The sequence below is a fragment of the Acidovorax sp. FJL06 genome (genome assembly GCF_003852545.1).
Classification (GTDB): Bacteria; Pseudomonadota; Gammaproteobacteria; order Burkholderiales; family Burkholderiaceae_C; genus Acidovorax.
Window position 1 is genome coordinate 224,453 of the sequence record NZ_QAJR01000012.1, and the last position, 42,812, is coordinate 267,264.

At 67.0% G+C, this 42,812-nt stretch carries 43 protein-coding genes and 1 pseudogene (1 of these 44 cut by a window edge); 27 read left to right on the forward strand and 17 right to left on the reverse strand.

Going from position 1 to position 42,812, the window contains the following annotated elements; genetic code table 11:
• The 7 genes from DBV10_RS08290 to DBV10_RS08320 all read left to right on the forward strand — a co-directional run.
• Positions 1-816 carry the 3' portion of an amidohydrolase family protein gene (locus DBV10_RS08290; protein WP_124512460.1) on the forward strand. 219 nt of this gene lie to the left of the window's left edge, so 816 of the gene's 1,035 nt are visible here — the last part of the coding sequence; its start codon lies off the left edge, out of view; it ends in the stop codon at positions 814-816.
• A gap of 1 nt (position 817) precedes the next feature.
• Complete coding sequence (gene ligK, locus DBV10_RS08295; RefSeq protein ID WP_124512462.1) at positions 818-1,501, forward strand: 4-carboxy-4-hydroxy-2-oxoadipate aldolase/oxaloacetate decarboxylase; 684 nt, start codon at positions 818-820, stop codon at positions 1,499-1,501.
• 95 nt (positions 1,502-1,596) lie between these two features.
• Positions 1,597-2,607, forward strand: a complete 1,011-nt coding sequence (locus DBV10_RS08300; protein ID WP_124512464.1) for a tripartite tricarboxylate transporter substrate binding protein — start codon at positions 1,597-1,599, stop codon at positions 2,605-2,607.
• Between the two features lie 35 nt (positions 2,608-2,642).
• A complete protein-coding gene (locus tag DBV10_RS08305; RefSeq protein ID WP_124512466.1) occupies positions 2,643-3,563 on the forward strand; it encodes an amidohydrolase family protein in 921 nt (306 codons plus the stop codon).
• A 71-nt stretch (positions 3,564-3,634) separates the two neighbouring features.
• Positions 3,635-4,075: a protocatechuate 4,5-dioxygenase subunit alpha gene (gene ligA, locus DBV10_RS08310; protein ID WP_124512468.1), complete on the forward strand. Its 441-nt coding sequence runs from the start codon at positions 3,635-3,637 to the stop codon at positions 4,073-4,075.
• Positions 4,076-4,077: 2 nt separating this feature from the next.
• On the forward strand, positions 4,078-4,968 hold the full coding sequence (locus DBV10_RS08315; protein WP_124512470.1) for a class III extradiol dioxygenase subunit beta: 891 nt from the start codon (positions 4,078-4,080) through the stop codon (positions 4,966-4,968).
• 14 nt (positions 4,969-4,982) lie between these two features.
• On the forward strand, positions 4,983-5,936 hold the full coding sequence (locus tag DBV10_RS08320) for a Gfo/Idh/MocA family oxidoreductase (protein WP_124512472.1): 954 nt from the start codon (positions 4,983-4,985) through the stop codon (positions 5,934-5,936).
• Positions 5,937-6,040: 104 nt separating this feature from the next.
• Here the strand turns inward: DBV10_RS08320 and DBV10_RS08325 are convergent, their stop codons facing one another.
• The 4 genes from DBV10_RS08325 to DBV10_RS08340 all read right to left on the reverse strand — a co-directional run bounded on the left by DBV10_RS08325 (position 6,041) and on the right by DBV10_RS08340 (position 9,613).
• Positions 6,041-6,847 (reverse strand): alpha/beta fold hydrolase, encoded by an 807-nt coding sequence (locus DBV10_RS08325; RefSeq protein ID WP_124512474.1) that lies wholly within the window; start codon positions 6,845-6,847, stop codon positions 6,041-6,043.
• Positions 6,848-6,944: 97 nt separating this feature from the next.
• On the reverse strand, positions 6,945-7,238 hold the full coding sequence (locus DBV10_RS08330) for a GYD domain-containing protein (protein ID WP_124512476.1): 294 nt from the start codon (positions 7,236-7,238) through the stop codon (positions 6,945-6,947).
• Between the two features lie 390 nt (positions 7,239-7,628).
• A complete protein-coding gene (locus tag DBV10_RS08335) occupies positions 7,629-8,231 on the reverse strand; it encodes an ATP-dependent Clp protease proteolytic subunit (protein WP_124512478.1) in 603 nt (200 codons plus the stop codon).
• A gap of 65 nt (positions 8,232-8,296) precedes the next feature.
• On the reverse strand, positions 8,297-9,613 hold the full coding sequence (locus tag DBV10_RS08340) for a flavin-dependent oxidoreductase (RefSeq protein ID WP_124512480.1): 1,317 nt from the start codon (positions 9,611-9,613) through the stop codon (positions 8,297-8,299).
• Between the two features lie 343 nt (positions 9,614-9,956).
• On the opposite strand from DBV10_RS08340, the gene DBV10_RS08345 reads away from it, so the two are divergent.
• The 6 genes from DBV10_RS08345 to DBV10_RS08375 all read left to right on the forward strand — a co-directional run bounded on the left by DBV10_RS08345 (position 9,957) and on the right by DBV10_RS08375 (position 14,066).
• Positions 9,957-10,334: a hypothetical protein gene (locus tag DBV10_RS08345; protein WP_124512482.1), complete on the forward strand. Its 378-nt coding sequence runs from the start codon at positions 9,957-9,959 to the stop codon at positions 10,332-10,334.
• Between the two features lie 37 nt (positions 10,335-10,371).
• Positions 10,372-10,680, forward strand: a complete 309-nt coding sequence (locus tag DBV10_RS08350; protein WP_124512484.1) for a hypothetical protein — start codon at positions 10,372-10,374, stop codon at positions 10,678-10,680.
• A gap of 5 nt (positions 10,681-10,685) precedes the next feature.
• Positions 10,686-11,096, forward strand: a complete 411-nt coding sequence (locus DBV10_RS08355) for a hypothetical protein (RefSeq protein ID WP_124512486.1) — start codon at positions 10,686-10,688, stop codon at positions 11,094-11,096.
• Positions 11,097-11,497: 401 nt separating this feature from the next.
• The gene (locus tag DBV10_RS08365) at positions 11,498-12,316 is read left to right on the forward strand and encodes a sigma-70 family RNA polymerase sigma factor (protein ID WP_124512488.1); all 819 of its coding nucleotides are present in this window, start codon (positions 11,498-11,500) and stop codon (positions 12,314-12,316) included.
• 165 nt (positions 12,317-12,481) lie between these two features.
• Positions 12,482-12,997 (forward strand): YdeI family protein, encoded by a 516-nt coding sequence (locus DBV10_RS08370; protein ID WP_199740066.1) that lies wholly within the window; start codon positions 12,482-12,484, stop codon positions 12,995-12,997.
• 58 nt (positions 12,998-13,055) lie between these two features.
• Complete coding sequence (locus DBV10_RS08375) at positions 13,056-14,066, forward strand: aldo/keto reductase (protein ID WP_124512490.1); 1,011 nt, start codon at positions 13,056-13,058, stop codon at positions 14,064-14,066.
• 282 nt (positions 14,067-14,348) lie between these two features.
• On the opposite strand, the gene gap is transcribed toward DBV10_RS08375, so the two are convergent.
• A complete protein-coding gene (gene gap / locus DBV10_RS08380; RefSeq protein ID WP_124512492.1) occupies positions 14,349-15,347 on the reverse strand; it encodes a type I glyceraldehyde-3-phosphate dehydrogenase in 999 nt (332 codons plus the stop codon).
• Between the two features lie 91 nt (positions 15,348-15,438).
• Positions 15,439-17,535 carry a transketolase gene (gene tkt, locus DBV10_RS08385; protein ID WP_124512494.1) on the reverse strand — a complete coding sequence of 699 codons (2,097 nt, stop codon included), beginning with the start codon at positions 17,533-17,535 and terminating at the stop codon, positions 15,439-15,441.
• A gap of 123 nt (positions 17,536-17,658) precedes the next feature.
• Between tkt and DBV10_RS22880 the strand changes: the two are divergent.
• Positions 17,659-18,030: pseudogene (locus tag DBV10_RS22880) on the forward strand (S-adenosylmethionine decarboxylase family protein); the annotation flags it as partial.
• Positions 18,031-18,057: 27 nt separating this feature from the next.
• The gene (locus DBV10_RS22885; protein WP_199740069.1) at positions 18,058-18,792 is read left to right on the forward strand and encodes a nucleotidyltransferase family protein; all 735 of its coding nucleotides are present in this window, start codon (positions 18,058-18,060) and stop codon (positions 18,790-18,792) included.
• Positions 18,793-18,809: 17 nt separating this feature from the next.
• On the opposite strand, the gene DBV10_RS08395 is transcribed toward DBV10_RS22885, so the two are convergent.
• Genes DBV10_RS08395 through DBV10_RS08410 form a run of 4 tightly spaced genes read right to left on the reverse strand, consistent with a single transcriptional unit; the run spans position 18,810 to position 22,377 of the window.
• A complete protein-coding gene (locus DBV10_RS08395) occupies positions 18,810-20,513 on the reverse strand; it encodes a flotillin family protein (protein ID WP_124512498.1) in 1,704 nt (567 codons plus the stop codon).
• Positions 20,514-20,565: 52 nt separating this feature from the next.
• Complete coding sequence (locus DBV10_RS08400) at positions 20,566-21,198, reverse strand: YqiJ family protein (RefSeq protein ID WP_124512500.1); 633 nt, start codon at positions 21,196-21,198, stop codon at positions 20,566-20,568.
• A complete protein-coding gene (locus tag DBV10_RS08405; protein ID WP_124512502.1) occupies positions 21,195-21,866 on the reverse strand; it encodes a PspA/IM30 family protein in 672 nt (223 codons plus the stop codon). Before DBV10_RS08405 ends, DBV10_RS08400 begins: the two co-directional genes overlap by 4 nt.
• Before the next feature lies 1 nt (position 21,867).
• Entirely contained in the window at positions 21,868-22,377 is a 510-nt protein-coding gene (locus DBV10_RS08410) for a hypothetical protein (RefSeq protein WP_124512504.1), read from the reverse strand.
• A 145-nt stretch (positions 22,378-22,522) separates the two neighbouring features.
• Here DBV10_RS08410 and DBV10_RS08415 point away from each other — a divergent pair, with 145 nt between their 5' ends.
• The 3 genes from DBV10_RS08415 to pyk all read left to right on the forward strand — a co-directional run bounded on the left by DBV10_RS08415 (position 22,523) and on the right by pyk (position 26,301).
• Positions 22,523-23,920: an aminopeptidase P N-terminal domain-containing protein gene (locus tag DBV10_RS08415; RefSeq protein ID WP_124512506.1), complete on the forward strand. Its 1,398-nt coding sequence runs from the start codon at positions 22,523-22,525 to the stop codon at positions 23,918-23,920.
• Between the two features lie 19 nt (positions 23,921-23,939).
• Positions 23,940-24,725, forward strand: a complete 786-nt coding sequence (locus DBV10_RS08420) for a CPBP family intramembrane glutamic endopeptidase (protein WP_124512508.1) — start codon at positions 23,940-23,942, stop codon at positions 24,723-24,725.
• Positions 24,726-24,864: 139 nt separating this feature from the next.
• A complete protein-coding gene (gene pyk / locus DBV10_RS08425; protein WP_124512510.1) occupies positions 24,865-26,301 on the forward strand; it encodes a pyruvate kinase in 1,437 nt (478 codons plus the stop codon).
• Here pyk and DBV10_RS08430 read toward each other — a convergent pair.
• Both DBV10_RS08430 and DBV10_RS08435 read right to left on the reverse strand, forming a co-directional pair.
• Positions 26,234-26,824, reverse strand: coding sequence for a phosphatase PAP2 family protein (locus tag DBV10_RS08430; protein ID WP_124512512.1), 591 nt, complete (start codon positions 26,822-26,824; stop codon positions 26,234-26,236). The two genes, pyk and DBV10_RS08430, sit on opposite strands and share 68 nt — an antisense overlap.
• Positions 26,811-27,560, reverse strand: a complete 750-nt coding sequence (locus tag DBV10_RS08435) for a phosphatase PAP2 family protein (protein WP_124512514.1) — start codon at positions 27,558-27,560, stop codon at positions 26,811-26,813. Before DBV10_RS08435 ends, DBV10_RS08430 begins: the two co-directional genes overlap by 14 nt.
• Positions 27,561-27,634: 74 nt before the next feature.
• On the opposite strand from DBV10_RS08435, the gene DBV10_RS08440 reads away from it, so the two are divergent.
• From DBV10_RS08440 to DBV10_RS08480, 9 genes are all read left to right on the forward strand, one after another.
• A complete protein-coding gene (locus DBV10_RS08440; protein WP_124512516.1) occupies positions 27,635-28,339 on the forward strand; it encodes a response regulator transcription factor in 705 nt (234 codons plus the stop codon).
• Entirely contained in the window at positions 28,336-29,733 is a 1,398-nt protein-coding gene (locus DBV10_RS08445; RefSeq protein WP_233589852.1) for a histidine kinase dimerization/phospho-acceptor domain-containing protein, read from the forward strand. The genes DBV10_RS08440 and DBV10_RS08445 overlap by 4 nt, the downstream gene beginning before the upstream one ends.
• Before the next feature lie 79 nt (positions 29,734-29,812).
• A complete protein-coding gene (gene fba / locus DBV10_RS08450) occupies positions 29,813-30,877 on the forward strand; it encodes a class II fructose-bisphosphate aldolase (RefSeq protein ID WP_124512519.1) in 1,065 nt (354 codons plus the stop codon).
• Positions 30,878-31,182: 305 nt separating this feature from the next.
• Positions 31,183-31,887, forward strand: coding sequence for a hypothetical protein (locus tag DBV10_RS08455; RefSeq protein WP_370451122.1), 705 nt, complete (start codon positions 31,183-31,185; stop codon positions 31,885-31,887).
• 59 nt (positions 31,888-31,946) lie between these two features.
• Positions 31,947-32,486: a phenylacetic acid degradation protein gene (locus DBV10_RS08460; protein WP_124512523.1), complete on the forward strand. Its 540-nt coding sequence runs from the start codon at positions 31,947-31,949 to the stop codon at positions 32,484-32,486.
• Positions 32,487-32,552: 66 nt separating this feature from the next.
• Positions 32,553-34,151, forward strand: coding sequence for a Re/Si-specific NAD(P)(+) transhydrogenase subunit alpha (locus DBV10_RS08465; protein ID WP_124512525.1), 1,599 nt, complete (start codon positions 32,553-32,555; stop codon positions 34,149-34,151).
• A 33-nt stretch (positions 34,152-34,184) separates the two neighbouring features.
• Positions 34,185-35,597, forward strand: coding sequence for a Re/Si-specific NAD(P)(+) transhydrogenase subunit beta (gene pntB / locus DBV10_RS08470; RefSeq protein ID WP_124512527.1), 1,413 nt, complete (start codon positions 34,185-34,187; stop codon positions 35,595-35,597).
• Positions 35,598-35,691: 94 nt separating this feature from the next.
• Positions 35,692-37,371 carry a long-chain-fatty-acid--CoA ligase gene (locus DBV10_RS08475; RefSeq protein ID WP_124512529.1) on the forward strand — a complete coding sequence of 560 codons (1,680 nt, stop codon included), beginning with the start codon at positions 35,692-35,694 and terminating at the stop codon, positions 37,369-37,371.
• Between the two features lie 116 nt (positions 37,372-37,487).
• Positions 37,488-38,243, forward strand: coding sequence for a 5'-methylthioadenosine/adenosylhomocysteine nucleosidase (locus tag DBV10_RS08480; protein ID WP_124512531.1), 756 nt, complete (start codon positions 37,488-37,490; stop codon positions 38,241-38,243).
• A 170-nt stretch (positions 38,244-38,413) separates the two neighbouring features.
• On the opposite strand, the gene corA is transcribed toward DBV10_RS08480, so the two are convergent.
• The 5 genes from corA to DBV10_RS08505 all read right to left on the reverse strand — a co-directional run bounded on the left by corA (position 38,414) and on the right by DBV10_RS08505 (position 42,639).
• The gene (gene corA, locus DBV10_RS08485) at positions 38,414-39,403 is read right to left on the reverse strand and encodes a magnesium/cobalt transporter CorA (RefSeq protein ID WP_124512533.1); all 990 of its coding nucleotides are present in this window, start codon (positions 39,401-39,403) and stop codon (positions 38,414-38,416) included.
• A 183-nt stretch (positions 39,404-39,586) separates the two neighbouring features.
• A complete protein-coding gene (locus tag DBV10_RS08490; RefSeq protein ID WP_199740067.1) occupies positions 39,587-40,372 on the reverse strand; it encodes a uracil-DNA glycosylase family protein in 786 nt (261 codons plus the stop codon).
• A gap of 37 nt (positions 40,373-40,409) precedes the next feature.
• On the reverse strand, positions 40,410-40,913 hold the full coding sequence (gene rimI, locus DBV10_RS08495) for a ribosomal protein S18-alanine N-acetyltransferase (protein WP_124512535.1): 504 nt from the start codon (positions 40,911-40,913) through the stop codon (positions 40,410-40,412).
• Positions 40,910-41,635, reverse strand: coding sequence for a tRNA (adenosine(37)-N6)-threonylcarbamoyltransferase complex dimerization subunit type 1 TsaB (gene tsaB, locus DBV10_RS08500; RefSeq protein ID WP_124512537.1), 726 nt, complete (start codon positions 41,633-41,635; stop codon positions 40,910-40,912). The genes rimI and tsaB overlap by 4 nt, the downstream gene beginning before the upstream one ends.
• Positions 41,632-42,639, reverse strand: coding sequence for a DMT family transporter (locus DBV10_RS08505; protein ID WP_124512539.1), 1,008 nt, complete (start codon positions 42,637-42,639; stop codon positions 41,632-41,634). The genes tsaB and DBV10_RS08505 overlap by 4 nt, the downstream gene beginning before the upstream one ends.
• Between the last annotated feature and the right edge of the window lie 173 nt (positions 42,640-42,812).

Genomic DNA, 42,812 nt, shown 5'->3' on the forward strand with positions numbered 1-42,812 from the left:
GCCAGCTTCATGGCCCACCACATTGGCGACTTCAATGTGTCCAGCACCTGGGCCGCCATCTGCAACGAGCTGTGCTTTCGCGTCTCCACGCTGTTCCCCGACCACTTTGTGCCCGTGGCCATGCTGCCGCAAAGCCCCGGTGTCGATCCGGCCACCTGCATCCCCGAGCTGGAAAAGTGCGTGCACGAATACGGCGCGGTGGGCATCAACCTGAACCCCGATCCCTCGGGCGGGCACTGGACCAGCCCCCCGCTGACCGACAAGCACTGGTATCCCATCTACGAAAAGATGGTGGAGTACGACCTGCCCGCCATGATCCACGTGAGCACCAGCTGCAACGCGTGTTTTCACACCACCGGCGCGCATTACCTGAACGCCGACACCACGGCCTTCATGCAGCTCATCCAGGGCGATCTGTTCAAGGACTTCCCCACGCTCAAGTTTTTGATCCCGCACGGCGGCGGCGCGGTGCCTTACCACTGGGGCCGGTTCCGGGGCCTGGCGCAAGAGATGAAGAAGCCGCTGCTCGACGAGCACCTGATGAACAACGTGTTCTTCGACACCTGCGTGTACCACCAGCCCGGCATCGACCTGCTGAACACCGTGATCCCGGTGAAGAACGTGCTGTTTGCCAGCGAAATGATCGGCGCGGTGCGGGGCATTGACCCCACCACCGGCAACTACTACGACGACACCAAGCGCTACATCGAGGCCTCCACCCTCCTGAGTGCCGACGACAAGCACCAGATCTACGAAGCCAACACGCGCCGCGTGTTCTCCCGACTCGATTCACGCCTGAAGGCAAAGGGGCTCTGACATGTTTGAACTTGGCGTTGTCTACCGCAATATCACCCGCGCTGACCGCGCAGCCGCCGACGGACTGGCCGCCCTGGGCTCGGCTACTGTGCACGAGGCCATGGGCCGCGTGGGCCTGCTCAAGCCTTACATGCGCCCCATCTACAGCGGCCAGCAGGTCAGTGGCACGGCCGTCACCGTGCTGCTGCAGCCTGGTGACAACTGGATGATGCATGTGGCGGCCGAGCAGATCCAGCCCGGCGACATTGTGGTGGCGGCCGTCACCTCGGAGTGCACGGACGGCTACTTTGGCGACCTGCTGGCCACGTCCTTCCAGGCCCGGGGCGCGCGCGCGCTCATCATCGACGCCGGTGTGCGCGACGTGAAGACGCTGCAGGAGATGAACTTCCCCGTCTGGAGCCGCGCGATCAGCAGCAAGGGCACCATCAAGGCCACGCTGGGCTCGGTCAACATCCCTGTGGTGTGCGCCGGTGCGCTGGTCACGCCGGGTGACGTGATCGTGGCCGACGACGACGGTGTGGTCTGTGTGCCCGCCGCCCGCGCGGCCGAGACGCTGGCCGCCGCGCAAAAGCGCGAGAGCTTCGAGGGCGAGAAGCGCGCCAAGCTCGCCAGCGGCGTGCTGGGCCTGGACATGTACAACATGCGCCCCGGCCTGGAGAAGGCGGGCCTCCGGTACATCGACTGATTCTGCCTTTCTGTCTTTTGAGATTTTTTGGCTGCAGGGCGCTCCAGATGTGCCATTGCAGCTATGCAAACAATAGCAAATCGTTTTCCGTTTCCATGCGTTCCTCTTTTTCTCCCTCTCCCGTCTCTCTGCACCGTCGCGCGGGCTTGGCCCTGGGCCTGGCCGCAGCCCTGGGCTGTGCGCCCCAGCTTGCGTCGGCGCAGGCGTTTCCGTCCAAGCCCGTGCGCATCATCACGCCCTTCCCCGTGGGCGGTGGCCCGGACGGCGTGGCCCGCCTCGTGGCCGAAAAACTCGGCCGCGCCTGGGGCCAGCCCGTGGTGGTCGAGAACCGCCCCGGCGGCAACGGCTTCATCGCCATCGATGCCTTCAAGCGCGGCGCCAAGGACGGGCATGACCTGATCGTGCTCGACAACGTGCACCTGGCCGCCTACCCCAGCCTGTTCAAGAAGTTGCCGTACGACACGGCCAAGGACTTCGACACGCTGCTGCCGCTGTTCAAGACCTATTTCTTCTTCACCGTGGCCGCCAACAGCAAATACAAAACCGTGGGCGACATCGTGGCCGACGCCAAGGCCCACCCCGGCAAGCTCAACTACGGCTCCTGGTCCATCGGCAACCCGGTGCACCTGGGCTCCGAGCTGTTCGAAAGCGCCACCGGCACGCAGATGGAGCATGTGCTCTACAAAGAGACCACGCAGCTCTACACCTCGGTCTCCACCGGCGAGCTGTCGTTTGCGCTGGGCAGCGCGGCCACGGCCGGGCCGCTGCAGCGCGCGGGCAAGCTGCGCTTTCTGGCCGTCACCGCACCGCAGCGCCTGGCCAGTTTCCCGGACGTGCCCACCGTGGGCGAATCGGGTGGCCCCAAGGGCTTCGAGGTGACCGGCTGGAACGCCATCGCCGTGCCGCCCGGCCTGCCCGCTGCCGTGACCGACAAGATCCGCAAGGACATCGAGCAGGCCCTGTCCGGCGCTGATGTGCAGGAGAAGTTCAAGAGCTTTGGCTACGAGCCCTTCCCCACCACGCGCGCGCAGTTCGCCCAGTTCGTCAAGGACGAGGGCCAGCGTTTTGGCGAGGTGATCAAGAAGGCCAACGTGTCCCTCGACTGACCCGCGCCACCCCCAGCAACCAAGGACCCACGCCCATGAGCGAATTCACCAAGACCCCTGGCTGGCTCGACTGGTACGCCGGCCCCAGCCAACCCCGCTTTCAGGTGCCTGCCGGTGCCGTGGACGCCCACTGCCACGTGTTCGGCCCCGGGGCAGAGTTCCCCTACGCGCCCGAGCGCAAGTACACACCCTGCGATGCGAGCAAGGCGCAGCTCTATGCCCTGCGCGACCACCTGGGCTTTGCGCGCAACGTGGTGGTGCAGGCCACCTGCCACGGTGCGGACAACCGCGCCATGGTGGATGCACTGGTGCACTCCGGCGGCAAGGCACGGGGTGTGGCCACCGTCAAGCGCTCGGTCACCGACGAGGAACTGCAGGCCATGCACGACGCCGGTGTGCGCGGCGTGCGCTTCAACTTCGTCAAGCGCCTGGTGGACTTCACGCCCAAGGACGAACTGATGGAGATTGCCGCGCGCATCGCCAAGCTCGGCTGGCACGTGGTGATCTACTTCGAGGCGGTGGACCTGCCCGAGCTGTGGGACTTCTTCACCGCACTGCCCACCACCGTGGTGGTGGACCACATGGGTCGCCCCGATGTGAGCAAGCCGGTGGACGGCCCCGAGTTCGAACTGTTCCTGAAGTTCATGCGCCAGCACCCCAATGTGTGGAGCAAGGTGAGCTGCCCCGAGCGCCTGTCGGTCGCCGGCCCCAAGGCGCTGAACGGCGAGCAGAATGCCTACACCGACGTGATCCCGTTCGCGCGCAAAGTGGTACAAGAGTTCCCCGACCGCGTGCTCTGGGGTACCGACTGGCCGCACCCCAACCTCAAGGACCACATGCCCGATGACGGCCTGCTGGTGGACTTCATTCCGCACATCGCGGTGACGCCCGAGCAGCAACAAAAGCTGCTGGTGGACAACCCCATGCGCCTGTACTGGCCGGAAGAAGTCAAGTAAACCCACCCGTTCGGCCTGAGCCTGTCGAAGGCAAGCCCAGGTTCGGCCCGAACGGTACACAGGAGCACACCATGTCACTCGACAAACCCTACCTGGACGTGCCCGGCACGACCATCTTCGATGCGGAGCAAAGCCGCAAGGGCTACTGGCTCAACCAGTTCTGCATGAGCCTCATGAAGGCCGACAACCGCGAGCGCTTCAAGGCCGACGAGCGCGCTTACCTGGACGCATGGGCGATGACCGAAGAGCAGAAGCAGGCCGTGCTGGCGCGCGACCTCAACTGGTGCATCCGCCTGGGCGGCAACATCTACTTTCTGGCCAAGATCGGCGCCACCGATGGCAAGAGTTTTCAGCAGATGGCCGGCAGCATGACCGGCATGACCGAAGAGGAATACCGCAACATGATGATCAACGGCGGCCGCTCGGCCAACGGCAACCGCGTGATCGGCGAAGACGGCGACGCACAGGCACACCGCCAGCCACAAGGCGCTGCCGGCAAGAAAGGGAACTGACCATGGCCAAGATCACCGCCTCCGTGTTCACGTCGCATGTGCCTGCCATTGGCGCCGCGCTGGATTTGGGCAAGACGCAGGAAGACTACTGGAAGCCGCTGTTCGCGGGCTACGACTTCTCCAAGCAATGGATGAAGGACAACAAGCCCGACGTGATCTTCCTGGTCTACAACGACCACGCCACGGCCTTCAGCCTGGAGATGATCCCCACGTTCGCTATCGGTACGGCAGCGCAGTTCCAGCCCGCCGACGAGGGCTGGGGCCCCCGTCCCGTGCCCGTGGTGCAGGGCCACCCGGACCTGGCCGCGCACATTGCGCAGTCGGTCATCCAGCAGGACTTTGACCTCACCATCGTCAACAAGATGGACGTGGACCACGGCCTCACCGTGCCGCTGTCGCTGATGTGCGGCCAGCAAGACCCGAAGACGGGCGCCTGGCCCTGCCCGGTGATCCCGTTCGCCGTCAACGTGGTGCAGTACCCGGTGCCCAGCGGCCGCCGCTGCTACAACCTGGGCCAGGCCATCCGCAAGGCCGTGGAGAGCTACGACGAAGACCTGAACGTGCACATCTGGGGCACGGGCGGCATGAGCCACCAGCTGCAGGGCCCGCGCGCAGGCCTCATCAACAAAGAGTTTGACAACGCCTTCCTCGACAAGCTCATCCACGACCCCGAGGCCGCCGCCAGCATCCCGCACATCGACTATGTGCGCGAGGCGGGCAGCGAAGGCATCGAACTGGTGATGTGGCTCATCGCGCGGGGGGCGATGTCCGATGTTGCGCGTGGCGCAACGGCCGACGTGGCCGGCGGCAAGTCACCCAAGCTGGCGCACCGCTTCTACCATGTGCCCGCGTCCAACACCGCCGTGGGCCACCTGATTCTTGAGAACACCTGAAAGGACCACACACCATGACCATCAAAGTCGCACTCGCGGGCGCTGGCGCCTTCGGCATCAAGCACCTGGACGGCATCAAGAACATCGACGGCGTTGAAGTCGTCTCCCTCATCAGCCGCGACCTGGCCAAGACCCAGGAAGTGGCCGACAAGTACGGCATCCGGCATGTCACCACCGACCTGAAGGACAGCCTGGCCATCAAGGAAGTGGATGCCGTGATTCTGTGCACGCCCACGCAGATGCACGCCAGCCAGTCCATCGCCTGCATGGAAGCGGGCAAGCATGTGCAGGTCGAGATCCCGCTGTGCGACATCCTTGCCGAAGGCCAGGCGGTGGTGGACTTGCAAAAGCAGACCGACCTGGTGGCCATGTGTGGCCACACGCGCCGCTTCAACCCCAGCCACCAGTACGTGCACAAAAAAATCACAGCGGGCGAGTTCAATATCCAGCAGATGGATGTGCAGACCTACTTCTTCCGCCGCACCAACATGAACGCGCTGGGCCAGGCCCGCAGCTGGACGGACCACCTGCTGTGGCACCACGCCGCCCACACGGTGGACCTGTTCGCCTACCAGGCGGGTAGCCCTGTCGTCAAAGCCAACGCCATCCAGGGCCCCATCCACAAGGACCTGGGCATTGCCATGGACATGAGCATCCAGCTCCAGGCCGCCAATGGGGCGATCTGCACGCTGTCGCTCTCGTTCAACAACGACGGCCCGCTGGGCACCTTCTTCCGCTACATCGGCGACACGGCGACCTACATCGCGCGTTACGACGACCTGTTCAACGGCAAGGAAGAGAAGATTGACGTGAGCCAGGTCGATGTGAGCATGAACGGCATCGAGCTGCAGGACCGCGAGTTCTTCGCCGCCATCCGCGAGGGCCGTGAGCCCAACGCCAGCGTGGCCCAGGTGCTGCCGTGCTACCAGGTGCTGCACGGGCTGGAGCGGCAGCTCAACGCGGGATGATCCCCGTGTAAAAGGCCTCTGGCGTTGAAGGGGTTGCGCGGGCAGCTATCAAAACGGTAGCTTCCCGTTGTCTTTTGGGGCGGGGGTATGGTGGCCGCCCGCCGTCACCGATCCAGCGATGAGACCCGCTGTTCGATTCCGCGGGTCAGCTCGGCAGCGTGGGTGGTGACCATGAAATGGTTGGCCCCCTCCAGCATCTGGAGCTGCGCGTGGGGCAGGGTGTCCACCAGCAATTGATTGCATCGCTGCATGGCCGGGTGGCTGTGGCTCCCGCAGACCACCCAGGTGGGGGTGTTCACGCTTGCAATGTCTGCCGGGGTAGGGGCCTGCGCATCCCCCGTTTGCCAGTCCAGGATGTTGGTGGCGGTCATTGCCATCACTTTGTCCTGCACCGCAGGCGGGTAGGCCGCAAAAGCGCCTGGGCCGCCATAGAAGTCGATCACATGCTGCACCGCCCGTGGGTCGCCGTGCTCCCAGGCGGCCATGTAGGTGTCCGTGATGGCGCGCACCTGGCGGCTGAGGGCCCTGTCGCCGGCCTGGTTCAGCAGGTAGAAGACGGTGGGCTCCAGCAGCGTCATGCTCAGAAAGGCCGGTTGGCGGTGCATGGCCAGCGACAGCGCAACGCAGGCGCCAAAAGAATGCGCGACCAGGTGCACAGGCGCCTGGATGCGCGCCAGAACGGTGTCGAGCGCATCCATTTCTTGCTGCATCCAGGCGCTGCCTGGCGTGCGGCGCTCCTGGGTTTTTCCATAGCCCAGGAGGCTGGTGGCAATGGTGCGGTAGCGCTCGGAAAGCGGCGCAGAGATGCTGCGCCACGAGGCGCCGGTGGAGAATGAGCCCGGCACAAACAGCAGCACACTGCCGCTGCCGCTTTCCTGGTATTCAACATCCCCCAGGGCATGCGTGATCATGTCGGCACCTCCTCCGTCTTGCGGGCAACGACCCACGCAGGTCTTGCGCGGGTGCGCTGGCCGTTGCCGGGTTCCAGCGCCATCGCGCAGCGCAGCGTTAACCCAGTTTGGACAGGATATGGTTCATCTCGTCGCGGTTGAAGGCCCGCAGTGTTTGCAGGCGCACATTGCCCGCAGAGGCAATGGCCAGACCAAATGCGGTGGCAGAGCTTTCGTCGGGCGCTTCAATGATGGAAATCAGATCGTACTGGCCCTGCGTCCAGTAGAGCTGGGTCATCTTGGAGCCGAATTTGGACGCGGCCTCCCGGACCATGTCCGCGCGCTTGGTGCTTTCCTTGATGGACCGAATGCCTTGGTCGGTGAACGTGCAGAGTGAAATGTACGTAACCATGGTGCTTCCTTTCGACAGGTACAAAAGGGGCCTTCACGGGTGGGCATTTGGCGCTGACCCCCAGAGCGTCAAAAAGCGGAAATGGGCATCGGATTCCGGTCTGAAAATTCCGTGTGTGTTGCTTGTTCTGCGGAGTTCGAACGGCGCAGGTTACGCCGCACCTGTGCCGGCGTCAATCTCCGGGGTGGTGCCGATCTTCTTGGAGAGGCGAGCCCCTTGGGGCCGTTGTGGGGGGCGCCCCGGATAGATGCCAGGGCTGCTTTGCAACGCGTATCCCACCGCGACGGGAGCCCGCGCAGCAACGCATGGCCACAAGGCGCGGCGTGCCGATGAATGGGCGGCTCATGCGCCACGGTTCAGAAGGCCCGCAAACGCCGCGAACCTGCCGCCTCAGCCCTCTCTCAGCTGCGCCTTGTGCTCAATGATCCGCGACACCAGGCCATAGTCCACCGCCTCCTCGGCCGATAGGCAGTGGTCGCGCTCAATGTCGGCCAGCACCACCTCCAGTGGCTTGCCGGTCTGGCGGGCAATGGTGCGTGCAATGCGTTCGCGGGCCTTCACGATCTCGCGCGCCTGGATGGCGATGTCGCTGGCAGGGCCGCCCGCACCGCCGCTGGGCTGATGGATCAGAAAGCGGGTGTTGGGCAGGCAGAACCGCCGCTCGCGCGGCGCCGCCAGGTACAGGTGCGTGGCCGCGCTGCCCACCCAGCCGGTGCCGATCATGTTCACCGGCGCGGTGATGAAGCGCACCAGGTCGTGCAGGGTGTCGCCCGACTCCAGGTGCCCGCCGGGCGAGCTCACCAGCATGTCGATGGGCTCGGCACTGTCAGCGTCCAGCGCAATCAGCCGCCGCGCCACATCGGCGGCCAGGGTGTCGGTGATGGTGCCGAAGACCAGCAGGGTGCGGGCCTTGAAGGCTTTTTCTTCCAGGTACGACGTGCGCGGGTCGGTGCCGTGGGCGGAAGGAGGTGTGGTGGTGTCCGGCGTGTCCATGGGGCCAAGTCCTTGAGAGTGGTAGGACTGCCTTGACGAACGGGACGCGCCGGGCGTGACATCCCTCAGCCCATCGCCACACGCTGCCCCGGCGCGATGGTGGGCGGTGCCGCATTCAGTGTCTCGATCGCAAAGCCCGCCGCTGCTTTGTAGCGGGCCATGAAGCCCTCGCGCTCTTCGCGCGGCAGCACGTCATCGATGCGGTCGAAGACCCCGCCGCAGCGCTCGTCCACCAGCCCCAGCAGGCCAAACGGCCCAGACCCCCGGTTGCGCAGCACCAGCGCCGAGATGTCCTTGCACAGCTTGTCGTCGTAGGCGCGCAGCGCCTGCGGGGCCACGCCATGGGCGATGAGCTGCGCCCCTAGCACGCGCGCATCCACGATGGCCTGGCTTGCGCCATTGGAGCCCACGGGGTACATCACATGCGCCGCATCGCCCAGCAGCGCCACGCGGCCGTCCACCCAGGTGGGCACCGGGTCACGGTCGATCATGGGGTACTCAAACACGTCCTTGGCGCCGCGCAGCATGGCGGGCACGTCCAGCCAGCTGTAGTTCCAGCCCTCGAAGTGGTGGATGAACTCCTCCAACGCCACGCGCCGGTTCCAGTCGCCTTGCTGCCAGCCGCCCTGGTTGTCCACCGTGATCTCGGCGATCCAGTTGATGGTGGCCAGGCCCGTGGCCGGGTCGGGCGGCGTGATGGGGTAGCACACCACGCGGTGCCGCAGCGAGCCCACGCCCACAAACGACGCCCCCGTGCGCACCGGCACCCCCGGCGTGGTGCCGCGCCACATGATGGCGCCGCCCCACTGGATGGGCGGCTGCGTGGGGTGCATCTGCGCCCGCACGGCCGAGTGCAGGCCATCGGCCGCAATCAGCAGCGAGCCGGCCACCTCTCGCCGCTCACCGTCGCGCGTCTCGATGATCGCGGTCGCGCCATCGGCCTCCTGCCGGTAGCCCACCACGCGCTGCCCCAGTTGCACGGCACCGTCGCCCAGGCGCTCTCGCACAGCGTTGAACAGCGTCATCTGCAGCTGCCCCCGGTGCACCGCATACTGCGGCCAGTGGTAGCCCGCCTGCAGGCCGCGTGGCTCGGCGTACACCTCGTTCCCGTTGCGGCCCACCAGCGCCCATTCGCGCGCCTGCAGGCCAATGGTGTCCAGCACCGCGTTGCCAAAGCCCAGGTCGTGCAGCTCGCGCACGGCATTGGGCTGCAGGTTGATGCCCACGCCCAGCGGCTGTAGCTCGGGCACCGATTCAAAGACGATGCAGGGCACGCCGATCTGGTGCAGGGTGAGGGCCGTGGCCATGCCACCGATGCCGCCGCCGGCGATCAGGACGGGGCGGGGGGAAGAGGTGTGGGAAGTGGTAAGTGCGCCAGACATGCCGGGATTGTCCATGCAATGGCGGGCGGGGCTTGTCGCGGATGCCGCAGGCGAATGCAGCGGATGGTGGGTGCTGATCTCGTCAACCTGCCCAAGGAGGCGGACCTCTGCGCCACGTCTGCGCCGCATGCCAGCCCCTTCTTTGGCCATCTCGGGCAGCGCTATCATGTCGCTTCCCGGAGGGCGGTTCACACACGCACTGGCCAAGCGCTGAAACCGTCGCTGTCTCCTGGGGTGGGTTGCCGCTGGTCACTGGCCACTGGCCGATGCGCAGTGGACTGATGAGTCGGCGCTTGTGAGACGCCGAAAAGGTATGCGAGCTCTCTTCCAGATTCTCCAGCCCATGTCAGGCGCCTTGCCAACCCTGCTTCTGGCACTGCCATTCGCAGCAGTCGCTTCTGCCGTCTTCTTTCGGCTGCGGCGCGACCGAAGTGCATCTCTCTGGGCGCTCGCGCTGGTGGCCTGTCTGGGCGTCTCGCTTCTGTGCGCGGTTGGATTCGCCTTCATCGTTGGCGCTTCCGCGCGGCATGGCGGTCCCCAAGACATGTCCTTCGCGCTGGCGGCGAAGGCCCTCATGGAGACGGTGTTTGATGGCGAGAAAATTTCGCGCCCGGTTTCAAGCCCCATCGCGCAGGTGGCCTACCTCATTGCATTGCTTTCCTACGTCTTGCTCGCCGTTGTTTGGCTGTTCCATGTTGTGCGACGCAGAGGTCGCCCATGACTTGGCAAATGGCGGCTAACCCTTGGGCCTCACCTGCATGAAGATCGTATTTGCCCTTGACATGCAATTGCTGATGCTTCTGGCGGTCGCGTGGCCCATCGTGTGGGCCATGCATCTGGTCAAGCTCGCAACCCGCCGGTTGTGGTCCAGCTTCGCGCTGTCCTGCATCCTGATCGTGCCCTACCTGGCTGCCATCGGCGCATACGCCGCGCTCTTCGCGGGTGGCCACAACGGTCCGGCCGATCGGACACTTCACATGGTGCTTTGGGGCTCGGGCGCCACGGTGGTTGTGCTCTGGCTGCTGCTTGTGGTGTCGATCTCGCGGAACCGATCACAGGCCAAGTGAAGACCATGCCTCTCCAGCCGTATCGGAAAATGGGTGGTGGCGCTGCAGCGGCGGCGCTTCTGACGCCCACCCTTGCGAACGCCAATCTTTCGCATGTGAGCGGTGGTGGCGCCTTGCTGCTATCGGTCTTTGTGCTGGCCGCAGTTGCCGGCATTCCAACGTTGGCTGCCGTCACTGCGGAGCGCGGGAGGAGGCTCGCCAACTTTGCGCTGGTACTGGGTGTCTGGATTTTTCTCATTCTTCTTGCGATCGGCATTCCCACTGGCAAGTACGGGGGCGAAAGCGATTCGGCCATCACGAAGCGGATCCTGTTTGCGGCCGCTGCCCTGTTGGCTGCCATCGTGGCGCAACGCCTGTATCGCCGATGGGCGAAGAAGGCGCGCGCTTCGGGTGAGGTCACTGGCAAGGAATCCTAAGAACCTGTTCAGGATCTTTTCGGGGTCGCACAAGTCCCTTGCCGGGATGGGGTGCTAGGCGCGGTGCGCAGTGGATAGCCCGGCTATCCACAAGCGCCGCAACGCCGCAGACCGCCCGGCAAGGCACTTGCCCGAAGGGTTGGAGTGAAATCGGGCGATTGGACGCCCCGGCTGCTTGCATGGGCGCGAGCCCATGCGGCGCATCCGAAGCATCCACTCCTCCCGATTGCACTCCAATGCGATCCCCGAAAAGATCTTGAACAGGTTCTAAGGTCCTGCGAATAGAAGACCTCCTTTCTGCGGGCTTTGCATCCCAGGGTTGGGTCAAGTTCTGCTCCCTGCACTAGTCCACCAAGGTCTGGCCTGGTGTGCGTCCGGCCTGCTTGTGGCACCATGCCCCGATGCATCAAGACGAACACACCCTGGCCCTCGTAGGCGCCAGCCGCAGTGCCCTGGTGCGGGCTGCCACACGCCTGCTGGGCCCGACCGATGCCGAAGACGCCGTGCAGGACGCCTATGTGCGCACGCTGGAGGCCAATGCCCCCGCGCTCAACGCCGCCCAGGCCTGGTTGCTGACGGTGGTGCGCAACCTGGCCATTGACCGTTTGCGGCGGCGCCAGTGGATGGCGCAGTGGCTGGTCGAAGCGATGCAGACGGCGCAGGGCGATGCTGCTGGCATGGTCGCGCCCTCGGCGGAGGCCGATGCGGCCCTGGCGCAGCAGGCCACGCTGGCACTGCGGCGGCTGGCGGCGCGTGTGACGCCTGCGGAGGGCGCTGTGGTGCTGCTGCATGCGGTGTTTGAGGCCAGCCATGCCGAGCTGGCGCAGGCCAGCGGCCGGTCTGAAGCGGCCAGCCGCCAGCAGCTGCGCCGCGCGTTGCAACGGCTGCGGCAGGCTGAAGATGAGGCCCGCCATGGCGATGGACGGGATGAGCCCAGGGACGCCGACCCGGCAGTGCTGCGCCTGTACCTGCAGTCACTGCAATCGCGAGACCCACAGACTCTGTGGGCCCTGCTGCGCCAGCCGCCTGTGAGTGCGCTCGCTATGCATGACTCAGTTCAATCTTTGCCATCGTCGGCCCAGCGCGCACCGGCCATGGTGGGTGGTGTGGTGCAGGTGGGCGGGCAACTGGGGCTGGTGCTCACGCTGGATGGGGTGACGCTTTGCGTGGTGCCGCTGGGGCCCCATGCCGAGCAGGCGCACGAAGCCGTGGTGGCCTAGCCCGCCATCCGCATGCACGACCGCGCGACCGCAGTTGCACCGCAGGCAAGACGGCAAGACGTTCGCTCCACCATGGCTCCGCAGCCCACCCCCACGTTCTTCGCCACCCCGTAGGCGTTCCGCCAGTGGCTGGAGCGCCATGCTGCCAGCGCGCCCGAGTTGCTGGTGGGCTTTCACAAAGTGGGTTCGGGCCACCCCAGCATGGGCTGGTCGGAATCCGTGGATGAAGCCCTGTGCTTTGGCTGGATCGATGGGGTGCGGCGGCGCATTGACGAGCACAGGTATTCGATCCGCTTCACCCCGCGCAAGCCTTCATCGATCTGGAGTGCGGTCAACATCGCCAAGGTGGAGCAGTTGCAGGCGGCCGGCCGCATGACGCCTGCGGGGCTGGCGGCGTTTGCCCACCGCCAGGCGCACAAGTCGGCCATCTACTCCCACGAGCAGGCGGCTGTGGCCGAGCTGCCTGTTGCGCTGCAGCGCGCGTTCCAGCGCAACAAGGCCGCGTGGCGGTACTTTCAGGAATCCACACCGCCCAGTTATCGCAAGGTCATGTTGCACTGGGTCACGTCGGCCAAGCGCGATGCCACCCGGGAGGCGCGGTTGGCAGAGTTGGTGGCCGCCTGCGCTGCGGGCGAGCGGATCGAGCTGTGGGCCAAGCGGCCACCCGTTGAAAAGACATAGGCCGGCCCCCAAGCCCAAGCCACCCGCTGGGTTGCCGTGCTTGCCGTAAGCTCGCGGCATGCAACAAAGAACCATCGGACCTTTCTCCGTCTCGGCCATCGGCCTGGGCTGCATGAACCTCTCGCACGCCTATGGCGCACCGGTGTCGGCCGAGCAGGGCGAGCGCGTGCTGCTGGCCGCACTCGATGCGGGCGTGACGCTGTTCGACACCGCCACGCTGTATGGCTTTGGCGCCAACGAAACGCTGGTGGGCCGGGTGATGAAGCCGCACCGCCACCGCTTCACGCTGGCCAGCAAATGCGGCATGCAGGGCGTGGATGTGAATGGCGACGGCAAGCTGGTGCGCGTGATCGACGGCCGCCCTGCCACGCTGCGCCAAACCTGCGAAGACAGCCTGCGCCGCCTGCAGACCGAGGTGATCGACCTGTATTACCTGCACCGTTGGGACAAGAACGTGCCCATTGAAGACAGCATGGGCGCGCTGGCCGACCTGGTGCGCGCGGGCAAGATCCGCAGCATCGGGCTGTCGGAGGTGTCGGCCGCCACGCTGCGCCGTGCGCATGCGGTGCACCCCATTGCAGCGGTGCAGACCGAGTATTCGCTGTGGACGCGCAACCCTGAGATCGCGGTGCTGGACGCCTGTCGTGAATTGGGCACGGCCTTTGTGGCCTTCAGCCCGGTGGCGCGCGGATTCTTGTGCGGGGACTTGCGCGATGTGAGCACCCTGGACGCCAAGGACATCCGCCGCGCCATGCCGCGTTTTGCGCCCGAAGCCTATGCCGCCAACCTGCAGCTGCTGGACGGCTACCTGCAGGTGGCGCGCGATGTGGGCTGCACACCGGCGCAGCTGGCACTGGCCTGGCTGCTGCACCGGGGCGGGCACATCATCCCGATCCCGGGCACGACGAGCGTGGAGCATCTGCACGATGACCTGGGGGCTGTGGATGTGACGCTGGACGCGGCCACGGTGCAGCGCCTGGATGGGCTCATCAACCAGAACACGGTGGTGGGCGCGCGCTACAACGCGCAGAACGCCAGCGAGGTGGACACCGAGGCTTTTGCGGGTTGATACCGGTATGCGTTCAGAAATATCAATTCGTTCACGCTGAGCCTGTCGAAGCGCCGCGCGGGGCGCAGGCAGGCCTGTCCTGAGCCCGTCGAAGGGCTCAGCCCGAACGGTTCTTGTTGATTGAACGCAAACGGGTATGAATGAGCCCCGGGCAAAAAAAAGCCGGTAGCCTTGGCAGGCGACCGGCTTGAACAGGGTAGTTGCTTCTAGCGCTTCTTCATCTCATCTCAAACAGCATGGGGCTGTGCAGCGGGTGGGCTGGCGCAACCCCGTGGCGTGGTCTTACTTGGACACCACGCGCACCATTTCCAGGCACTTGTTCGAGTAGCCCCATTCGTTGTCGTACCAGCTCACGATCTTGACGAAGGTGCCGTCCAGCGCAATGCCGGCGTCCGCGTCGAAGATGGAGGTGCGGGTGTCACCACGGAAGTCGGTGGCCACCACCTTGTCTTCGGTGTAGCCCAGCACGCCCTTCAGCGCGCCTTCGGACTGGGCCTTCATCTCGGCCTTGATTTCTTCGTACGTGGCGGCGTTTTCCAGCTCCACCGTCAGGTCGACCACCGACACGTCGGAGGTGGGCACGCGGAAGGACATGCCGGTCAGCTTCTTGTTCAGCGCAGGGATCACCACACCCACGGCCTTGGCAGCGCCGGTGCTCGAAGGGATGATGTTTTCCAGAATGCCGCGGCCGCCGCGCCAGTCTTTGTTGGATGGGCCGTCTACGGTCTTTTGCGTGGCGGTGGCAGCGTGCACCGTGGTCATCAGGCCGCGCTTGATGCCCCACTTGTCGTTCAGCACCTTGGCCACGGGGGCCAGGCAGTTGGTGGTGCACGAGGCGTTGGAGACGATGGCCTGGCCGGCGTAGGTGGTGTGGTTCACGCCGAACACGAACATGGGCGTGTCGTCCTTGGAGGGGGCCGACAGCAGCACCTTCTTGGCGCCTGCATCGATGTGCTTCTGGGCCGAGGCCTTGTCCAGGAACAGGCCGGTGGATTCGATCACCACGTCGGCGCCGACTTCGTTCCACTTCAGGTTGGCGGGGTCGCGCTCCTGCGTCAGGCGGATCTTCTTGCCGTTGACGATCAGCGTGTTGCCTTCCACGGCCACGGTGCCGTCAAAGCGGCCGTGCACCGAGTCGTACTGCAGCATGTAAGCCAGGTAGTCGGGCTCCAGCAGGTCGTTGATGCCAACGACTTCGATGTCGCTGAAGTTCTGGATGGCCGAGCGCAGCACGTTGCGGCCGATGCGGCCGAAGCCGTTGATACCAATCTTGATCGTCATAGCTTGTAGTCTCTCCAAGGTTGCAAAGTCGAAATCAGGAACTTGCCGTGGCGCGCCCACTGCAGTGGGCATGCAGCGGGCGGGAGGAGTCTCAGTGGGCCTTGGCCTTGCCGGCCTTCTTGGCGGGCTTGAGCCGTGCAGCGCCGATGGCGACCAGCACCGCGTCGGCCACGTTCTCTTCGGTGAAGCCGAAGTGCTTGAACAGCACGGGTGCGGGGGCCGATTCGCCGTAGGTGTCGATGCCGACCACGGCGGCGCAGCCGTATTTCCACCAGCCGTCGGTCACGCCCATTTCCACGGCCACGCGGGGCACGCCGGCGGGCAGCACGCTGCTCTTGTACTTGGCGTCTTCGCGGTCGAAGGTGGTGGTGCTGGGCATGGAGACCACGCGCACGGCGATCTTCTTGTCGGCCAGCAGGCGCTGGGCCTTGAGGGCCAGCTGCACTTCAGAGCCGGTGGCGATGATCACGGCCACGGCCTTCTTCTTGAGGCCCACATCGGCGGGCTCAGCCAGAACATAGGCGCCGCGCGAGATCTCGCCCAGGTCGCGCTTGGGCGCCACAGCAGAAAGGTGTTGCAGGTTCTGGCGCGACAGGGCCAGCACGGTGGGCTTGTTGCGGTTGGACAGGGCCACGCTCCAGGCCACGGCGGTCTCGGCCGTGTCGGCGGGGCGCCACACGTCCAGGTTCGGGATCAGGCGCAGGCTGGCCACATGCTCGATGGACTGGTGCGTGGGGCCGTCTTCGCCCAGGCCGATGGAGTCGTGCGTGAACACGTGGATCACGCGCTGCTTCATCAGCGCCGCCATGCGGATGGCGTTGCGGCTGTAGTCGCTGAAGGTCAGGAAGGTGCCGCCGTAGGGGATGAAGCCGCCATGCAGCGCCACGCCATTCATGATCGCGGCCATGCCGAATTCGCGCACGCCGTAGTTGATGTGGCGGCCGCCGACGCCAGCCTCGTTCTTCACAACGTGGCCCTGCATGTCAAAGCGCAGGTTGGGCGTGCTCTTGGTGTTGGTGAGGTTGGAACCGGTCAGGTCGGCGCTGCCGCCCAGCAGTTCGGGCAGCGCGGCGGTGAAGGCTTCCAGCGCCATTTGGCTGGCCTTGCGGCTGGCCACGGTCTCGCCCTTGGTGTGGGCCGCCACCACTGTATCGACGGCCACTTGGGCGAAGTTGGCGGGCAGGTTGCCCTCCATGCGGCGCGTCAGCTCTGCGGCCAGCTCGGGGAAGGCCTTGGTGTAGGCAGCAAAACGCTCGTTCCAGGCGGCTTCTGCGCTCTGGCCGCTGGCCTTGGCGTCCCAGCCGGCGTACACGTCTTCGGGGATCACGAAGGGCTCGCTGGTCCAGCCCAGGGCTTCGCGGGTCAGCGCGATTTCTTCGGCACCCAGGGGCTCGCCGTGGGCCTTGGCGGTGTTCACGCGGTTGGGGCTGCCCTTGCCGATGTGCGTCTTGCACACGATGAGGGTGGGGCGCTCGGTCTGCTTCTTGGCTTCGACGATGGCTTCGGCCACCTTGTCGGCGTCATGGCCGTCGATGGGGCCGATCACGTTCCAGCCGCTGGCCACGAAGCGCAGGGGCGTGTTGTCGGCAAACCAGGGGGCGACCTGGCCGTCGATGCTGATGCCGTTGTCGTCATACAGCGCGATCAGCTTGTTGAGCTTCCAGGCGCCGGCGAGCGACACGGCCTCGTGGCTGATGCCTTCCATCAGGCAGCCGTCGCCCAGGAAGGTGTAGGTGTGGTGGTCCACCACGGCATGGCCTTCGCGGTTGAACTCGGCAGCCAGCAGCTTTTCGGCCAGCGCAAAGCCCACGGCGTTGGTGATGCCCTGGCCCAGGGGGCCGGTGGTGGTTTCCACACCAGCGGTGTAGCCCACTTCGGGGTGTCCTGGCGTCTTGCTGTGCAGCTGGCGGAAGTTCTTGAGTTCGCCGATGGGCAGGTCGTAGCCCGTGAGGTGCAGCAGCGCGTACAGCAGCATGGAGCCGTGGCCGTTGGAGAGCACAAACCGGTCGCGGTCAAACCACTGGGGGTTGGTGGGGTTGTGCTTGAGGTGGCGGCTCCACAGTGCCACGGCCATGTCGGCCATGCCCATGGGGGCGCCGGGGTGGCCGGAGTTGGCTTGTTGAACGGCGTCCATGGCCAATGCGCGGATCGCATTTGCCATCTGTTGGGATTGCTGGGTGTTGGCCATGGGGGAGGGTTCAGGGTGGGTGGTTCAGGGGAAACCCGGTATTTTACCGGCTGGCCTCGGGGGGGCGCGCGCAGGCCCTGCGGGAGGCCAGGGTCTCGGCGGCAATGCACTACAGTGCGGGCCATGCAAGGACTGCACCTCACCGCCGATCTCCAGGGCTGCCGCTGCGCCAGCGCCTGGCTGCTGGATGCCACCGCCCTGGGGGGCGCCTGTACCGACGCCGTGCGTGCGGCCGGGCTGCAGGCCGTGGGGCAGTTGTTCCACGCGTTTCCGGCCACCGCCCAGGGCCCCGGGGGGGTGACGGCGACGGTGCTGCTGGCGGAGTCGCACCTGTGCGTGCACACCTGGCCCGAGCAGTGCGCCGTGACGCTGGATGTGTATGTGTGCAACTTCGGCGCCGACCATTCGGCCAAGGCGCATGCCCTGATGGACGCGCTGCTGGCGCTGTTCGAGCCCACGGCCGTGGACCGCCACGCCCTGCAGCGTGGCGCGGTGAATGTCCCCAGCCCCCAGGTTCCCGCCATGCTGCTGGCCGCAGGCCGGGGCGAGCGCATGCGCCCCCTGACCGACACCACGCCCAAGCCCCTGCTGCAGGTGCAGGGCCAGCCGCTGCTGCAGTGGCACCTGGCGGCGCTGCAGGCGGCGGGTGTGGAGCAGGTGCTCATCAACACCGCCTGGCTGGGCCGTCAGATCAGCGATTGTTTTTCAAGTGTTTTTGGCCTCGAGCGATTGATAGGCAAGCGCAAGCAGCTATCAATTTCATACTCCCACGAAGGCGCGGACTTTGGCGCTGCGCTGGAGACGGCGGGCGGCATTGCGCGCGCGCTGCCGCAACTGGGCCCCGTGTTCTGGCTGGCGGCGGGCGATGTGTTTGCGCCCGACTTTGTGTTCGACCGTGCCGCCGTGCAGGCCTTCGAGGCCAGCGGCCACCTGGCCCACCTGTGGCTGGTGCCCAACCCCGCGCACAACCCGCGCGGCGATTTCGGCCTGTCGGCCGACGGCCTGGCGCTGAACCTGCCCGCCGACGATCCCACGCCGCGCTACACCTACAGCACCATCGCGCTGCTGCGCGCCGAGCTGTTTGCGCCGCCCTGGTGCGACATCCCGGCGGGCAACCCCGGTGGCATCAAAGCCCCGCTGGCGCCGCTGCTGCGCCGTGCGATGGACAATGGCCGCGTCAGTGCGCAGCTCTACACCGGCCGCTGGACCGATGTGGGCACGCCCGAGCGGCTGGCGCAACTGAACCAACCCGGCTGAAGCCGGGCCGCCGATCTTTAATCCGCTGGCCTAGCTGAAGGCGCTTGCGTGGATACCGGCTGACTGCCCAGCATGCCCGCCAGGCTCTGCGCCATGCCGGTAATGCCTTCGTTGGACAGGCCGGCATCCTTCATCACCGCATCCACGATGGGTTTGGCAATCTGGTACTGCAGGGCAGAGTTCATGACCTGTTCCGGGAAGGTGCCCTGCGCCCCGTTGCCACCTGTCGCCGTGCCCTGGCTGCCAGGCATGCCGCCCACCTGCACGATGCGGATCGAGTCGATCTTCTCCATGGGGCGCACGGCCTGCTCGATGATCTGGGGCAACTGCTGCAGCAGCAGGCTGCGCACCTGCAGGTCCACCTGTGCGGCCGATAGGGTGTTGAGTGCCTCGTTCAGTGCGCGCTTGCCTTCGGCGTCTGCCAGGGCTGCGGCCTGGCGGGCGCGTGCCTCGATGGTGATGGCCTCGGCACGGTCGAGCGCGGCCTCCTTCTCGGCCGATGCCGACACCCGGATTGCGATGGCGTTCTGTTCTGCGTCCTTGGAGGCCTCGATCAGCTGGATGTTCTTGTCGCGCTCGGCCACCGCCACCTGGCGCGCGGTGTTCACGGCTTCCTCGGCCTTCACGGCCTCGGCGCGCGCCAGGTTGGCGGCGGCGTCGGCGTCGGACTGCTCGCGCGACTTGGTGGCAATGGCGATCTGCGTGTCCTGGCGCGCGATTTCCACCTGCTTGCGCTGCTCGGCGCGCTTGGTCTCGGTGTGGCGCTCCAGCTCGATCTCGCGCGTCTGGATCACCAGGTTCTTCTCGATCTCGGCGGCCTTGATTTCGCGCTCGGCCTCGATGCGCTTCTGGCTCACCTGGCGCTCGGCCTCGATCTTGGCGGCCTCGGCCTCGCGGCTGCGCTCGGCCTGCTGCGTGGCGATCAGCGCGGCCTGCTCGGCACGGGTGGTCTCGATCTCGCGCTTTTGCGAGAGCGAGGCGAACTCCTGGTCCTTCTCGATGGTGAGCTTCTGGCGCGTGGCCTCCAGGTCCTTGGTGCGCACCTGCACCTCGGTGTCCTGCTCCACGTCGTTGCGCTGCTTGCGCCGCGCCTCGGTCTGCTCGGTCAGGCGTGTCAGGCCCTCGGCGTCGAAGGCGTTGTTGGGGTTGAAGAACTGCTTTTCGGTCTGGTCCAGGCTGGTCAGCGAGACGGATTCGAGTTCCAGGCCGTTCTTCTCCAGGTCTTCGGCCACCGCGTTCTGCACGGCCTGCACGAAGTCGCGGCGCTTGTCCTGCAGCTCCTGGATGGTCATGGTGGCGGCGGTGGCGCGCAGCGAGTCGACGAACTTGTCTTCCACCAGGGCCTTGAGCTCCTCGGGGCTCATGGTGCGGGCGCCCAGCGTTTGGGCGGCGATGCTCACGGCCTCTTCGGTCTGTTTGACGCGCACGAAGAAGGCCGCCGTCACGTCCACACGCATGCGGTCCTTGGTGATCAAGCTTTCCTTGGCGCGGCGCACCACCTCGAGTTTCAGGGTGTTCATGTTCACCAGCACGCGCTCGTGGAACACTGGCAGCAGAATGGCGCCGCCATCCATGATGACTTTCTGGCCACCCAGGCCCGTGCGCACAAACGCGGTCTCCTTGGTGGAGCGCTTGTACAGGCGCGAAAACACGATGCCAATGGTCAGCAGGGCCAGCAGGGCAATGCCCGCAATCGCGCCCATTTCGATCAGGTTGCTCATTTCTCGGACTCTCCCTCGGTTGGTTTGGTGTTGGTGTGGCGGTTTCTCGTGCTTACATCAGTCCCGGATGAGGGTTGGCAATGCAGCGATAGAAGGCGCCGATTTTGCGCACGATGAGTATCTGAGCACCTTCGGCGAAGACTTCGTCGTCCACATTGGGCTCCACCATCAGGTAGTGGGTGCGGCCATGGGCATCGCGTACGCGTGCTTGCGCGGCGAGCCCCCGTCGGGCTGCGCCGGCAGACACAACGCCGGGCCGCCCGATCAGTGACATCTCGCTCACGGCCGAGGTCTCATCGCGCGGGATGATGTGAGCGATCAGTGCTCCCAGGCTGCGCACGGTGGCCATGCCCGGGGCCACCGCCACCAGGCCCGCCAGCCAGACGGGGAGGTAGACCCCCAGCAACCCATGGGCTACCTTTTGGAGGCTGTAGCCGAACACGGCATAGCCCGCGAGGAACAGGACAAGCAGCACCAGCGACGGGACTTTGCCGATGTGTAGCCAGCCCAGCACCCGGTCCAGACCGGTATCGCCGTCGATGTCGGGCAGCAGGTCATCCAGCCAGTTGCTTGGGCTCAGCGAGATCAGCATGCCCAAGCCTTCCACCAGTGCAATGCCCACAATGAGCGCAAAGGCCACGCCGAAAGGCCAGGTCTCCGCGGCCGTGAACAGTCCTACGATCACGATTGCCCCGTCTTCAAGCGGGCCATGCGTTCGGCGATCTTGTTTTCTCGCACCAGGTCGTCAAGCTCCTTGAGTTTTGCGGCTTGGTCCAGTGTGTTGCTGCGGTCCGTGCCTGACAGGCCTGTCTGGCGCGTGTAGATGCGGTCGAAAGCGCCAGTCACGGCATCCATCCGGTCTGCGGAGCTTGTGTTGCCATATTGAGGCGATGCCGCCTGGTTGGTACTGGCGCGGCTCTTGCGAAAGGCTTCGAGCGCATCGGCCATCTCGCGTTGTTTGGCTAACAAGGCGGCCACATAGCCTGTCAGCTCACTCTCTTGCCGGGCCAGTTCGGCCAGTGTGGTTTCAAGCACCGGAATTTGGGCCTCAATGTCGAGTTGGCGGGCCACCGCTGCCCGCGCCAGGTCTTCGCGACCGGCTGCCAACGCCTGGTCGATTTGCTCGGCCAGCGTGCCGTGCTGCCCATTGAGGTGGGCATGCTGCTGCTGGGCCAGATGCCGGTTGGCACTGACCAGCCCCAATTCATGGCGCACATCGCCGATGACGGCGTTTGCTTCGCGCAGTGACTGCTCCATGATGGCCAACGGGGCTTGGTTTTCCAGGCGATCTACCAGCGCATGCACGCTGCCGGTGATGACGCGTCCTACGCGTGTCTTGAGCGAATCTGCCATGTCAGGCTCCTTTTGAGACGGGGGAATGAATGGTGTGGGCCAGCTCCAGGGTTGCAGCGGCGTGGCGTTGCACGACGGCGGGATCGTAAGCGCTGGCCTGTGTGGTGGTGGCTTGCCGCAGTAGCGTCTCACTGAGGGCAAAGCCCCGCCGCACCAGAAGGTCTTCAAGGCGGGATGCCTCTTGCTCTGTGCTCGGAGCGTTGCTCACTACGATGGCCAGGCAAGTGGTGACGTGGTCCAGCATGGCGTTGAGCACTTCTGAATGCCGCCCCGTCTGGCCCTCGGTTCGTACCAACGATTCGCGCAGCCGGCCCGTGATGTCGCGCGCCCAGGCATGGGCTGCCACGTAGTCCATGGCGCTATCGTGGTGGCGCTTGAGCTGGCCTAGCAGCACACGCACTTTGTCACTGTTGGTGGTGGCGCCTTCTACCTGCAACTGCGCCAACCAGAGGTAAAGGTCGCTCGGTATGCGGGCAGAGAGGGGCTCCATGGTGGTGGAGGTGGTGGCCATGGCATCCATCCAGAAGTGGTCTTGAATGCGATGGTATTCATTTGAATTCGTTTGTCAACGAACTTCCATCTGCGAATTTGGAATTGTTTTCGGCTGGAATGGCTCTGTCATTCGGCGGGAGACGAATTCGCGATAAAAATAGGGAATGACCTCAACGTTCCCGCATTCCGTCTACGCCCAGCGCCGCGCGCACCTGGCTGCCCAGCTGGGCCCAGGGGGCATCGCCATCATCCCCACGGCGCTGGAGCGTCCGCGCAACCGGGACAGCGACTTCCTGTTCCGGCACGACAGCTACTTCTACTACCTGACCGGCTTCACCGAGCCCGGCGCTTGCCTGGTGCTGGCCCACGACGGCCGCAGCACGTTGTTCTGCCAGCCCAAGGACCTGGAGCGCGAGATCTGGGACGGCTACCGCCTGGGCCCTGCGGCCGCGCCGGCCGCGTTGGGGGTGGACGCCGCCTGTTCGATGGCCGAGCTGGACAGCAAGCTGCCGCGCCTGCTGGAGAACCAGGGCTGCGTCTGGCACCCCTTCGCCACGCACAGCGGCCTGGCGGCGCGCGTGGAGGGCTGGCTCAACGTGGTGCGCGGACGTGTGCGCTACGGCGCGCTGTGCCCCGCCGCACAGAACGACCTGTGCACGCTGCTCGACGAGATGCGCCTGTTCAAGGACGCGCACGAGCAGGACATCATGCGTCGCGCAAGCAGCATCAGCGCCCAGGCCCATGTCCGCGCCATGCAGCGCTCGGCCCGCATGCTGCGCGGCGGGGAGGATGTGCGCGAATACCACCTCGATGCCGAGCTGCTGCACGCGTTCCGCGATGCGGGCTCGCAGTACCCGGCCTACAGCTCCATCGTCGCGGCGGGGGCCAATGCCTGCGTGCTGCACTACCGGGCCGATACCGCCCCGGTGCGCGATGGCGAGCTGGTGCTGATCGACGCGGGCTGTGAGCTCGATGGCTACGCCAGCGACATCACGCGCACCTTCCCGGCCAATGGCCGGTTCAGCGGGCCGCAGCGCGCGCTGTACGACCTGGTGCTGGCCAGCCAGGATGCGGCGGTGGCCGCTACCAAGGCCGGTGCGCGCTTCAACGACCCGCACGATGCCACCGTGGCCGTGCTCGCGCAGGGCATGCTGGACCTGGGCCTGCTCGACAGGAACAAGGTGGGCACGGTGCAGGACGTGATCGAGCAGCGGGCCTACTTCCAGTTCTACATGCACCGCACCAGCCACTGGCTGGGCATGGACGTGCACGACTGCGGCAGCTATGTGGAGCCCGGCGAGGTGGGCCAGGTCAGCGAGCGCAAGGACCCGCTCTCGGGAGAAACCATCGCCAACCGCCCCAGCCGCGTGCTGCGGCCCGGCATGGTGCTCACCATCGAGCCTGGCCTCTATGTGCGTCCGGCTGCGGGCGTGCCCGAGCCGTTCCACCACATCGGCATCCGCATCGAGGACGATGCCATCGTCACCGACGCTGGCTGCGAGCTGATCACGCGCGGCGTGCCGGTGAAGGCCGACGAGATCGAAGCGCTGATGCGCGCCTGAGCGGCGGACGGCCCGCCACATGGACAGGGAGCACGCCATCGCATCGCCCGCCTCGGTGGCCGCGGCGCGTGGCCTGCGGTGGCGCCAGGGGCTGGCGCTCTGGCTGCTGGGCATGCCCGGTGTGGTGGCCGTGGTGGGGGCGCTGCTGCCCACCCTGGCGGCCCACCAGGCGCTGCTGCCGGTGCCGCTGTGGGCGGTGGTGCTGCTCAGTGGCTTGCAGACGGCGGTGCTGCTGGCGGCGGCTGTGGCGCTGGGGGTGGTGCTGGCTCCGCGCGTGGGGCTGGGCGCGCCTGCCCTGTCCGCGTGGCTGTCGGGCCGCCCGGTGGCACCGGTGCTGCGGTCGCAGCTTGTGCCGGGCCTGTGGGGCGGGCTGGCGGGGGCTGCCTGGCTGTGGGCGCTGGCGCGCATGGCGCCCGATGCGCTGAAACCCTCCGACCCTGCGGGCGCCATGCCCTGGAGCGTGAAGCTGCTGTATGGCGGCATCACCGAAGAGGTGCTGGTGCGCTGGGGGCTGATGAGCCTGCTGCTGTGGCTGGGCTGGCGCCTGGTGCAGCGCGGCCAGGGGGCCCCGCGCGCGGGGCTGCGGGTGATGGCGGTGGGGCTCAGCGCCCTGCTGTTTGCGGTGGGGCATTTGCCTGCGGCCCAGGCCCTGGCGGGCGTGCTGACCCTGCCGGTGGTGGCCTTTGTGCTGCTGGGCAACGCGGCCTTCGGGGTGGTGGCGGGCATGCTCTATGCGCGCCATGGGCTGGAGGCGGCCATCCTGGCCCATGTGCTGGCGCACGCGGTGTCACACCCGTTCTTCTGAACTTGGCTGGCGATGGGCGGCCCCGGCACCAGGCTGGGGTGGCGGCCATGTGCCGCCTTCGCCTTTTGGTAATCGGTATGTAACCGCTTCCGTGTAAAAATTGAAACCCGATTACATATTCACAGAAAGAGACAAGCCCATGTCGCCACGCCGCGCCACCAAGATTGTTGCCACCCTGGGCCCCGCATCGAGCGACCCGGCATTGCTGGAGTCCATGATCCGCGCCGGGGTCAATGTGGTCCGGCTGAACTTCAGCCACGGCAAGGCGCAGGACCACATTGACCGCGCGGCCACGGTGCGCGCCGCCGCGCAGCGTGCAGGCCGTGAGGTGGCCATCATGGCCGACCTGCAGGGCCCCAAGATCCGCGTGGGCAAGTTCGCCGAGGGCAAGGTGATGCTCGAATCCGGCGCCAAGTTTGTGCTGGATGCCTCGCGCACCGAGCTGGGCGACATCGACGGCGTGGGCCTTGATTACAAGGAGCTGCCGCGCGACGTGAAGGCGGGCGACCTGCTGCTGCTCAACGACGGCCTGATCGTGCTGACGGTGGATGCCGTGCGTGGCGAAGAGGTGCACACCACCGTCAAGATCGGCGGCGAGCTGTCCAACAACAAGGGCATCAACAAAAAGGGCGGGGGCCTTACGGCACCGGCCCTCACGGCCAAGGACATGGAAGACATCCGCACGGCCATGAGCTTCCAGGCCGACTACGTGGCGGTGAGCTTTCCCAAGAACGCCACCGACATGGAAATGGCGCGCCAGCTGTGCAATGTGGCGGCGGCCGAATACCGCCACAAGCCGGGCCTGATCGCCAAGATCGAACGCGCCGAAGCGATCCCGCACCTCGAAGCCATCCTGCGCGTGAGCGACGGCATCATGGTGGCGCGCGGTGACCTGGCGGTCGAGGTGGGCAATGCGGCCGTGCCCGCGCTGCAAAAGAAGATGATCCGCATGGCGCGCGAGCAGGACAAGGTCGTCATCACCGCCACGCAGATGATGGAAAGCATGATCACCAACCCCGTGCCCACGCGCGCCGAGGTGAGCGACGTGGCCAACGCCGTGCTGGATGGCACCGATGCCGTGATGCTGAGCGCCGAGACGGCCGCCGGCCGCTATCCGCTCGAAACCGTGGAAGAGATGGCCACCATCTGCGCTGCGGCCGAGGCGGCGGAAGACCACCAGCTGGATGCCGACTTCACTGGCCAGACCTTCGGCCGCATCGACCAGTCCATCGCCATGGGCGCGCTGTTCACGGCCCACCACCTGGGCGCCAAGGCCATCGTGGCCATGACCGACAGTGGTGCCACGGCCTTGTGGATGAGCCGCCACAGCATCCGCATCCCCATCTACGCCCTCACGCCCAAGGTGGCGACGCAACGCAAGATGGCCATGTACCGCAACGTGCGCCCCCTGCTCATGGACACCAGCGCCGACCGCGACACCGCGCTGGACCAGGCCGAGCGCCACCTCAAGAGCCGCAACATCGTGCAAAAGGGCGATGTCTACGCCATCACCTGTGGCGAGCCCATGGGCGCGCCTGGCGGGACCAATATGCTGAAAATCTGCGTTGCCAGCTGAGACGGCGTGACTGCAGGGCCAGCGCATGGACGGCCCATGCGCTGAGGGTGCCGATGAGCATGCCCGCCAGCACATCGGACGGAAAGTGAACCCCCAGGCAGATGCGGCTCCAGGCCATGGCCAGGGCTGCAGCCCACCCTGCCAGGGCGAGGGTGCGCGGCACGGCGCAGGCCTGCTGCAGGCTGGCCGCCAGGGCCCATGCGCCCGCCGCATGCATGCTGGGAAAGCCCGCCCGGGCGGCGTGCTCGATCCATTGCACCCCCAGGCCCAGCTGGGCCGGGCGCGGCGCCGGAACGGCGTACCTCAGCAGTTGCACGCCGATCCACGCGAGCAGCACCGCGGCCAGCGCGGTGCCCACGGCGCGCCGCTGTGCGGGGCCGCCCACCACAAAGCCCCCTGCGAGCACCCCGCCCATGGCAATCGGCAATTGCTCGGAGGCCCACCGCGCCGCAGTCACTACGGCGGGGGCGGTGGCTGCGTCTGCATTGAGGGCGTGAAACAGGGCCAGATCAAGGGGCAGCATGGGGCGTCTCGGCGGGTGGGCGGGTGTGTGCAAAGGCCGGGAAGCGGGGCCGCAGCGCCGTGGCGGCCAGGTCGCACAGCCAGCCGGTGGTCCAGCACAGCCAGCCGGTCCACAGCGTGTGGCTCATGAAATGGGCGCCCCGCACCTGCTGGGCCCCGCCCAGTACGAACCCGGCCAGCAGCGAGCCTGCCAGCCACCAGCGCGCGGCGGTGGGCGCCTTGTGGCGCAGGGCGAAGTAGCCGCCCAGAAACGCAAACCCTGCCGAGGCATGGCCCGCCGGAAAGCAGCGCCCGCTGCCCCCGTCCAGCACCCCCAGCGCCCAATGCGAGACATGGCGGGCCACGCCGCCGAACTGCGCCAGGTCCCAGGGGCAACTGGTGGCGCTGAGGTTCTTGGCAATGCTCACCACCGCCAGTGCCAGCAGGGCGCTCACGGCCATCTGCAGCCGTTCGCTGGCATCGAGCCGCCGCAGCACGCCCCGGGGCCACCACACGCTCAGAGCCAGCAGCAGCACCAGCAGCCACCCCAGGCGGCGCGCGCTTTCGTGGAGCACCTGGACGAAGAACCACTGGTCCCGCATCGGAAAACCGGCCGATGAACCAAAGGGCTGGGCAAAGGCCAGGTCCTGCCCGCCCGCGTCCCAGGCCAGCACGCAGGCCAAAGCCCCGAGGGTCCAGAACAACAGGGTGTGGCGGCGGGCGGGGGCAGGTGGGGGCGTGACCGGTGTAGAGGGCATGCCCGGCACGATAGGGGGCCGTACTTAACCTCGTCTTAATGCTTGCGGGTGGCGGGCGCTGCGACAATGGCCCGATGCGAATACTCGTGGTCGAAGACGATGCGGGCATTGCCAGCGGCCTGCGCTCCAACCTGCAGCAGCGTGGCTATGCGGTGGATGTCAGTGATGGCGTGGCCAGCGCCTGGAGTGCCCTGCGGGCCGAGCGGTTTGACGCCGTGCTGCTGGACCTGGGGCTGGTGGACGGCGATGGCAGCGAACTGCTGCGGCGGCTGCGCCTGAGCCCCGCCGCCGGTGCGGCGGCTCCCGCCCTGCTGCCCGACCCCGCCACGCCCGTGCTCATCGTCACGGCCCGGGACCAGGTGCACCAGCGCATCGCCGGGTTGGACCTGGGGGCGGACGACTACCTCGCCAAGCCGTTCGATGTGGACGAGCTGGACGCGCGCCTGCGGGCGCTGCTGCGGCGTGCGGCGGGCCGTGCGTCGCCCACCATCCGCCATGGCGACATCGAGCTGGACCCGGCCACGCGCACCGTGCGCCAGCAGGGCCGGCCGGTGGAGATGTCGCCCCGGGAGTTCTCGGTGCTGCTGGTGCTGCTGGAGGCGCGGGGCCGGGTGCTTTCGCGCCAGCAGATCGAGGAGCGCCTCTACAGCTGGGACGCGGCCATTGAGAGCAATGCCGTGGAGGTCCACATCCACCACCTGCGCCGCAAGCTCGGCAGCGCCTGCATCCAGACCATGCGGGGCGTGGGCTACTTCATGCCCCAGGAGGTGGCGGGATGAGCGCCCCGCCGCCCGCCATGCCCGCAGCGTCGGCGCGGGCCCGCCGGCCCTCGCTGACCCGGCAGTTGCTGCTGTGGTCGCTGGGGGCGCTGGCGCTGGTGTGGGGCAGTTTTGTGTTCATCGGCTACCAGACGGGCGTGCACGAGGCCGATGAGCTCACCGACGGGCACCTGGCCAGCGTGGCGGCGCTGCTGCTCAACCTGCGCGCCACCGAGGCCATGGCGGGCCCGCAGGTGACGCCGCGGGCCCCTACGCCCTGGCTCAAGACCCACGACTACCAGCAGTCCATCAGCGTGGTGCAATGGGATGCGCAGGGGCGGCTCTTGTCCCTGAGCGGTTCTACCCCGCCCCCGCCGTTCACCGAGGCCGAAGGCTTTGCCAACCTGAGCCTGGGGCCGGACCAGGTGGCCTGGCGCAGCTTTTCGCAATGGGATGCGGCGCGGGGCCGCAAGATCATGGTGCTGCTGCAGCTGAGCGAACGCGACGAGCTGGCCCAGGACATTGCCGAGCAGATGATCGAACCCGGCCTGTGGCTGCTGCCCGTGGTGTCGCTGGCCCTGGGGTTGGCGCTGTGGCGCGGCCTGCGGCCGCTGTATGCGCTGTCGGCCGATGTGGCGGGGCTGGACCCCGCCAGCACGCAGCGCCTGGCGTCACGCCATGCCTGGAGCGAGTTTGAGTCCGTGGTGGCGTCGATCAACACCCTGCTCGACCGGCAGCAGGCCGCCATGGTGCGCGAACGCCGGCTGGCCAACGAAGTGGCCCACGAGCTGCGCACGCCGCTGTCCTCCATTGCGCTGCAGGCCAGCGCCCTGGCGGGGCCGCTGGGCGAGGCCGAACGGGCCCAGGCGTTGGCGCGCATCGGCCAGGATGCCCTGCGCGCCGGCCATGTGCTGGACCAGCTGCTCGCCCTGGCACGGGCCAGCCGGGCCGAGCTGCACGAGGCCAAGGCCCCGGTGGACCTGTGCGCGCTGGCGCGCGCCGTGTGCGCCGACCATGCCCAGGCCGCCTGGCAGCGTGGCGACGAGATTGCGCTGCAGGCCCCGCCGGCATTGACCGTGCCGGGCCACGCGGTGCTGCTCGACAGCGCCGTGCGCAACCTGGTGGAGAACGCGCTTCAGCACACGCCGGACGGCACCCGCATCGCGGTGCAGCTGGGCGTGCAGGACCAAGGGGGCGCCTGGCTGCAGGTGTGCGATGACGGCGCCCGCAGCGCTCCGGCCGGTGGGGGCGTGGCCGCAAAGCGCCCCGTGGACAGCCTGCACCTGGGGCATGAAATCCTGCGCCGCGTGGCGGACATCCACGGGGGGCGCTTTGGTGCAGCGCCCGCGCCAGCCCCCTTTACCACCTGCTACCGGTTGGATTTGCCCTCGCCCCAGGATGTGGCCCCCGGTTAAAATTGTGGGTTACCAAGCGGTTACCACCGCCCTGCCTGGCCTACAGCGCCTTCCTCAACCCTGAACGGACCCCACGACCATGCCCCTCGTTTCGATGCGCGAACTGCTCGACCATGCCGCTGCCCACAGCTATGGCATCCCTGCCTTCAACGTCAACAATCTGGAGCAAGTCCAGGCCGTGATGGCGGCCGCCGACGAAGTGGGCGCCCCCGTGATCCTGCAGGCCAGCGCGGGTGCGCGCAAATATGCGGGCGAGCCCTTCATCAAGCACCTGATCCAGGCCGCCGTCGAAGCCTTCCCCCACATCCCGCTGGTGATGCACCAGGACCACGGCACCTCGCCCAAGATCTGCTCGGGTGCCATCGACCTGGGTTTTGGCTCGGTGATGATGGACGGCTCGCTGATGGAAGACGGCAAGACCCCCTCGTCCTTTGACTACAACGTGGAAGTGACGCGCAAGGTGGTGGACATGGCCCACAAGGTGGGTGTGACGGTGGAAGGCGAGCTGGGTTGCCTGGGCAACCTGGAAACTGGCGAAGCCGGCGAGGAAGACGGCGTGGGCGCCGAGGGCAAGCTGGACCACAGCCAGATGCTGACCGACCCCGAGGAAGCCGCCGTGTTCGTCAAGGCCACCCAGCTCGACGCCCTGGCGATTGCCATCGGCACCAGCCATGGCGCCTACAAGTTCAGCCGCAAGCCCACGGGCGACATCCTGGCCATCAGCCGCGTCAAGGAAATCCACAAGCGCATTCCCAACACCCACCTGGTGATGCACGGCTCCTCCTCGGTGCCCGCCGAGCTGCTGGCCATCATCAACCAGTACGGCGGCAAGATGAAGGAAACCTACGGCGTGCCCGTTGAGGAAATCCAGGAAGCCATCAAGCACGGCGTGCGCAAGATCAACATCGACACCGACATCCGCCTGGCCATGACCGGCGCGGTGCGCAAGTTCCTGGCCGAGAACCCCGACAAGTTCGACGCGCGCGAATGGCTCAAGCCCGCCCGCGAAGCCGCCAAGCAGGTCTGCAAGGCCCGCTACCTGGAGTTCGGCTGCGAAGGCCAGGGCGCCAAGATCAAGGGCCACAGCCTGCAGGTCGTGGCCGCCCAGTACGCCTCGGGCGCGCTGGCGCAGGTCGTGAACTGATCCACCTTGGCACAGGGCCCGACGGGGCCTTCCGTACAGCCTGGCCGCTTTTGCTGCCGGGCTTTTTTTTGCCTGGACGCAGCGCGGGCTGGGGAGTTCCCTCTACATCAGACAAAGGCGACAGCGATAAGAATTTCTTCATGTAAGCTCGCGGTCAGCTTTTCCGGCGGGGCACCGTGCGCAGCGTCTGGTCCCCGGTCGCCGCCCCAAATACCCGACCGGTTTCGCTCCACCCGAACGGAATGGGGTGGCATTGGATGGGATGATTGAAGGCGTATCCGCATGAACCTTTCTCTATGACTCTGATGATTTCGAAGTTCCGGCGCCTGTGGCCCTGTGCCCTGGCTGTGCTGATGACGGCGTGTGCGCCGCTGACCGTCCCTCCGAAGGCGGAATATTCCGTCGGCCGTGCGCGCCTGGTTTTGCCGCCAGGGGCCTGGCAAGACCTGGGCAGCGCAGACGACGCGGCGGGCCGTGCCCCGCTGCAAACCCGTTCCGTGGGGCTGCGGGGTGCGCAGGGGGCATGGCTGGCCGTGCTGCGTGTGCAGACCAACCGCAGCGGCGACCTGAGCGGTTCTGCACAAGGCACAGGCCATTGCCCGCCCCAGCCAGATGTCACGGTGGAGGATGCCGCTGCAGGCAGCCCCGTGCGCGCGGACTGCCTGCGCCTCAAGAGCTGGGGCAGCAGCGCCCAGTGGCTCGACAAGAACCGGCCGGATCTCGTGCAGTGGCTGGTGGGCCAGAAGATCATGCTGAATGCACCGTACGCGCACCTGAGCTACCGCTATGCCACCGAAGCTGGGGCCTGGGTCGTGGTGGATGCGCTGGTGGACCAGCGGCTGCTGCGCCCCAAGACGCGCAACAACGAAGAGTTCCTGGCCGCCGGCCGTCCGGCCCTGCAATGGGGACATGACCTGGCCCAGGCCGCGCGCCTGAGCGTCGGCATGGTGGACGGCTACCTGGCCGTGCCGCCGTTCCCGTTCCCGCTCGCAGAGGCCGCACCCAAGTAAGTCCGGCCACCAGGCCAAAAAAACAAGAGCAAGACGAGAGCAAGAGAGGGAGATTCACCATGGCTGTCATTCTGGAAATCCTGGGGCTCATCATCACCTTCACCATGGCCATGGAGGCCCTGCGCCGCTTCGGCATCGACGTGGGCTGGCTCAATCCCCTGGCCTTCTTCCGCCGCCGCGCATGGAACAAGAAGGCGGCCACACCGCCGCTGTATGCGCTGGAGCACCCGGTGGACGTGGTGGCCGTGCTGGCCCTGGCCATGGTGCAGGCGACCGGTGCCGTGACGGTGGAACAGAAAGAGGGCGTGCTGGCCCTGCTGCGCCAGCATCTGGGCCTGGGCGATGCCGATGCGAGCAACCTCTGGGTCGCCAGCTCCCACATGCTGCGCAACCGCCCCTTGACGCCGGGCGAAGTGCCCGCCGTGCTGGAGCGCAGCATCGAAAAGTTCACCGATTACCACGTGCAGACCCTGCGCTCCGTGATGCAGGGCGCGGCGCAGATCACGCCCCCCGCCAGCGCCGAGCAGCGGCAGCTTCTGGAGGCCGTGGACGCCTACTTTGCCAAGAAGCAGGCCGCAGCACGCCCCTGGGCGGGCTGACCGGATCCGGCGGACGCCCGCAACGCGCCCTGGCACAACGATTACGCAACTTCGAGGAGACTTCCCATGCAGACCAGCCCCGTCCCGCAGCCGCAGCGCATCGGCGTACCGAGGGAGACCTTCCCCGGCGAGAAGCGCGTGGCCACCGTGCCCGAGGTGGTGGAGAAGCTGATCAAGCTGGGCTTCACGGTCGCCGTGGAGTCGGGGGCCGGGGACGCCGCCAACTTCAGCGACGATGCCTACCGCGCCGCCGGGGCCGAGGTCATCGGTGGCGCTGCGGCGCTGTGGGCGGCCTCCGACATCGTCTTCAAGGTGCGCCCGCCCAGCAGCGACGAAGTGGCGCTGATGCGTGAGGGCTCCACGCTCATCGACTTCATCTGGCCCGCGCAGAACCCCGAGCTGATGCAGCAGCTCATGGCCCGCAAGGCCACGGTGCTGGCCATTGACTGCCTGCCGCGCACGCTCTCGCGCGCCCAGAAGATGGACGCGCTGACCTCCACCGCAGGCGTCAGCGGCTACCGCGCCGTGATCGAGGCGGCCAACGCTTTTGGCCGTTTCTTCAACGGCCAGATCACGGCGGCGGGCAAGGTGCCGCCGGCCAAGGTGTTCATCGCGGGTGCGGGCGTGGCGGGCCTCGCCGCCATCGGCACGGCGGCCAACCTGGGCGCCATCGTGCGCGCCAACGACACGCGCGCCGAGGTGGCTGACCAGGTCAAGTCGCTGGGCGGTGAATTCGTCAAGGTGGACTATGAAGAGGAAGGCTCGGGCGGCGGCGGTTACGCCAAGGTCATGAGCGAGGGCTTCCAGGCCGCGCAGCGCCAGATGTACGCAAGCCAGGCCAAGGACGTGGACATCATCATCACCACCGCGCTGATCCCCGGCAAGCCCGCGCCCAAGCTCATCACCGCCGAAATGGTGCAGAGCATGAAGCCCGGCAGCGTGATCGTGGACATGGCGGCCGAGCAGGGCGGCAACTGCGAGCTGACCGTGCCCGGCGAAGCCGTGGTGCGCCATGGCGTGACCATCGTCGGCTATACCGACCTGGCCTCGCGCCTGGCCAAGCAGTCGTCCACGCTGTACGCCAACAACCTGTTGCGCCTGACGGAAGAGCTCTGCAAGGCCAAGGATGGCGTGGCCGTGGTCAACATTGAGGACGATGCGATCCGGGGCCTTACCGTGGTCAAGGACGGCGCCATCACCTGGCCCGCCCCGCCGCTCAAGCAGGCCCCAGCGCCGGCCCCCAAGGCGGCTGCCCCCGTGGCCGAGAAGAAATCCAGCCATGGTCCGGGCGCGCCCATGTCCGCCAAGACGCTGACCATCGTGTTTGCGGTGATGGCCGTTTTGTTCTGGGCCATCGGCGCCTATGCGCCCGTGGCCTTCCTGGGGCACTTCACGGTGTTCGTGCTGGCCTGTTTCATCGGCTACATGGTGGTGTGGAACGTGACACCCGCGCTGCACACGCCGCTGATGAGCGTGACCAACGCCATCTCCAGCATCATCGCCATCGGCGCGCTGGTGCAGATCGCACCGCCAGACGCCACCCTGAACGGGCGCCCGGCCGGGCTGATCCTCTGGCTGGCCTTTGCCGCCACCGTGCTCACGGCCGTCAACATGTTCGGCGGCTTTGCGGTGACGCGCCGCATGCTCGCCATGTTCCGCAAGTAAACACAACGACAAGAACAACGAGGAGCACAGAACATGTCCCAAAGTCTCGCCACCGTTGCCTACCTGGGCGCGGCCATTTTGTTCATCCTGAGCCTGGGCGGGCTCTCCAACCCCGAAACCTCGCGCCGGGGCAACCTGTTCGGCATGGTCGGCATGGCGCTGGCGGTGCTGGCCACCGTGTTTGGCCCGCGTGTCAGCCCATCCGGCATGGCCTGGATCGTGGGTGCGCTGGTGATGGGCGGCGGCATCGGCCTGTATGCCGCCAAGGTCGTCAAGATGACCCAGATGCCCGAGCTGGTTGCGCTCATGCACAGCCTGGTGGGTCTGGCGGCCTGCCTGGTGGGTTTTGCCAGCTATGTCGATACCTCGATCCCGCTGCAGGGCGTTGAGAAAACCATCCATGAGGTGGAGATCTACGTGGGCATCCTGATCGGTGCCGTCACGTTCAGCGGATCTCTGATTGCCTTTGGCAAGCTCAATGGCAAGATCGGCGGCAAGCCGCTGCTGCTGCCCGGGCGCCACTGGCTCAACCTGGCCGGCCTGCTGGTGGTGGTCTGGTTCGGCCGCGAGTTTCTGCACGCCGAAACCATGGAGCAGGGCCTGCTGCCGCTGGTCGTGATGACGGTGATCGCCCTGCTGTTCGGCATCCACATGGTCATGGCCATTGGGGGAGCCGACATGCCGGTGGTGGTGTCCATGCTCAACAGCTACTCGGGCTGGGCGGCGGCGGCCACGGGCTTCATGCTGTCCAACGACCTGCTCATCGTGACCGGTGCGCTGGTGGGCTCCTCGGGCGCCATCCTGTCCTACATCATGTGCAACGCGATGAACCGCAACTTCATCAGCGTGATCGCGGGGGGCTTTGGCTCGGGGGCGGGCACACCGGCCAAGAAGGGCGACCCTGCAGAACCCCAGGGTGAGGCCGTGCCCGTCAGCTCCGCAGAGACGGCCGAGCTGCTGCGCGAGGCCAAGAGCGTCATCATCGTGCCTGGCTACGGCATGGCCGTGGCCCAGGCCCAGCACACGGTGTACGAGATCACCAAGACCCTGCGCGACAAGGGCGTGGAGGTGCGTTTTGCGATCCACCCCGTGGCCGGCCGCATGCCCGGCCACATGAACGTGCTGCTGGCCGAGGCCAAGGTGCCCTACGACATCGTGATGGAGATGGACGAGATCAACGCGGACTTCCCCGAGGCCGACGTGGCCATGGTCATCGGCGCCAACGACATCGTGAACCCCAGCGCACTCGATGACCCCACCAGCCCCATCGCGGGCATGCCGGTGCTCGAAGTGTGGAAGGCCAAGACCTCGATCGTGATGAAGCGCTCCATGGCCTCGGGCTATGCAGGGGTGGACAACCCTCTGTTCTACAAGGACAACAACCGCATGCTGTTCGGCGATGCCAAGAAAATGCTCGATGAGGTGCTGACCGCGCTCAAGGGCTGACGGGCATAATCCGACAGCGAAAAAGCACGACCGTGCAGAAAAGCCGGCACGGTATTCACGACCTCACTATAAAACTGACCAGGAGACAACACACATGACCGACCGCCCGTGGCTGGCCGCCTATCCGCAAGGGGTTCCTGCCGACATCGACATCTCGCAGTACACCTCCCTCGTCGCCCTCATGGACGAGGCGTTCAAGAAGTACGCCGATCGCGTCGCCTACAGCTTCATGGGCAAGGACGTGACCTATGCCCAGACCGACTCGCTCTCCAGCGCGTTCGCGGCCTATCTGCAGGGCCTGGGCCTGGTCAAGGGTGACCGCGTGGCCATCATGATGCCCAACGTGCCGCAGTACCCCGTCACCGTGGCTGCCGTGCTGCGCGCAGGGTTTGTGGTGGTCAACGTGAACCCGCTGTACACCCCGCGCGAGCTGGAGCACCAGCTCAAGGACTCGGGTGCCAAGGCCATCGTCATCATCGAGAACTTCGCCACCACGCTGGAGCAGTGCATTGCGCACACGCCCGTCAAGCATGTGGTGCTGTGCGCCATGGGCGACCAGCTGGGCCTGCTCAAGGGCGCGCTGGTCAACTACGTGGTGCGCAACGTCAAGAAGATGGTGCCGGCCTACAACCTGCCCGGCGCCGTGCGCTTCAATGATGCGGTGGCCCAGGGCACGCGCGGCACGCTCAAGAAGCCCGACATCAAGCCCGATGACATCGCGCTCTTGCAGTACACCGGTGGCACCACGGGCGTGAGCAAGGGCGCCGTGCTGTTGCAGCGCAACGTGATCGCCAACGTGCTGCAGTCCGAGGCCTGGAACGACCCCGTGATGAAGAAGGTGCCGGCCGGCGAGCAGCCCACCAGCATCTGCGCGCTGCCGCTGTACCACATCTTCGCGTTCACCGTGAACATGATGCTGAGCATGCGCACCGGCGGCAAGACCATCCTGATCCCCAACCCGCGCGACCTGCCGGCGGTGCTCAAGGAGCTGTCCAAGCACCGCTTCCACAGCTTCCCGGCCGTCAACACGCTGTTCAACGGGCTGGCCAACCACCCCGACTTCAACACCGTCGACTGGAAGAGCCTCAAGGTCTCGGTGGGCGGTGGCATGGCCGTGCAGGGCGCCGTGGCCAAGCTCTGGCTGGAGAAGACCGGCTGCCCCATCTGCGAAGGCTACGGCCTGTCCGAGACCAGCCCCTCGGCCAGTTGCAACCCCGTGACGGCCACCGAGTACACCGGCACCATCGGCGTGCCGATCCCGGGCACGTACATGAAGCTGCTCGACGACGAGGGCCGTGAAGTCACCACGCTGGGCGAGCCGGGCGAGATCGCCATCAAGGGCCCGCAGGTCATGGCCGGCTACTGGCAGCGCCCCGACGAGACCGCCAAGGTCATGACCGAGGACGGCTACTTCAAGTCCGGCGACATCGGCGTGATGGACGCGCGCGGCTACTTCAAGATCGTGGACCGCAAGAAGGACATGGTGCTGGTCAGCGGCTTCAACGTCTACCCCAACGAGGTGGAAGAAGTGGTGGCCAACTGCCCGGGCGTGCTCGAATGCGCCGTGGTGGGGGTGCCGGACGAAAAGACCGGCGAGGCCGTCAAGCTCGTCATCGTGAAGAAGGACCCGGCGCTGACGGAGGCGCAGGTCAAGGAGTTCTGCCGCCACGAACTCACGGGCTACAAGCAGCCCCGCGTGATCGAGTTCCGCACCGAGCTGCCCAAGACCCCCGTGGGCAAGATCCTGCGCCGCGAGTTGCGCGACAAGAAATGACGCAGGGGCGTGCAGCCATTGCGCGCCACAATCTGCGGGCGGCTTCGGCCGCCTTTTTTCATCGCCGGGCCGCCCCGGCAGGCCGTTTTCTTGCGTGTTGATCCGAGGGTTTTTGTATGAGTACCGCCATCCTGAGTGCACTGACCGAGGAGCAAAGCTCGCTGGTCGGGCACCTGGCCCATCCGCAGCGCGTGATGCACGCGGGCCGCGCCTTCTGGCGGGGCGAGCTGCACGACCGGCGGGTGGTGCTGGCGCTGTCGGGCATCGGCAAGGTGGCGGCCGCCACCACGGCGACGGCGCTGATCGAGCATTTCGGCGTGGCGCGCATCGTGTTCACCGGGGTGGCCGGGGGCGTGGGCGACGGGGTGAATGTGGGCGATGTGGTGGTGGCCCAGGACTACGTGCAGCACGACATGGACGCCTCGCCGCTGTTTCCGCGCTGGGAGCTGCCGGGTTACGGGCGCAGCCGGCTGGCCTGCGACCCCGCCTTGAGTGCTCTGCTTTTGGAAGCGGCCAGCGCATGCGTGGCGGGCGCTAGCGGCCAATGGGGTTTGATGTCTTCGCCGGGGCAGCCCCGCCACCGCGTGCACCACGGCCTGGTGGCCAGCGGCGACCGGTTTGTCTCGACCGCTGAAGAATCGCTGCGCCTGCGCGCCGCGCTGCGGGGCGCCGGGCACGACGTGCTCGCGGTGGAAATGGAGGGCGCCGCCGTGGCCCAGGTCTGCCAGGACTATGGCGTGCCTTTCGCCGCCGTGCGCACCATCTCGGACCGCGCCGACGACACCGCCCATGGCGACTTCGCACTGTTCGTGCAGACCGTGGCCAGCCGCTACGCCGAGCACATGGTGCAGACACTGCTTCAAAAGCTATAAATTTGATAGCTATTAGCGCTTATCCATCAAGCGCTAGAGGCCGATTTCATTAAAAATCTACCGAACTGAGGAGAGGGCAAGCCTCCGCCAGCGCCACCGCGGAACCGGCTCTGCCGGGCCGCTGGAGGCGTCCCCCCTCGGGGGGGAAGGCGCGCAGCGCCACAGGGGGGCTACTTCAACCAGCCGCGCTTGCGGAAGTACCACATCGGCCCCAGCGCGCTGGTCACCATCAGGGCCAGCACGTAGGGGTAGGCGCCCGCACCCAGCAGCTCCAGCTCGGGGAACTTGAGGTTCATGCCGTACACGCTCGCGATCAGCGTGGGCGGCAGCAGCGCCACGCTGGCCACCGAGAAGATCTTGATGATCTTGTTCTGGTTGATGTTGATGAAACCGACCGTGGCGTCCATCAGGAAGTTGATCTTGTCGAACAAAAAGGCCGTGTGGTTGTCCAGCGACTCGATGTCGCGCAGGATCTGGCGCGCCTCCTCGAACTGCTCGGCGTTGAGCATCTTGGAGCGCATCATGAAGCTCACCGCGCGGCGCGTGTCCATCACGTTGCGGCGGATGCGGCCGTTCAAGTCTTCCTGGCGCGCGATGGCGGCCAGCACCTCGCCGGCGCGGGTGTCGGTCACGTCGCCGGCCAGCACCTGCCGGCTCACGGCTTCGAGCTCGTCGTAGATGTTTTCCAGCGTGTCGGCCGAGTATTCGGCGTCGGCATCGAACAGCTTGAGCAGCACTTCCTTGGCGTCTTCGATGAGGCCCGGCGCGCGGCGTGCGCGCATGCGCAAGAGGCGGAACACGGGCACGTCTTCGTCGTGGATGGAGAACAGCACGCCCCGGCTCTTGAGGTTGGTGTTGTGCTGGTTGAGGATGAAGGCCACGCGCACCGAGCGCGGGTTTTCATCGTCGTCGATCAGGAAGTCGCTGCGGATGTGCAGCTCGCCGTTGTCTTCTTCGTAGAAGCGGGCGGATTCCTCGATGTCCTCGTCCATCGCATCCTCGGGGATGGACAGGCCGTAGTGCTGCTTGATCCAGCGTTTCTCTTCGAGGGTGGGGGCTTCCAGATCGACCCAGATCGGCTGGAAGCGGGTCAGCTCTTCCAGGGACTCGATTTCTTCCTGGAACAGCCGGCCATTGGCAAGCGTAAAGATGTTGAGCATGGGCTCACTCCCTTGTGTGTGGCAACTGCGGTGTGGGGTCTGGGGGTGCTTTCAACCCCACGGCAGGCCGGGGAGCTGAAAGCTACCAACTCGGGTAGGTTTCCAAGGAGCTGTCTCCGTCAAAAATAGGCAAGTCGCGGATTATGGCACCGGGAGGGTGCCGGGCGGTGCGGTGGGCCGAGGTCAGGCCCCGCGCACCAGCGCCAGGGCGCGGCACAGGTCGGCCCAGGCGGCGGCCTTGGTGTCCTGCGAGCGCAGCAAAAAGGCCGGGTCATAGGTCACCACCGCCGGGCAGCCCGCCAGCTGGTGCGGGCCCGCGCGCAGGCGGCCCAGCGGCTCGGTGCGGCCCAGGGCCGCGCGTGCCGCCACATGGCCCAGCACCAGCACCATGGCGGGCTGCAGCGTGGCCACCACGTCGGCCAGGGTGGCGGGGATGTGGGCGCTGGCTTCGGCGCCGGGCCCAGGCCGTTCCAGCGCCGCCAAGAAGACGCGCGGATGGCGGTGCAACTGCATGGCGCGCAGCATGTTGTCCAGCAGGCGCCCGGCGTCCCCGCCCAGCGGGTCGGCGGGGGTCAGGCTTTCCGCCACGATCAACCAGCCGCTGCCCAGGCCTGCGGGCGTCTGCGCCGGGTCTGCCGTGGGGTACAGCGCCTGGGGCGCGTGCAGTTGCAGCGCCGGGGCGGCCGGGCCTGTGGATGGCGGGGCCACGCTGCTGGTGCTTGGGGGCGGCGTGCGGGGGGCGGCTGTGGGCAGGGGCGCAGCGCTGCGGGGTGCCGCCGCCACGGGGGGCGGGGCTGGTGCATGCGCGGGCGCGGCGGCCGGGCTGCGGGCCTCCACAGCGGCGGCAGAAACGGCGGCGGATGGGGCGGCGGGTGGGGCGGTCGGGGCCGCTGCCGGTGGCGGGCCCCACACGGTGACCCCCATTTCTTGCAGCATGGCGCGCTGTCGCGCATCGAGGTGGAGGCTCATACGGGCGGGCAATCGGTGGGTTCGTGGCAGGCGGGGGTCACAGCCCCAGGCTCATGACCACGGCGTCTTCGCGCTGGCCATGGTCTGCCGGGTAGTAGCGTTTGCGGTCGCCCACGCGGCGATAACCGTGGGCCAGGTAGATGGCCTGGGCGCGCAGGTTGCTCGCACGCACTTCCAGCCACAGCCACTGCGCACCGCGCCCGCGCGACCACAGGGCCAGGGCGTCGAGCAGCACGCGCGCCCAGCCCTGGCGCTGGAACTCGGGGGTGACGGTGATGTTGAGCAGGTGCACTTCGTCCACTCCCATCATGGCCACGAAGTAGCCCAGCAGATGGTCCCCCGCCATCAGCACCTGCGCCTGGTAGCCCGAGGCCAGGGCATCGGTGAAGTTGCCACGCGTCCAGGGGTGCGAGTAGGCGCGCTGCTCCACGGTGAGCACGGCATCGAGCCGGGCCAGTGTGAGCGCTTCAAAGCGCGCTTCGGGGCGGGCCGAGGCGGTGTCGTCTGCAGCAGAGGACGAAGGGGTGGGCAGGGCACTCATGCGGGGTCTTTGGGCGGGGCCATGGCCTGGGCGGCGCGCTCGGCGGTGGTTTGCGCCACTTTATCGCGGATGTAGCGCGGCAGCGCGTCGCTGGCGGGCACGGCCGCCCCTGCGGCGATCAGCGCGGGCGCCAGGCGCAGCAGTGCGGTGGCGGTGGGCAGGGCGGTGACATGGCGGGCGCCAGCCGCCAGCCGCTCGCCATAGGGCGTTTGCGCATTGCCTGCCACCGTCCAACCCGCGGGCACCTGCACGGATTCGGGCTTGCCCAGGCCAAAGTCGGCGTCGGTCTGCCATTGGCCGCTGGCCGCCTGCAATCCCGGCACATATCGGCAGCGCGTGTGGTAGACCTCGTCCATGCGTGCATCGAGCACGGCCACCACCTGGGTGCAGCCGTGCTGCTGGCGGGCTTCTTCGGCCACGGCAAGCAGGGTGTCTACGGGCAGCACGGGCACGCCCTGGCCGCCGCGCGCCCCAAAGGCCAGCCCCTGGGCCACGGCGCAGGCGGTGCGCAGGCCGGTGAACGAGCCGGGGCCGCGCCCGAAGGCGATCACGTCCAGCGTGTCGAACGACAGGCCGGCCTGGGCCATCAGGGCCTGCACGGTGGGGATCAGCGCGGCCGAGGCCTGCGCGCCGCCCGGCCCCTGGTGCTGCCAGACGCCATCGCCGTGCTGCACGGCGATGGAGAGGGTGTCGGTACTGGTGTCGAAGGCGAGCAGATTCATGGGCCGGGTGTTGTCGTTGTCGGGTGCGTGCGCAGGGGGCGCTGGGGGGCCGGGGCCGGGCTTGTGCGCAGCACCCCCACAAGGATACCGGTGGTCACCAGCAGCAATCCGGCCACGAGGTTCCAGTGCATCGGCTCCCCCAGGAAAAACACTGCGCCCATGGCCGACAGCCCGGGCACCAGTGCCGTGATCATGGTGGAGCGCACGGGGCCGAAGTGCTGGATCATGCGCGTGAACGCAATGCCCGAGACCACCACCGAACCCCCGCCCTGGAACACCATCTGGAAGGCGATCTCGCTCCAGGGCGCTACCGCCAGGTGGCTGGTGATAGCACCCAGCCCGACCAGCAGGGCATAGGCGGGCACATACGCCGCGCAGGCAAAGGCCGTGATGGCGATGGTGGCCTGCACCGCATCCACCGCATGGCGCCGCGCCAGCACGCTGTAGGTGGCCCAGCACGATGCGGCCAGCATGAACAGCAGATCGCCCTTCCAGACATCGCCGCCGCCCCAGGCGGCCAGCAGGCTGCGTCCGCCCACGAGCAGGTCGCCCGCAACGATCAGGGCCAGCCCGGCGGCGCGCGGCGGTGTGATGTGGTCGCGCAGCAGCCAGGCGGCGAGCAGCGCCGTCCACAGCGGCAGGCTGCCGGGCATGAGCACCGAGGCATGCGTGGCGGGCGCGTGGAAGAAGCCTGCATAGGCCAGCAGGGCGTAGAGCAGCCCTCCAAACAGGCCCAGCAGGGCCGTGGTGCGCAGCGGCAAGGGCGAGATCCCGCCCAGGCTGGCGGGCGGGGCGGCCGCGCCCAGGGCCTGCGTGCGCCGCCGCACCATCCACCAGCCCCAGGGCAGCAACACCAGGCTGGCGCCGGCGATGCGCAGCAGGGCGATGTCGAGCGGGGTGAGCGTGCGCTGGGCCGAGGCGCGGGCGATGACGATGAAGCCCGTCCAGATGGTGACCGTCACAACGGCCGCCAGCAGGCCCATGGCACGAGGAGAAAAACGCATCGGGCGATTATCCGGTGGGGCCGGGGCCGGCCCCCGGCCGCCCGCGAAGCCCCGGCTGGGGGCGCGGGCATCACCGCCCGGGCCCGCTCAGAACCGGTTCAGCGCCGGCTCAGAAAGACTCCCAGTCGTCGTCATGGCCGGCCTGGGGCGCGCGGCTGGCGGGCTTGGGGGCG

Bases quoted from the DNA above. Each gene is read 5' to 3' on its own strand.
- ligA (WP_124512468.1), top strand. From the start codon at position 3,635: ATGTCACTCGACAAACCCTACCTGGACGTGCCCGGCACGACCATCTTC.
- pntB (WP_124512527.1), top strand. From the start codon at position 34,185: ATGTCCCAAAGTCTCGCCACCGTTGCCTACCTGGGCGCGGCCATTTTG.
- DBV10_RS08415 (WP_124512506.1), top strand. From the start codon at position 22,523: ATGACCTCAACGTTCCCGCATTCCGTCTACGCCCAGCGCCGCGCGCAC.
- DBV10_RS08430 (WP_124512512.1), bottom strand. From the start codon at position 26,824: ATGCTGCCCCTTGATCTGGCCCTGTTTCACGCCCTCAATGCAGACGCA.
- tkt (WP_124512494.1), bottom strand. From the start codon at position 17,535: ATGGCCAACACCCAGCAATCCCAACAGATGGCAAATGCGATCCGCGCA.
- DBV10_RS08355 (WP_124512486.1), top strand. From the start codon at position 10,686: ATGCCTCTCCAGCCGTATCGGAAAATGGGTGGTGGCGCTGCAGCGGCG.
- DBV10_RS08315 (WP_124512470.1), top strand. From the start codon at position 4,078: ATGGCCAAGATCACCGCCTCCGTGTTCACGTCGCATGTGCCTGCCATT.
- DBV10_RS08375 (WP_124512490.1), top strand. From the start codon at position 13,056: ATGCAACAAAGAACCATCGGACCTTTCTCCGTCTCGGCCATCGGCCTG.
- DBV10_RS08330 (WP_124512476.1), bottom strand. From the start codon at position 7,238: ATGGTTACGTACATTTCACTCTGCACGTTCACCGACCAAGGCATTCGG.
- DBV10_RS22885 (WP_199740069.1), top strand. From the start codon at position 18,058: ATGCTGCTGGCCGCAGGCCGGGGCGAGCGCATGCGCCCCCTGACCGAC.
- DBV10_RS08505 (WP_124512539.1), bottom strand. From the start codon at position 42,639: ATGCGTTTTTCTCCTCGTGCCATGGGCCTGCTGGCGGCCGTTGTGACG.
- DBV10_RS08335 (WP_124512478.1), bottom strand. From the start codon at position 8,231: ATGGACACGCCGGACACCACCACACCTCCTTCCGCCCACGGCACCGAC.
- DBV10_RS08490 (WP_199740067.1), bottom strand. From the start codon at position 40,372: ATGAGCCTCCACCTCGATGCGCGACAGCGCGCCATGCTGCAAGAAATG.
- rimI (WP_124512535.1), bottom strand. From the start codon at position 40,913: ATGAGTGCCCTGCCCACCCCTTCGTCCTCTGCTGCAGACGACACCGCC.
- DBV10_RS08320 (WP_124512472.1), top strand. From the start codon at position 4,983: ATGACCATCAAAGTCGCACTCGCGGGCGCTGGCGCCTTCGGCATCAAG.
- DBV10_RS08305 (WP_124512466.1), top strand. From the start codon at position 2,643: ATGAGCGAATTCACCAAGACCCCTGGCTGGCTCGACTGGTACGCCGGC.
- DBV10_RS08410 (WP_124512504.1), bottom strand. From the start codon at position 22,377: ATGGCCACCACCTCCACCACCATGGAGCCCCTCTCTGCCCGCATACCG.
- DBV10_RS08345 (WP_124512482.1), top strand. From the start codon at position 9,957: ATGTCAGGCGCCTTGCCAACCCTGCTTCTGGCACTGCCATTCGCAGCA.
- fba (WP_124512519.1), top strand. From the start codon at position 29,813: ATGCCCCTCGTTTCGATGCGCGAACTGCTCGACCATGCCGCTGCCCAC.
- tsaB (WP_124512537.1), bottom strand. From the start codon at position 41,635: ATGAATCTGCTCGCCTTCGACACCAGTACCGACACCCTCTCCATCGCC.
- DBV10_RS08455 (WP_370451122.1), top strand. From the start codon at position 31,183: ATGATTTCGAAGTTCCGGCGCCTGTGGCCCTGTGCCCTGGCTGTGCTG.
- DBV10_RS08475 (WP_124512529.1), top strand. From the start codon at position 35,692: ATGACCGACCGCCCGTGGCTGGCCGCCTATCCGCAAGGGGTTCCTGCC.
- DBV10_RS08405 (WP_124512502.1), bottom strand. From the start codon at position 21,866: ATGGCAGATTCGCTCAAGACACGCGTAGGACGCGTCATCACCGGCAGC.
- ligK (WP_124512462.1), top strand. From the start codon at position 818: ATGTTTGAACTTGGCGTTGTCTACCGCAATATCACCCGCGCTGACCGC.
- DBV10_RS08435 (WP_124512514.1), bottom strand. From the start codon at position 27,560: ATGCCCTCTACACCGGTCACGCCCCCACCTGCCCCCGCCCGCCGCCAC.
- DBV10_RS08395 (WP_124512498.1), bottom strand. From the start codon at position 20,513: ATGAGCAACCTGATCGAAATGGGCGCGATTGCGGGCATTGCCCTGCTG.
- DBV10_RS08465 (WP_124512525.1), top strand. From the start codon at position 32,553: ATGCAGACCAGCCCCGTCCCGCAGCCGCAGCGCATCGGCGTACCGAGG.
- corA (WP_124512533.1), bottom strand. From the start codon at position 39,403: ATGCTCAACATCTTTACGCTTGCCAATGGCCGGCTGTTCCAGGAAGAA.
- DBV10_RS08445 (WP_233589852.1), top strand. From the start codon at position 28,336: ATGAGCGCCCCGCCGCCCGCCATGCCCGCAGCGTCGGCGCGGGCCCGC.
- DBV10_RS08420 (WP_124512508.1), top strand. From the start codon at position 23,940: ATGGACAGGGAGCACGCCATCGCATCGCCCGCCTCGGTGGCCGCGGCG.
- DBV10_RS08325 (WP_124512474.1), bottom strand. From the start codon at position 6,847: ATGATCACGCATGCCCTGGGGGATGTTGAATACCAGGAAAGCGGCAGC.
- gap (WP_124512492.1), bottom strand. From the start codon at position 15,347: ATGACGATCAAGATTGGTATCAACGGCTTCGGCCGCATCGGCCGCAAC.
- DBV10_RS08440 (WP_124512516.1), top strand. From the start codon at position 27,635: ATGCGAATACTCGTGGTCGAAGACGATGCGGGCATTGCCAGCGGCCTG.
- DBV10_RS08340 (WP_124512480.1), bottom strand. From the start codon at position 9,613: ATGTCTGGCGCACTTACCACTTCCCACACCTCTTCCCCCCGCCCCGTC.
- pyk (WP_124512510.1), top strand. From the start codon at position 24,865: ATGTCGCCACGCCGCGCCACCAAGATTGTTGCCACCCTGGGCCCCGCA.
- DBV10_RS08365 (WP_124512488.1), top strand. From the start codon at position 11,498: ATGCATCAAGACGAACACACCCTGGCCCTCGTAGGCGCCAGCCGCAGT.
- DBV10_RS08460 (WP_124512523.1), top strand. From the start codon at position 31,947: ATGGCTGTCATTCTGGAAATCCTGGGGCTCATCATCACCTTCACCATG.
- DBV10_RS08480 (WP_124512531.1), top strand. From the start codon at position 37,488: ATGAGTACCGCCATCCTGAGTGCACTGACCGAGGAGCAAAGCTCGCTG.
- DBV10_RS08350 (WP_124512484.1), top strand. From the start codon at position 10,372: ATGAAGATCGTATTTGCCCTTGACATGCAATTGCTGATGCTTCTGGCG.
- DBV10_RS08300 (WP_124512464.1), top strand. From the start codon at position 1,597: ATGCGTTCCTCTTTTTCTCCCTCTCCCGTCTCTCTGCACCGTCGCGCG.